This window comes from Corynebacterium sp. MSK073, assembly GCF_030232085.1.
Classification (GTDB): Bacteria; Actinomycetota; Actinomycetes; order Mycobacteriales; family Mycobacteriaceae; genus Corynebacterium.
The window spans coordinates 172,014-229,684 of record NZ_JASPIY010000001.1 but is presented as its reverse complement, the minus strand read 5'-3'; the positions used below and the strand labels follow the sequence as shown (position 1 = coordinate 229,684).

General features: G+C 58.9%; 53 protein-coding genes, 7 tRNA genes and 1 pseudogene (2 of these 61 cut by a window edge). 24 read left to right on the top strand and 37 right to left on the bottom strand.

Going from position 1 to position 57,671, the window contains the following annotated elements; genetic code table 11:
• From secD to QP970_RS01105, 7 genes are all read right to left on the bottom strand, one after another.
• Window positions 1-70: the beginning of a protein translocase subunit SecD gene (secD, locus tag QP970_RS01135; RefSeq protein ID WP_239268270.1), read on the bottom strand. It extends 1,814 nt beyond the left edge of the window; only the first 70 of its 1,884 coding nucleotides appear in the window; its start codon is at window positions 68-70; its stop codon lies beyond the left edge, outside the window.
• A 280-nt stretch (window positions 71-350) separates the two neighbouring features.
• A complete protein-coding gene (gene yajC / locus QP970_RS01130; protein ID WP_239268272.1) occupies window positions 351-701 on the bottom strand; it encodes a preprotein translocase subunit YajC in 351 nt (116 codons plus the stop codon).
• 89 nt (window positions 702-790) lie between these two features.
• Window positions 791-1,870 carry a Holliday junction branch migration DNA helicase RuvB gene (gene ruvB, locus QP970_RS01125; RefSeq protein WP_239268274.1) on the bottom strand — a complete coding sequence of 360 codons (1,080 nt, stop codon included), beginning with the start codon at window positions 1,868-1,870 and terminating at the stop codon, window positions 791-793.
• Window positions 1,871-1,906: 36 nt separating this feature from the next.
• Window positions 1,907-2,515: a Holliday junction branch migration protein RuvA gene (gene ruvA, locus QP970_RS01120; RefSeq protein ID WP_239268276.1), complete on the bottom strand. Its 609-nt coding sequence runs from the start codon at window positions 2,513-2,515 to the stop codon at window positions 1,907-1,909.
• Between the two features lie 81 nt (window positions 2,516-2,596).
• A complete protein-coding gene (gene ruvC / locus QP970_RS01115; protein ID WP_005283305.1) occupies window positions 2,597-3,169 on the bottom strand; it encodes a crossover junction endodeoxyribonuclease RuvC in 573 nt (190 codons plus the stop codon).
• Window positions 3,170-3,362: 193 nt separating this feature from the next.
• On the bottom strand, window positions 3,363-4,118 hold the full coding sequence (locus QP970_RS01110) for a YebC/PmpR family DNA-binding transcriptional regulator (RefSeq protein WP_023022595.1): 756 nt from the start codon (window positions 4,116-4,118) through the stop codon (window positions 3,363-3,365).
• A 92-nt stretch (window positions 4,119-4,210) separates the two neighbouring features.
• Complete coding sequence (locus QP970_RS01105; protein ID WP_239268278.1) at window positions 4,211-5,089, bottom strand: acyl-CoA thioesterase; 879 nt, start codon at window positions 5,087-5,089, stop codon at window positions 4,211-4,213.
• A 143-nt stretch (window positions 5,090-5,232) separates the two neighbouring features.
• On the opposite strand from QP970_RS01105, the gene QP970_RS01100 reads away from it, so the two are divergent.
• Window positions 5,233-6,627 carry a DUF2029 domain-containing protein gene (locus tag QP970_RS01100; protein ID WP_239268280.1) on the top strand — a complete coding sequence of 465 codons (1,395 nt, stop codon included), beginning with the start codon at window positions 5,233-5,235 and terminating at the stop codon, window positions 6,625-6,627.
• A 4-nt stretch (window positions 6,628-6,631) separates the two neighbouring features.
• Here the strand turns inward: QP970_RS01100 and QP970_RS01095 are convergent, their stop codons facing one another.
• The 15 genes from QP970_RS01095 to QP970_RS01025 form a co-directional block, all read right to left on the bottom strand.
• Window positions 6,632-7,093, bottom strand: a complete 462-nt coding sequence (locus QP970_RS01095) for a hypothetical protein (RefSeq protein ID WP_239268307.1) — start codon at window positions 7,091-7,093, stop codon at window positions 6,632-6,634.
• The gene (locus QP970_RS01090; RefSeq protein WP_284771474.1) at window positions 7,093-8,196 is read right to left on the bottom strand and encodes a glycosyltransferase family 4 protein; all 1,104 of its coding nucleotides are present in this window, start codon (window positions 8,194-8,196) and stop codon (window positions 7,093-7,095) included. Before QP970_RS01090 ends, QP970_RS01095 begins: the two co-directional genes overlap by 1 nt.
• Window positions 8,196-9,098 carry a phosphatidylinositol mannoside acyltransferase gene (locus QP970_RS01085; protein WP_239268284.1) on the bottom strand — a complete coding sequence of 301 codons (903 nt, stop codon included), beginning with the start codon at window positions 9,096-9,098 and terminating at the stop codon, window positions 8,196-8,198. Before QP970_RS01085 ends, QP970_RS01090 begins: the two co-directional genes overlap by 1 nt.
• Before the next feature lie 84 nt (window positions 9,099-9,182).
• The gene (gene pgsA, locus QP970_RS01080; protein ID WP_239268287.1) at window positions 9,183-9,791 is read right to left on the bottom strand and encodes a phosphatidylinositol phosphate synthase; all 609 of its coding nucleotides are present in this window, start codon (window positions 9,789-9,791) and stop codon (window positions 9,183-9,185) included.
• Window positions 9,784-10,353: an HIT family protein gene (locus tag QP970_RS01075; protein ID WP_005283324.1), complete on the bottom strand. Its 570-nt coding sequence runs from the start codon at window positions 10,351-10,353 to the stop codon at window positions 9,784-9,786. Before QP970_RS01075 ends, pgsA begins: the two co-directional genes overlap by 8 nt.
• A complete protein-coding gene (gene thrS, locus QP970_RS01070) occupies window positions 10,340-12,403 on the bottom strand; it encodes a threonine--tRNA ligase (RefSeq protein ID WP_284869391.1) in 2,064 nt (687 codons plus the stop codon). Before thrS ends, QP970_RS01075 begins: the two co-directional genes overlap by 14 nt.
• Before the next feature lie 77 nt (window positions 12,404-12,480).
• Window positions 12,481-13,707, bottom strand: a complete 1,227-nt coding sequence (locus QP970_RS01065; protein WP_239268293.1) for a Dyp-type peroxidase — start codon at window positions 13,705-13,707, stop codon at window positions 12,481-12,483.
• A 2-nt stretch (window positions 13,708-13,709) separates the two neighbouring features.
• Window positions 13,710-14,381 (bottom strand): copper chaperone PCu(A)C, encoded by a 672-nt coding sequence (locus QP970_RS01060; protein ID WP_239268296.1) that lies wholly within the window; start codon window positions 14,379-14,381, stop codon window positions 13,710-13,712.
• Entirely contained in the window at window positions 14,381-14,953 is a 573-nt protein-coding gene (locus QP970_RS01055; protein ID WP_239268297.1) for a copper resistance CopC family protein, read from the bottom strand. Before QP970_RS01055 ends, QP970_RS01060 begins: the two co-directional genes overlap by 1 nt.
• 223 nt (window positions 14,954-15,176) lie before the next feature.
• Window positions 15,177-15,252 (bottom strand) — tRNA-Gly (locus QP970_RS01050).
• 38 nt (window positions 15,253-15,290) lie between these two features.
• Window positions 15,291-15,362, bottom strand: a tRNA-Val gene (locus tag QP970_RS01045).
• A 26-nt stretch (window positions 15,363-15,388) separates the two neighbouring features.
• Window positions 15,389-15,459 (bottom strand) — tRNA-Cys (locus QP970_RS01040).
• A gap of 30 nt (window positions 15,460-15,489) precedes the next feature.
• A tRNA-Gly gene (locus QP970_RS01035) sits at window positions 15,490-15,565 on the bottom strand.
• Between the two features lie 38 nt (window positions 15,566-15,603).
• A tRNA-Val gene (locus QP970_RS01030) sits at window positions 15,604-15,675 on the bottom strand.
• 53 nt (window positions 15,676-15,728) lie between these two features.
• A tRNA-Gly gene (locus QP970_RS01025) sits at window positions 15,729-15,804 on the bottom strand.
• A 257-nt stretch (window positions 15,805-16,061) separates the two neighbouring features.
• Here QP970_RS01025 and QP970_RS01020 point away from each other — a divergent pair.
• The 5 genes from QP970_RS01020 (at window position 16,062) to msrB (ending at window position 19,455) form a co-directional block, all read left to right on the top strand.
• Window positions 16,062-16,136: transfer RNA gene (locus tag QP970_RS01020), tRNA-Val, on the top strand.
• Window positions 16,137-16,223: 87 nt separating this feature from the next.
• Window positions 16,224-17,126, top strand: a complete 903-nt coding sequence (locus tag QP970_RS01015; RefSeq protein ID WP_239269816.1) for a DMT family transporter — start codon at window positions 16,224-16,226, stop codon at window positions 17,124-17,126.
• A 45-nt stretch (window positions 17,127-17,171) separates the two neighbouring features.
• Window positions 17,172-17,870 (top strand): pyrimidine reductase family protein, encoded by a 699-nt coding sequence (locus QP970_RS01010; protein ID WP_284771473.1) that lies wholly within the window; start codon window positions 17,172-17,174, stop codon window positions 17,868-17,870.
• A 6-nt stretch (window positions 17,871-17,876) separates the two neighbouring features.
• Window positions 17,877-19,028 carry a glycosyltransferase family 87 protein gene (locus tag QP970_RS01005; RefSeq protein ID WP_284771472.1) on the top strand — a complete coding sequence of 384 codons (1,152 nt, stop codon included), beginning with the start codon at window positions 17,877-17,879 and terminating at the stop codon, window positions 19,026-19,028.
• Between the two features lie 10 nt (window positions 19,029-19,038).
• A complete protein-coding gene (msrB, locus tag QP970_RS01000) occupies window positions 19,039-19,455 on the top strand; it encodes a peptide-methionine (R)-S-oxide reductase MsrB (protein ID WP_005278963.1) in 417 nt (138 codons plus the stop codon).
• A gap of 86 nt (window positions 19,456-19,541) precedes the next feature.
• Here the strand turns inward: msrB and hemQ are convergent, their stop codons facing one another.
• Window positions 19,542-20,243 carry a hydrogen peroxide-dependent heme synthase gene (gene hemQ, locus QP970_RS00995; protein WP_284771471.1) on the bottom strand — a complete coding sequence of 234 codons (702 nt, stop codon included), beginning with the start codon at window positions 20,241-20,243 and terminating at the stop codon, window positions 19,542-19,544.
• Between the two features lie 150 nt (window positions 20,244-20,393).
• Here hemQ and QP970_RS00990 point away from each other — a divergent pair, with 150 nt between their 5' ends.
• Both QP970_RS00990 and QP970_RS00985 read left to right on the top strand, forming a co-directional pair.
• Window positions 20,394-21,068, top strand: coding sequence for a DUF3000 domain-containing protein (locus QP970_RS00990; RefSeq protein ID WP_284771470.1), 675 nt, complete (start codon window positions 20,394-20,396; stop codon window positions 21,066-21,068).
• Window position 21,069: 1 nt separating this feature from the next.
• Complete coding sequence (locus QP970_RS00985; protein ID WP_284849655.1) at window positions 21,070-22,290, top strand: HRDC domain-containing protein; 1,221 nt, start codon at window positions 21,070-21,072, stop codon at window positions 22,288-22,290.
• On the opposite strand, the gene dxs is transcribed toward QP970_RS00985, so the two are convergent.
• From dxs to dut, 5 genes are all read right to left on the bottom strand, one after another.
• Window positions 22,287-24,185, bottom strand: a complete 1,899-nt coding sequence (dxs, locus tag QP970_RS00980; RefSeq protein WP_284849654.1) for a 1-deoxy-D-xylulose-5-phosphate synthase — start codon at window positions 24,183-24,185, stop codon at window positions 22,287-22,289. The two genes, QP970_RS00985 and dxs, sit on opposite strands and share 4 nt — an antisense overlap.
• 106 nt (window positions 24,186-24,291) lie before the next feature.
• The gene (locus QP970_RS00975) at window positions 24,292-25,548 is read right to left on the bottom strand and encodes a class I SAM-dependent RNA methyltransferase (protein WP_284849653.1); all 1,257 of its coding nucleotides are present in this window, start codon (window positions 25,546-25,548) and stop codon (window positions 24,292-24,294) included.
• Window positions 25,541-26,248 (bottom strand): DUF3159 domain-containing protein, encoded by a 708-nt coding sequence (locus QP970_RS00970; protein ID WP_284849661.1) that lies wholly within the window; start codon window positions 26,246-26,248, stop codon window positions 25,541-25,543. The genes QP970_RS00975 and QP970_RS00970 overlap by 8 nt, the downstream gene beginning before the upstream one ends.
• A gap of 29 nt (window positions 26,249-26,277) precedes the next feature.
• Entirely contained in the window at window positions 26,278-27,249 is a 972-nt protein-coding gene (locus QP970_RS00965) for a DUF3710 domain-containing protein (protein ID WP_284849652.1), read from the bottom strand.
• Window positions 27,250-27,262: 13 nt separating this feature from the next.
• On the bottom strand, window positions 27,263-27,736 hold the full coding sequence (gene dut, locus QP970_RS00960; RefSeq protein WP_284849651.1) for a dUTP diphosphatase: 474 nt from the start codon (window positions 27,734-27,736) through the stop codon (window positions 27,263-27,265).
• Window positions 27,737-27,839: 103 nt separating this feature from the next.
• Between dut and QP970_RS00955 the strand changes: the two genes are divergently transcribed.
• Entirely contained in the window at window positions 27,840-28,301 is a 462-nt protein-coding gene (locus QP970_RS00955) for a DUF3093 domain-containing protein (RefSeq protein WP_005278947.1), read from the top strand.
• A 528-nt stretch (window positions 28,302-28,829) separates the two neighbouring features.
• On the opposite strand, the gene QP970_RS00950 is transcribed toward QP970_RS00955, so the two are convergent.
• On the bottom strand, window positions 28,830-29,120 hold the full coding sequence (locus QP970_RS00950; RefSeq protein ID WP_005278945.1) for a DUF4193 domain-containing protein: 291 nt from the start codon (window positions 29,118-29,120) through the stop codon (window positions 28,830-28,832).
• 111 nt (window positions 29,121-29,231) lie between these two features.
• Complete coding sequence (locus QP970_RS00945; protein WP_239269825.1) at window positions 29,232-30,119, bottom strand: inositol monophosphatase family protein; 888 nt, start codon at window positions 30,117-30,119, stop codon at window positions 29,232-29,234.
• On the opposite strand from QP970_RS00945, the gene ppgK reads away from it, so the two are divergent.
• Together ppgK and QP970_RS00935 are read left to right on the top strand one after the other, a co-directional pair.
• Window positions 30,118-30,876, top strand: a complete 759-nt coding sequence (gene ppgK / locus QP970_RS00940) for a polyphosphate--glucose phosphotransferase (RefSeq protein WP_239269826.1) — start codon at window positions 30,118-30,120, stop codon at window positions 30,874-30,876. The two genes, QP970_RS00945 and ppgK, sit on opposite strands and share 2 nt — an antisense overlap.
• Window positions 30,877-31,073: 197 nt before the next feature.
• A complete protein-coding gene (locus QP970_RS00935; protein WP_239269827.1) occupies window positions 31,074-32,552 on the top strand; it encodes an RNA polymerase sigma factor in 1,479 nt (492 codons plus the stop codon).
• A gap of 148 nt (window positions 32,553-32,700) precedes the next feature.
• Here the strand turns inward: QP970_RS00935 and QP970_RS00930 are convergent, their stop codons facing one another.
• Together QP970_RS00930 and QP970_RS00925 are read right to left on the bottom strand one after the other, a co-directional pair.
• Complete coding sequence (locus QP970_RS00930) at window positions 32,701-34,464, bottom strand: DEAD/DEAH box helicase (protein WP_239269828.1); 1,764 nt, start codon at window positions 34,462-34,464, stop codon at window positions 32,701-32,703.
• Window positions 34,461-34,712 (bottom strand): DUF3039 domain-containing protein, encoded by a 252-nt coding sequence (locus tag QP970_RS00925; protein ID WP_005278940.1) that lies wholly within the window; start codon window positions 34,710-34,712, stop codon window positions 34,461-34,463. The genes QP970_RS00930 and QP970_RS00925 overlap by 4 nt, the downstream gene beginning before the upstream one ends.
• A gap of 138 nt (window positions 34,713-34,850) precedes the next feature.
• On the opposite strand from QP970_RS00925, the gene QP970_RS00920 reads away from it, so the two are divergent.
• From QP970_RS00920 to galE, 9 genes and pseudogenes are all read left to right on the top strand, one after another.
• Window positions 34,851-35,234, top strand: a complete 384-nt coding sequence (locus QP970_RS00920) for a DUF3099 domain-containing protein (RefSeq protein ID WP_023028868.1) — start codon at window positions 34,851-34,853, stop codon at window positions 35,232-35,234.
• A gap of 48 nt (window positions 35,235-35,282) precedes the next feature.
• Window positions 35,283-36,859: pseudogene (locus tag QP970_RS00915) on the top strand (DUF7782 domain-containing protein).
• Between the two features lie 51 nt (window positions 36,860-36,910).
• Window positions 36,911-37,354, top strand: coding sequence for a D-aminoacyl-tRNA deacylase (gene dtd / locus QP970_RS00910; RefSeq protein ID WP_126319197.1), 444 nt, complete (start codon window positions 36,911-36,913; stop codon window positions 37,352-37,354).
• A gap of 360 nt (window positions 37,355-37,714) precedes the next feature.
• Window positions 37,715-39,109, top strand: coding sequence for an SLC5/6 family protein (locus QP970_RS00905; protein ID WP_284771464.1), 1,395 nt, complete (start codon window positions 37,715-37,717; stop codon window positions 39,107-39,109).
• Between the two features lie 37 nt (window positions 39,110-39,146).
• Window positions 39,147-40,520 (top strand): L-serine ammonia-lyase, encoded by a 1,374-nt coding sequence (locus QP970_RS00900; RefSeq protein WP_284771463.1) that lies wholly within the window; start codon window positions 39,147-39,149, stop codon window positions 40,518-40,520.
• Between the two features lie 128 nt (window positions 40,521-40,648).
• Window positions 40,649-41,413, top strand: a complete 765-nt coding sequence (locus QP970_RS00895) for a helix-turn-helix transcriptional regulator (RefSeq protein WP_023022681.1) — start codon at window positions 40,649-40,651, stop codon at window positions 41,411-41,413.
• A 193-nt stretch (window positions 41,414-41,606) separates the two neighbouring features.
• Window positions 41,607-42,620: a sigma-70 family RNA polymerase sigma factor gene (locus QP970_RS00890; RefSeq protein ID WP_005278926.1), complete on the top strand. Its 1,014-nt coding sequence runs from the start codon at window positions 41,607-41,609 to the stop codon at window positions 42,618-42,620.
• A 234-nt stretch (window positions 42,621-42,854) separates the two neighbouring features.
• Entirely contained in the window at window positions 42,855-43,532 is a 678-nt protein-coding gene (locus tag QP970_RS00885) for a metal-dependent transcriptional regulator (protein ID WP_023017369.1), read from the top strand.
• Between the two features lie 3 nt (window positions 43,533-43,535).
• Window positions 43,536-44,519 (top strand): UDP-glucose 4-epimerase GalE, encoded by a 984-nt coding sequence (gene galE, locus QP970_RS00880; RefSeq protein WP_284771462.1) that lies wholly within the window; start codon window positions 43,536-43,538, stop codon window positions 44,517-44,519.
• Window positions 44,520-44,528: 9 nt separating this feature from the next.
• Here the strand turns inward: galE and QP970_RS00875 are convergent, their stop codons facing one another.
• Window positions 44,529-45,614: a DUF4192 domain-containing protein gene (locus QP970_RS00875; RefSeq protein ID WP_284771461.1), complete on the bottom strand. Its 1,086-nt coding sequence runs from the start codon at window positions 45,612-45,614 to the stop codon at window positions 44,529-44,531.
• Between the two features lie 260 nt (window positions 45,615-45,874).
• Between QP970_RS00875 and QP970_RS00870 the strand changes: the two genes are divergently transcribed.
• Both QP970_RS00870 and QP970_RS00865 read left to right on the top strand, forming a co-directional pair.
• Window positions 45,875-46,894 carry a PAC2 family protein gene (locus tag QP970_RS00870; protein WP_284869390.1) on the top strand — a complete coding sequence of 340 codons (1,020 nt, stop codon included), beginning with the start codon at window positions 45,875-45,877 and terminating at the stop codon, window positions 46,892-46,894.
• Between the two features lie 34 nt (window positions 46,895-46,928).
• Window positions 46,929-49,472 carry a DEAD/DEAH box helicase gene (locus tag QP970_RS00865; RefSeq protein ID WP_284869389.1) on the top strand — a complete coding sequence of 848 codons (2,544 nt, stop codon included), beginning with the start codon at window positions 46,929-46,931 and terminating at the stop codon, window positions 49,470-49,472.
• Window positions 49,473-49,592: 120 nt separating this feature from the next.
• Here QP970_RS00865 and ahpD read toward each other — a convergent pair whose 3' ends face one another.
• Together ahpD and QP970_RS00855 are read right to left on the bottom strand one after the other, a co-directional pair.
• Window positions 49,593-50,117, bottom strand: a complete 525-nt coding sequence (gene ahpD, locus QP970_RS00860) for an alkylhydroperoxidase, AhpD family (RefSeq protein ID WP_239269837.1) — start codon at window positions 50,115-50,117, stop codon at window positions 49,593-49,595.
• A gap of 104 nt (window positions 50,118-50,221) precedes the next feature.
• On the bottom strand, window positions 50,222-50,815 hold the full coding sequence (locus QP970_RS00855) for a peroxiredoxin (RefSeq protein WP_023017366.1): 594 nt from the start codon (window positions 50,813-50,815) through the stop codon (window positions 50,222-50,224).
• A 162-nt stretch (window positions 50,816-50,977) separates the two neighbouring features.
• Between QP970_RS00855 and QP970_RS00850 the strand changes: the two genes are divergently transcribed.
• A complete protein-coding gene (locus tag QP970_RS00850) occupies window positions 50,978-51,925 on the top strand; it encodes a hydrogen peroxide-inducible genes activator (protein ID WP_239269838.1) in 948 nt (315 codons plus the stop codon).
• A 64-nt stretch (window positions 51,926-51,989) separates the two neighbouring features.
• On the opposite strand, the gene QP970_RS00845 is transcribed toward QP970_RS00850, so the two are convergent.
• Entirely contained in the window at window positions 51,990-52,922 is a 933-nt protein-coding gene (locus QP970_RS00845) for a hypothetical protein (RefSeq protein ID WP_239269839.1), read from the bottom strand.
• 121 nt (window positions 52,923-53,043) lie between these two features.
• On the opposite strand from QP970_RS00845, the gene hrpA reads away from it, so the two are divergent.
• Window positions 53,044-56,946, top strand: coding sequence for an ATP-dependent RNA helicase HrpA (gene hrpA / locus QP970_RS00840; RefSeq protein ID WP_284771457.1), 3,903 nt, complete (start codon window positions 53,044-53,046; stop codon window positions 56,944-56,946).
• A gap of 281 nt (window positions 56,947-57,227) precedes the next feature.
• On the opposite strand, the gene nrdR is transcribed toward hrpA, so the two are convergent.
• On the bottom strand, window positions 57,228-57,671 hold the 3' portion of the coding sequence (nrdR, locus tag QP970_RS00835; protein WP_023017363.1) for a transcriptional regulator NrdR. Its footprint extends 15 nt past the window's final position; only the last 444 of its 459 coding nucleotides appear in the window; the start codon falls outside the window, past its right edge; it ends in the stop codon at window positions 57,228-57,230.

Here is a 57,671-nt window from a genome sequence, read left to right as displayed (position 1 = left end):
AGATAACGACCACGATGAGTCCAAAAAGCGCGAGGGCGCGCTTTGGCCATTGGCGGTTCCTATTTTTCATAGCGCCTCGAGATGATGCGGACAACGATACTCTCCTGTGCACTGCAAACCAGGGTGATTAAACATTAAATACGGCCCGCCCGATTCGGCGCGGGCACGTTAACAACGCACAATCGTACGTCATGGAACAACATTTTCCTTAACAGGGTCCGCGATTCAGCGAAAATGTGTCAGGTTCTACGTTTCTCATAAGCCAATGGCGGGCCTAGAGAATTCCCCGCGCGTGCACAGGGAGTGCGCCCGCGTCTTCCTCCACAGAGGTCGCCGGCGCTAATAAGGAATTAACGGTCGTTGGAGTGCTCGCCCTCTTCGCCGTTGAATCCATCATCATTATTGCTTTCAGCGTTGTCTGCGCCACCGCGGTCAAGTTTCTGGGCCTCGCTTTCCGTGCGCACCACCGCCATCTTGTCAAAGGTGAGGGTAACGCCCGGGGAAACCTCGAGGTCCACGCTGGTATCGGTGGTTCCGCGCACCACGCCGTGTACACCGCCAGCAGTCACGATGCGGTCTCCATCCTGTAGGGAGTTTTGCAGCGATTGCATGTCGTTTTGGCGCTGGCGTTGCTTACGCATCGCCATAAAGGAAGGAATGATGAACAAAATGACAATGATGATGAGAAAGATGATTTCCATAACTTTCCAGTATGCCAGACCGTTTCGTTCACAAAAACCATGAGCCGGTTCCACCTCTGCGGCCGCACCAGCGAGGTGCCCACGCTTGCCTAAAACAACCCAATCGCGCCATCGGGCGGCGTCAGGCCCAGGTGCTGCCAGGCGGCCGCGGTGGCTACCCTGCCCCGCCCGGTGCGCGAAATCATGCCGGCGCGAACCAAGTACGGCTCGCACACCTCCTCCACGGTAGAAGGTTCCTCACCCACGGCGATGGCCAAGGTATTAACACCCACAGGCCCGCCACCATGGCCATTGATCAGGGCATTGAGGACGGCGCGGTCCAGGCGGTCCAGGCCCATTTCATCGACGTCGAATACCTCCAACGCCCCCTGCGCGGCGGAAAGATCGATGCGTCCGGTGCCATTGACCTCCGCATAATCGCGCACGCGGCGCAGCAGGCGGTTGGCAATGCGCGGGGTGCCGCGCGAGCGCGAGCCGATTTCTACGGCGGCATCATCATCGATGGCGACGTCCAAGATATGTGCCGCACGCTTGATCACATGGGTGAGATCCTCGGTGCTGTAGTACTCCATTTGGGCGGTAAAGCCGAAGCGATCCCGCAGCGGACCGGTAAGCATTCCCGCTCGCGTTGTGGCCCCGACCAACGTAAACGGCGGGATCTCCAAGGGGATCGAGGTAGCACCCGGCCCCTTGCCCACAATGACATCGATTCGGAAATCCTCCATGGCCATGTAGAGCATTTCTTCGGCGGGCCGGGCGATGCGGTGGATCTCATCGATAAAAAGCACGTCGCCTTCCATGAGGTTCGAAAGCATGGCCGCGAGATCTCCCGCTCGTTCCAGCGCTGGGCCCGAAGTCATGCGCAGCGAGGTGCCGAGTTCCTGCGAAATGATCATCGCCATGGTGGTCTTACCCAGACCGGGCGGTCCCGATAACAGGACGTGATCCGGGGTGACCCCGCGGTTCTTCGCGCCCGTGAGCACGAGGGACAGCTGCTCCCTCACCTTGGGCTGCCCAATGAATTCCGTCAGGGACTTGGGGCGCAGGGAGCGCTCGATATCGTGTTCTTCTGCGTGAGCGGTGGCTTCCACATCACTATTGTGCTGGGATTCGTGCGCCTTACTCATCCCCTCTGGGAGGTTGAACTCGGTGCGCTCAATATCGGACATGCTGTAGCCTTTGTGTCTTCTTGACGTCGTGTTCTTTTAGCCTTGCTTACCCAGCTGGGCCAGGGCCGCGCGCAGCAAGGTCGACGTATCCGCCGCAGGGGCTTCGGCGTATGCCGCCTCCACCACGGGGCGAGCCGCCTTCTCAGTAAATCCTAGGCCCAAGAGGGCTTCAGTGACACTATCGACAACTGGGTCACCGGCACCTGTTGCCTCCGGTGCAGCATCGGGCGCGGGAGTTCCAGCAAAGCGCTTTACCTTATCTTTTAGCTCCAGGGTAAGGCGTTGGGCCACGCGCTTGCCGACGCCCGGGATAGACTGCAGCGCCTTAACATCCTCCCCGCCAATGGCTGCGGCCAGCTCTTCTGCGCCCATGACGGATAACGCGGCCAAGGCCAGTTTGGGCCCCAAGCCGGACACGGATTGCAGCACTTGGAACATTTCGCGGTCATCGTCGCTGGTAAAACCGTATAAGGTCAATGCGTCTTCCTTGACCACCAACGTAGTCAGCACAAAGGCTGTTTCTCCGCGGCGCAAGGTTCCCAACGTCTTTGCGGTGGCTAAGAACTTATAGCCCACCCCGCCACATTCAATAACGCCGTGGTCTAAACCAATGTGGAGTACCTCTCCCCGCAATGCCGCAATCATTTTCTACCGTACCTTCCTACCTGTGTGCGCTTTCAACATGACCTAATAATGAACAAAACTTAACCTGTGGGGTGTGGCGCGCTAGGGCTGAACACCCTTCCCCCGCCCGCGGACGCCGCTGGTCTTTGCGCCAAGCCCTAACCCGGTACTATCCATTCTCACGATCGCTGGCGCGCGCCAGCAGTGGCAGACGGCCAGCGCCAATGCATCCGCCGCATCCGCAGGCTTGGGCGGCTCCGTAAGCCCCAGGATACGGGTGATCATGGTCGTCATTTGCTTCTTATCCGCGCGCCCATTACCAGAAATGGCCTTTTTTACCTCTGACGGGGTGTACATATAAACCGGAATATCCCGCTCGGCGGCTGCGAGCACAAGGACTCCTACGACGTGAGCAGTCTGCATGACTGTTGAGACCTGGCCGCGTTCGAAGACGCGCTCTATGGCAACCACATCCGGCGAATAATCGTCCATCCACTCCTTGGCCGCAACAGAGAGCCGCAGGAGCCGCTCGGTCAGATCCTTATCGCTCGGGGTTCGCACCACGCCCACGGAGACGGGAAGAATTGCGCGCCCGCGGCCTGCTTGGACTACGGACAGGCCACAGCGAGTGAGCCCAGGGTCGATGCCCATCACGCGCATGCCTTCGATATTCACACCCGCCCACTCCCCGTTCCCCGGCCTCGTCGTTTCTAGTCTTAATTCCCTATTATGTCTTACACACACATGTTCTACAACACGACGTGAATGTTAGGCTGTCCCAATAAAAACACAACAAAAGCTCGGCACCGGAATCTTCGCATGCGCGAAGTGCCGCCACCGAGCTAGTGCCCCACTATGTGCAGTATTCTTACTCTGCGTTGAGTTCTGCGAGTACCTCATCGGAGAGGTCCATATTGGTATATACGTTCTGGACGTCGTCGGATTCTTCCAAGACATCGATGAGGCGGAAGATCTTCTTGGCGTCATTGGCCTCGAGGGGAACCTCGACGGAGGCACGGAAATCATTATCGGAGTCATCGACCTCAATATCGGCTTCCTTGAGGGCCTCCTTGACAGCCTGCACATCCGTGGGTGCGCAGATGATCTCAAATTTCTCGCCCTGGTCCTTGACCTCTTCGGCGCCGGCATCGAGGACCGCCATCAAGACGTCATCCTCGCTCAGCTCACCCTTTTCCACCAAGACATACCCAGTGCGGGAGAACATATAAGCAACCGAGCCAGATTCACCCAGGTTGCCGCCATTCTTGCTCATCGCGGTGCGGACATCGGTAGCCGCGCGGTTGCGGTTATCGGTCAAGCATTCAATCAGCATTGCGACACCGTTGGGGCCATAGCCCTCATACATGATGGTCTCCCAGTCAGCACCACCGGCTTCTTCACCAGAACCGCGCTTGCGGGCGCGTTCGATGTTGTCATTGGGGACGGAGGCCTTCTTGGCCTTCTTAATCATGTCATCGAGCGTTGGGTTGGCCGCAGGATCACCACCGCCGGTTCGCGCCGCCACTTCAATGTTCTTAATGAGCTTGGCAAATTCCTTGCCGCGCTTGGCGTCATTGGCAGCCTTCTTGTGCTTGGTAGTTGCCCATTTTGAGTGGCCTGACATTAAGTCCCTTTCTAATTGGGTTCTAAATCTGGTGACAATTATACGTGCCCTGCACGAACTGGGAAAAGCGCCCCCAGGATACGCAAGCTTTTCTAGACGTTATGCCAATTGCCGTGGGCGGAACCGCTGCCTAGGTCCTCATCGAGGAACCGCGTCAAGCCCTCCTGTTTGACCAGCGCGACGAGTTCGCCCTGTTCAGTGAATAATTTACCGCGCGCGATGGCCGTGCCTTGCGACGCTGTGGGCGATACCTGCTCATAAAGCAGCCACTCATCCACGCGGAAGGGGCGGAGAAACCACACCGCATGGTCAAGGCTTGCCAACTGGATCTTCTCCCCCTGGTGCGGAATGAGCGCCGACCGAATGAGGGTCATATCGGACATATACGTCAACGCAGCGCGGTGGAATGCGGGGTCACTCCCAAGCTCGCCGGTATTGCGGAACCAAATATGGCGATATCCAGCACCGGTTACCTCCGCGGCGGCATCATCGCGGCCTTCATCAGGGACCAAACGGATATCCCAATCGGTCCACTCCTTCAAGATGATTCGGGTGGAATAGGGCGCCCCGCCACCGCGGCGAGCGGCTTCATCGGGGCTTAATACCTGCGGTGCCACATCCTGATGTTCGGGACCTGCATCACCATCGCGGTGGAAACTAGCCAGCATAATAAAGACGAGGCGGCCATCTTGGACGACCCGAACCTCGCGGCTGGCAAAGGAACGGCCATCACGCAGCCTTTCTACCTGCAACTCCAGCGGGTTTTTCGTATCACCTGGGCCAACGAAATAGCCATGGAGGGAATGCACCTGCTTATCCTCCACCGTCCTTTGCGCCGCGGTAAGGGCCTGCGCTGCAACTTGGCCACCGAAGGTGCGTTCAATCTGCGAGGGAATCGCCGGGCCAGCAAAGACATCCGCATCTTGGGTGCTTTCTAACGCCAAAACCTCAGAAATGGTGCCCACAGTCATCCTTTCTTGTGCGCCTACTATGCGCTACATCACGTAAGTCTTCGTCTGTCTTGCCACCTTACTCCCCGGGGCAGCCCAACCCGGATGACGAGGAACCTGATTCGAACTACGCAACGGCCAAAATATTCCCTACAATCTTTTGGGTGAAAAGATTCGCGACAGTTCCTGCGGTATGGGTGGGGTGGGCTCTCGCCCGCTTGATATTGGTCTATTTTTTGAAGCTCGACCACAGCGCACGCGGCGATGTTGCCTATTATTTCGCCGGCCTTTTTGGCACCGATCCCACGCAGATGACCGAGTATCCCCACGCGGGCACGTGGCCCACCATCATCTTAAGCTGGTTCACCGGTGGAGACCGCGGCGTATTCTATATCGGCTTTACCATCATGACGCTGCTTGTCGATGCCGCCTTCCTCGCCCTCCTACTTCGCCACCACGAACGCAATAAGCGCGTTTTTCTCGCCGGCTGGTTCTGGGTCTTTTTTGGCACGGCTGCAGGACACGTCTTTGTGTGGCGCCTCGATATTTTTCCTGCCGTCGCCGTCGCAGGTGCCGCAGCGCTGCTTATTTCTCATCCCAAGACAGGCGCCGCCCTATTAGGCTTCGCTACCACCATGAAGCTCTGGCCAGGCGTCCTCGCAGCTGGACTGGTAGGGCGTTTTAATAGTTCTAATTCCTGGCTGCGATTGGCGTCCTTTTTCGGCTCCGTTGCTGCTCTTTCGGCGTTGACAGTTTTTACCTCCGGTATGGACCGACTTCTTTCCCCACTGAATTATCAGGGGGTGCGCGGGCTCCAACTCGAATCCGTTCCGGCGACATACTTGCTATTGCAGGCACACCTCACACCGGGTAAATGGCGTTTAGGTTATGCTCCGTCAAAGAGCTTCGAGATTTCTGGCCCGGGCGTCGATGCCGCCATCATGTGGAGCACCATCGCGACGGCCGGGATGCTGGTCTTCGCCCTGAGCTGGGCGCTATACCGCTTCTTCGCCGGAGGCTGGACCTCGCGAACGACGGTCGCCTTTTTCACCCTCATGGTGCTTCTACTCATAGCCACCAATAAAGTATTTTCGCCCCAGTACATCATTTGGCTCGGACCCCTATTCGCGGTGGTCGTACGCCAACAGCTCCCCGCCGGGTTTGTGCCCATCAAAATCTGTCAGGGTTTCCTCGCTGTATGCGCAGTTGCAGCGGCCGCGCTCGGCACCTACATCTACCCTTTCCACTATGACTACGTGTGGAAGTATGTAGGCGAAAACCTGACTCCGGTCTACGTGCTCGTCGCCCGCAACGTGCTCATCCTCGTCATGGTCTTCATCGCGCTCATTTGGTTCATCCTTGAGATAAGCCTGTCGCGCCGCATAGAAAAGGCCATCGTGGCAGCAAGCGACCCGGAGCAAGCCCAAGAAGCCGCCGCAGAGGCCGCGCCCTCACCAGATACCGGGCGAATCAATGTGCCGGGCTCCGACACCGCCGACGCGGACGCCTCCGAGCCTGACGCGAGCACCGATGACACTAGGGAGGTAACGCGCGGCTAAATTTTCAATCCGCCAGCATGTAGTCGAAGTACTCGGGCAATTTAGCGGTTCCGCCGAGGTGGAAAAAACGCACCGCTGGGCGCAGGCGCAGCGCGCGCGTATCGCTGACCGCCTCGTTATAAAAGCGATGCGCCAACTGGATGCGGCCTTCTGCATCCGCCAAGGCGGCCGGGCGCTGGCCTACCGGAAAATCGCGCACGATGGCCGCCGAAAGCTCGCGTTCTACCATGGTGCGGGCTTGAAAATGCCCATGCGAAAGCTCCGTGGATTCGGCCTTTTGCGCCAAGGCGGCAAGATCTGGGGACACAGCCGCAGTTACCGCTGCCCGGCGGTCCAGCGCCGCCTGCAGCTGCGCCAGCGCAGCGTCGGTTCGGATGTGCAGGAAGTTTAACCGCTGCGCGGTGAAAATGGCCCACGATCCCACAAGAATGAGAATAAGCAGCACGATGGTTATTTCTATCGCCATCATCGCTTCACCCTCACCTTCGTGCCATCTTGCACCGTTTCATAAACTTGCATGACCGCCGCGGCAACATGGTCCCAGTCATACATCTGGGCGCGTTGGACGCCATTGCGCACCAGGTGCCGCCGGTAATCGGCATCATCCAGGACCTGGTTGAGCACGCGTGCCAAGTCAGAGGCATCGCCAGTGCGGAAGAGCGCTCCCGCTGGCTCTTCCGATTCTGCGTTGCAGACCGCCTGGAACGCCTCCAAATCCGAAGCCACGACGGCCGCACCGGCGGCCATTGCCTCTACCAGCACGATGCCAAAGCTTTCCCCGCCCGTATTGGGCGCCACGTAAACATCGGCCCGGCCCAAGATCTGTGCCTTTTCTGCATCGCTAACGCGCCCAACAAAATCCACGCCCTCGACCTCGCGGGCGCGGCCGCCGCCCATAATGGTCACGCGGATATTCTTGTTGACCTGGTGCAATGCGGCTAAAAGGATATCCAGGCCCTTCCGCGGCTCATCGAGGCGGCCGAGGAAGACGACCTCGAGTGGGGCATCGGCAAGCGCGGGCTGGCTTTTCTTGCGCGCAAGCGCATAGACGGAGGTATCGACGCCGTTGGGAATCAGGACAGGATCGCCACCCAATTGCTCCACCTGCCAGCGCCGCGCCATATCCGATACCGCAATGCCACCGCGAATCTTTTCCAAAAAGGGTACGAGCAGCGGCTTTGCCAAGGTAAGAATGAGGGAATTGGCCGCCGAGGCGTGGTACGTCGCCACCATGGGGCCGTGTGCCACGGCCAAGGCGGTCATGGAAAAGCTCGGGGAATTGGGCTCGTGGATATGCAAAACGTCAAAATCGCCGTCCCGAATGAAGCGCTTGACCTTGCGCGTTACCTTCGGCCCCACCGACAGGCGCGCAACCGAACCGTTATACGCAATCGGGAAGGCAGGGCCGCCCTTGACCACGAAATCCGGCAGCGGTGTGGACTTCGCGGCGGGCCCAAGGACCTGAACAAAGTGGCCCTGTTCTATGAAAACGGTGGCCAGGTCAAGGATATGGGCCTGCACGCCACCGGGTTCATCAAAAGAATACGGGCAAATGATACCGATGCGCATTAACGGGAACGTTCCTTTCGCGCTTGCCGGCGCCGCTCCACATCCTCGTTCCATTGCGGCTGCAGCATGTGCCAGTCTGCGGGGTGGCGCCGAATGTTGGCCGCAAACCCATCCGCCATGCGCTGGGTGGTCTCCTGCACATCGGTGACCTCTACTTCTGGAGACACCGACAACCCCCAGCCATCGCCTTCAAACCAGGAGTGCACCACGTGGAGCGCTGCGCCGGTTTCAATGGCTAGCTGTGCGGGACCTGCCGCCATATTGGCTTCCTCGCCCATGAAATCTACCGTGACGCCGCTGCGGGTGATATCGCGTTCTGCCAATAGGCACACTACCCCTCCCTCCTCAAGGGCCTCCTTCAGCCGCGCAAAGGGAGGGACCGCCCCACCGGTAAGCGGCAGGACCTCAAAGCCTAATTCCTCGCGGTAATCCACGAAGGCATCAAAAAGCACCTCCGGCTTCAACCGCTCTGCCACGGTGGTAAATTGCCCGTAATGGCCCACCAAGAAAACCCCGGCCATATCCCAGTTGCCGGAGTGCGGCAGCGCCAAGATGACGCCGCGGCCAGACTGCGCCGAGGCATCAAAGTGCTCGAGCCCTTCCAAGCCCTTCATGAGGCGCTCGTGCAGCTGGGGATCCGCATGAATCGCGGGAAGGCGAAACGCCTCCATCCAATAGCGCATATAGGAGCGCATGGAATCGCGCACCAGCTGACGGGTGACGTTTTCTGCCCCCACCACGCGGGTGAGGTTTCTTCGCAGGCCATCCATGCCGCGCCCGCGGTCGCTCGCGAAATCCGCTACCCACCGGAAGATGGTGCGCGCTACCGGGTCGGGCAACCGGCGAACTACCTTCCAGCCCGCCAAATACCCGGCCGCTGCTACATCTTCTTTATCCCACATGGTGCCGGATCCTCCAGAAAAGTTAGTGCGCAAACCACGAACTAGCCGGAACGATAGCCCCTGCTGCGCCCATGTTCGCTTGATTTACATCTCGGCGTCTTGGCGCGCTGCAATGGCAATGCGCTGGTACACGGTAAAGATTGAGCCTACCGCCAAGATCCACAGCGATACCGCCGCAGCATACTCTACGCCCAAGCCCTCCAGGCCGATTCCGCCTAACGCGAGGATGAGGCGTTCTGGGCGCTCAATCAGTCCGCCCACCATGGTGAAACCAGAGGCCTCTCCCCTAGCCTTGATATAGGAAATGACCTGGGAGCAGACCAAGGTTATGAGGCAGGCCGCCACGGTCCATTTGGACGCGTCTGCGGTATACACCAGCCACCAGACGATGGCGCAGAATAACGCGCCATCGGTAATGCGGTCACAGCTTGCATCCAGCGTGGCGCCGAAAGCGCTCGATTTACCGGTCAGCCGCGCCATCGTGCCATCGAGCATGTCAAAGGCGGCAAAGAGGCCGGATAATACGGCGGCTATAAAGAGGTGGCCGGTAGGAATGAGGATCACCGAAATGGCGATGGTCACAATAGTGCCCACAACCGTGACCACGTTGGGAGTCAATCCCAATTTTAAAAAGGTCTTGGCTATAGGTTCCACCACCACGGCGGCGGGCTTTCGCCCATGCACGCTAAGCACGCGAGTCCTCCTCTTCCATGTCACGCCAACCCTCTGCCAGGACACGACGGGTGTCTTGCAGTAGTTGCGGTAATACCTTAGTCCCATCGAGGACAGTCATAAAGTTACTATCCCCGGGCCACCTTGGCACCACATGCAAATGCAGGTGGTCTCCCACCGAGCCGCCGGACGCGCGCCCCAGGTTAAAGCCCACGTTAATGGCCTCTGGGCGTGACACGCGCTTGAGCACCCGCACCGCCTTTTGGGCAAAGGCCATGAGCTCGTGGGATTCTTCCTCGGTGAGGTTTTCCAGCTCGGATTCCTTGCGGTACGGCACCACCATGAGGTGGCCGGCATTATAGGGAAACAAGTTGAGCAGCGCATATACCGTTTCACCGCGCGCGATGATAAGCCCATCCTCATCGCTGCCCTTCGGGGCTTCCACAAAGGGATCTTCGGACCGCTGCGCAATATAGGCCATCCGGTACGGCGCCCACAGTCGCTCCAACCGGTCCGGCTCACCGGCACCGGTATCGACGAATGTTTCCTCGCTTTGGCCCTTCTGCGGATTAGCGCCGGGCACGAATGAGCTCTTCTGTCGGCTGCTCGTTGGTGCGCTCTGCCACCCAGGTGGTAATGAGCTCAACGGCTTCATCAACTGGCACGCCGTTGACCTGCGTGCCATCCAAGAAGCGGAAGGAGACCGCACCGGCTTCCACGTCGCGGGCGCCGGCGACCAGCATGAAGGGAACCTTGCCCGTCGTGTGGTTGCGGATCTTCTTCTGCATGCGGTCATCGGAGGTATCTACATCCGCGCGAATGCCCTTGCGGCGCAGCTTGGCGGCGACGTCCTCCAGATGCGGGACGAAGTCATCCGCCACGGGAATGCCCATGACCTGATGCGGTGCCAACCACGCTGGGAATGCGCCCGCGTAGTGCTCAAGAAGCACTCCGAAGAAGCGCTCGATGGAGCCGAAGAGGGCCCGGTGGATCATGATCGGGCGCTTCTTCGTGCCATCGGATGCGGTATATTCCAGCTCGAAGCGCTCGGGCAGGTTGAAGTCCAGCTGCACCGTGGACATCTGCCAGGTGCGGCCGATGGCATCGCGGGCTTGGACGGAGATCTTCGGCCCGTAGAACGCGGCACCCTCAGGGTCAGGAACGAGCTCGAGCCCGGACTTTTCTGCCACGGACTGCAAGATGGCGGTCGAACGCTCCCAAATCTCATCGGAGCCGACGAACTTATTGGGATCCTTGGTGGAAAGCTCCAGATAGAAATCGGACAGGCCGTAATCCTCAAGCAGCGAGATGATGAAGTCCAGGACCTGGGTGAGTTCTTCTTCCAACTGCTCTTCGGTGCAGTAAATGTGGGCATCGTCCTGGGTAAAGCCGCGCGCACGCGTCAGGCCATGCACCACGCCGGACTTTTCGTCGCGGTAGACCGTGCCGAATTCAAACAGGCGCAACGGCAGCTCGCGGTAAGAACGGCCGCGGGAGGCAAAGATCAGGTTGTGCATCGGGCAGTTCATCGGCTTGGCATAGTAGTCCTGCGGCTCCTTGACGGTATTTCCCTCGGCGTCGTACTCGCCATCGAGCTGCATCGGCGGGAACATGCCATCGGAGTAGAAATCAAGGTGGCCGGATTTACGGAAGAGGTCGCCCTTTGTGATGTGCGGGGTATTGACAAAGGAGTATCCCGCCTGCACGTGGCGGTTGCGGGAGTGGTTTTCCATCTCCATGCGCACGGTCGCGCCATTGGGGTGGAATACGGGGAAACCGGAACCGATTTCATCCGGGAAGGAGAAGAGATCCAGTTCTTGGCCCAAGCGGCGGTGGTCGCGCTTTTCTGCCTCTTCCACCATGGTCTGGTAGGCAGCCAGTGCATCCTTGGACTCAAAGGCGGTGCCGTAGATTCGCTGCAGGCCGGCGTTGGCCTGATCGCCGCGCCAGTAGGCGGCAGACGAGCGAGTCAGGGCAAAGGCCGGAATGTATTTCGTGGTGGGAACGTGCGGGCCGCGGCACAGGTCGAACCATTCCACCTCATTGGTGCGCGGGTTCACATTGTCATAGTGCGTCAGATCGCCAGCGCCCACCTCGGCGGCCTCGTCGGAGTCCGGGTCCACATTGCCCTTGTCCTGGATAAGCTCCAGCTTGAAGGGCTCATCCTGCAAGGCCTGTTCCGCCTCTGCCGTGGAGGCATAGGTGTGGCGCTCGAAGCGCTGGCCGCCCTTGATGATCTTCTTCATCCGTTTTTCCAGGTTCTTGAGATCCTCCGGGGTGAAGGGCTCGGCGGTCTGGAAATCGAAGTAGAAGCCGTTCTCAATGGACGGGCCAATGCCCAGCTTGGTGCCGGGGAACTCGGCCTGCACGGCCTGGGCCATGACGTGGGCGCAGGAGTGGCGAATGACGGCGCGGCCATCTTCCTCACAGGCGGCTACCGGGACAAATGTCGATTCCTCATCCGGGGTATGCGAAAGGTCATACAAGGTACCGTCCACGCCGCGGACTACCACGACCGCCTCTGGGCCCTTATTGGGCAGGTTCAGCTCGCGGAGGGCCGCACCAACCGCTTGCCCGGCTGGCACGGTGAAGGATTCGTAATTTACCGGTGCTGCGGGAATAAGTTCCGCCATATTCGCGCTCCTTTTTGCGCTCACGCAGATACGGCATACCTGGCCGCATCCACTAGTTAAATTTACGGATCGTCATTCTACAGGCCAGCATGCGTGCAAAGCGATTCCGCCCACCACGTTTCTTTGCCATCGCTGCCTTTAGTTCCCGGAGGGCAGAAATACATCGCCGAACCGATGTGGGTAAGCCACTCATTCAACAGGTCCGCCTCATCAAGGCGCGCCTGGATGGGTTCGAATTGCTTGGTGGGATCCTGCTGGTAACAGATGAAAATCTGGCCAATATTGGATAGTTGGCCATCCTTGTCATCCGGCGGCAGCTCGTAATTATAGGGGCGGCGCAAGATCTTTTGCTCCGGGTGGTCCTTGGGCGCAGTCGCGCGCGCCATGTGGGAGTTCTTATCAATGACGGGCAGGCCATACTCATCCGTGGCCTTAAAGTCCGCCTCATCGAATTCCTTATCACCCGTAAGCGGTGCCCCATTTTCCAGCTTGCGCCCCACCGCATTTTCGCGGGAGGAGCGGTCCAGCTTTTCCCAGGTATCGAGGTTCATGCGGATGCGGCGCACCACCATGGCCGCACCACCCTGCTGCCACTTCGGGCCATCCTCGATCCAGACCTGCTCCGCGAATTGTTCATCGCCGCGCGGGTTTACGGTGCCATCTTTTTGGCCAAACATATTGCGCGCGGTCGCACCCTTTTCGTGGCTGCCGTAGGCGTTGATAAAGCCCTGCTGCAGCCAGCTAACTTCGGCATAGTGCTCGCCTGAGCGCACCATGTGCCGGAGCGCATAAGTATTCATCAGCGGGTCATCGCTGCAGATTTGCAGGACGATGTCAGTTTGGCCCCACTTGTCTTCTAATTGGTCGCGGGAATAGGCACGGACATCGCCAAGCCACTCCGGCTTATCCACGCCCAGCAGGGAGAAAATGCGCTCGCCCAGCCCACACGTAATGGTGAGGTTCGCAGGCTGGCGCACCATTTCCGGTTCCAAGGTCCCCAACGGCGGCTGGCCCGTGCACAGCGCTCGCGCGTCCTCAGTCCACAGCTTCATCAGCCGGGCAAAGCCCTGCTTGCCGATGCCCTCTTTAAGATCAAAGCCCACCAAGTTCAGGTGCGCTTGCTCCGGCGTGTCAATGCCGGCCTGGTGTGGGCCGTCGAAAGCCACGGTGGCATCGGCAAGCGGGGGCTGCTCCTCCGCTTGAGCGTGTGGTGTTGATTTATCCGAGTTGCATCCCACCAGCGCAATGGCGCTGGTAGACACTGCAGCGCCGGTGAGAAATCCCCTTCTGCTGAATCCCGTCATAATTAGTGCTTGTGGTTTTCTTTCTCGTCGTCCTTGCTGGAGTGGTCGTGGCCAGAGTGATCGTGACCGGAGTGGTCATGGCCGGCGTGATCGGAGTGATCGTGGCCCGCGTGACCGTGGTCCATGCCCTCCATGTCGCCGTAGTCCTCATCGCCAGCGCCCATGGTGCGGGCCTGGATGGTGCCCAGGTCAAGCTCCTCGCCGTCAGACAGGGTGACCGTCATCTCGAGGGAATCACCAGGCATGATGCCCTCCTTCATGCCCATCAGCATGAAGTGGTCGCCGCCAGGAGCAAGCTCGTGGCTCTCGCCGGCCTTGACAACCAAGGGGCTGGACTTTTCGCGCATCTGGCCATCGACGGTCTCGTGAATCTGGTTCATCTCTGCGTCCAGGCTCGTGGAGAAACCGGCGATCTCGATGTCTTTATCCGAGTGGTTGACCAACGTACCGAAGATGGCGGTCATATCCTTGTCTTCGTTGGCGCGGACAACGGCGTCCTCGAAGGTCAGGTCCTTATCCGCTGCCGCAGTGGATTCGCTGGCTTCTGCAGTCGAAGATGCAGCTGAAGTCGAGTCCGAGTTGCTGGAATCGTTCTCGTTATCTGGGGAGCAACCGGCAAGAACCACGGCACTGAGGGATACGCCGGCAATCAGGCGGGAAATTTTCTTCGTCATTATTTGTGACCTTTCGAGTCGTTTCGACGGGTTTTTGCGATCAACAAAGCCAGAACGGCCGCTATGGCCAGCACACCGCCCACTCCCAGGATGATTTTCACCGAGGTGGGCATATCGCTCGAAGAATCTGCAGCTCCATCTGCATCTGCAGCGTCGGTGGAGGAAGCGTCATCGCTATCCCCACCTGTGACCGTAAATGAGACCCCACCGCGCGTGGCGTGTCCATCCGAGGAGGTGATGTTGTAACCCACCTGGTAGTTACCTGGGCCGGGATCGACATCATCTGGAGTCGTGATCGTCAGATCGCGTTCATCTAGCTCCGGCTCCTGGCTAAAGATCTGTTCCCCAGTGTCCTTATTGGTTACCGCAAAGGTGTTGAACTGGTCCTTTGGAATGCCGGAGAACTCCAAGGTGATTTCCTCAGGAAACTCCTCGAGCTGGTCGCCCTCCTTCACAGTTCCGCCCACGACGGAATCGTGCGCCAGTGCTACGGGTGCGGATCCGCCGACGATAAGCGCGGTAGCTCCCACTGCCACTGCCGTGCGGCGCAACCAAGGTACGCGATGGCTCATTTTCAGCTCCTTCAGTTCTGAATTTTGCGTGTGCATGCAAAGACATCCTAATCCCACCGAATGGCTTGGTGACAATCGTGGTCATCAGTGTGTCTCTTCAATAGTCGGTAACAGTATCTCTATAGTTCCGCACCGAAGCGAAAAAGTCTGCGATCTCCATCACTTCAGAAGAGTGGGGTGTGCCAGATACAAAAAAGCCGCCTTGCTAACAAGGCGGCTTGAATGGAGCGGATGACGAGACTCGAACTCGCGACCCTCACCTTGGCAAGGTGATGCGCTACCAACTGCGCTACATCCGCATGCGAAACCAGGCCCGGTTTCTAGGACAAAGTCCTTGTGCGCGATACTGGGATTGAACCAGTGACCTCTTCCGTGTCAGGGAAGCGCTCTCCCACTGAGCTAATCGCGCCCAATGCCCAAAGAGGCATTAAGTTGAGGTGGAAACGGGAATCGAACCCGTGTGCACGGTTTTGCAGACCGTTGCCTCACCACTCGGCCATTCCACCGTGGCGATACCGCCTCACACAATACAGTGCTGGAGCGGATGACGAGACTCGAACTCGCGACCCTCACCTTGGCAAGGTGATGCGCTACCAACTGCGCTACATCCGCATGCGAAACCAGGCCCGGTTTCTAGGACAAAGTCCTTGTGCGCGATACTGGGATTGAACCAGTGACCTCTTCCGTGTCAGGGAAGCGCTCTCCCACTGAGCTAATCGCGCGCTATTCATTTAGTTCCACTTTCCTCGGTGGCATAATACCCTCTAGAAAAGTGTGGAGCGGATGACGAGACTCGAACTCGCGACCCTCACCTTGGCAAGGTGATGCGCTACCAACTGCGCTACATCCGCATCGCGCCGCAGTGCTTCATGCTTTGCGGTGCGTGAACAAACATTATCGTGCTCCCTGCCAGTTTCCAAATCCCCAGCCCAGCACACCTATTGCGCGGCGTAAATCACTCACTTATCGGCGCTGTGAATTGCAGAGGTGTCATTTAACCCGCGCGTCAGCCTTACTAGGCCTTTCATCTTTAACCCCCATCTTCCACGCCCTCCATCCAGCCAATTAGGAAAATGGAACGCACCGGGTGTAAATTTATCCCCCGCAAGGTCCTATAGCTCAGTGGGAGAGCGTTCCGTTCACACCGGAAAGGTCACTGGTTCAATCCCAGTTAGGACCACCACCGCCCACTTAAGCTTAATTTTCTTCGCTTAGGTGGGCTTTCCCATTCAAGTGGGCTTTTTGTCTTATCTGAGTAAAGTGTCCACTCGTGTTGTGGATACTTTTGGGAATTCTTGCTGGTCTGGTCTTACCGATACAAACGCTGGTCAATACCCGCCTTCGCGCCTCCACCGGTACCCCGTTTTCCTCCTCGATGATTTCCTTCGCCGTGGGAACGGTCACCCTGCTTATCGTGGCCACGGCCATTACCGGCGGGGATTACGGCATTGCGCAGGCTTTTGATGAACCACTCTGGATTTGGTTCGGCGGTTTGCTGGGAGTTGTGGCTCTGACCGGAAATATTCTTCTCTTTCCACACTTAGGCGCGGTACAGACTGTGGTCTTACCCATTGCTGGGCAAGTCATCATGGGCCTTATAGTTGACCACTTCGGACTCTTCGAGTCCCCTCAATCTTCCCTCACGGCAGTGCGCGCCATCGGTGCCATTATCGTGCTTGTCGGCGTGATTGCAGTGGTAGCTACCCCGAGCGCGGCAACAAGTAGTGAGGATTCCGCGACCGCCCTGTGGCTCTGGCGGCTTGCCGGGTTTATCTTTGGCTGTTTTACCGCCAGCCAATCCGCTATCAACGGACATCTGGGCCAGGTCACGGGCTCTCCGGTCAGCGCTGCGCTGGTATCTTTCGCCGTCGGCGTTACCGCCCTGGTCATCGTCAATATCGTGTTGCGTTGGCGCCCCCGCATCGAGCGCCCAGAAGGAAAACCCAACCCGTGGTGGATGTGGATAGGCGGTGTATTGGGCGCGCTTTTCATCTTCGGCAACGCCGCCCTCGTTCCGCAGATTGGTACTGGCCTCACCGTCGTCGCCGGCCTGCTTGGCTCGATGTTGGGCTCGCTCATCATTGACCGCGTAAGCGGCGCCCCCATTAAATCCCGCCAGGTCCTTGGCATTGCCCTCCTCTTAACCGGTGTTGTACTCATTCGGCTGGTGTAATTAACGGGACCCTTCAGGCTCGCACAACCATTACACTGGCAGGACATGGACATAGCTTCGCTTTTAGGGCCCGAGCCCACTGACCTACCCGCCCTCCGGGCCAATATGGTTTCTACCCTCACCGGGTCTGCCACCATCAACGACCTTTCTGAGGCCATGGGCAATGACACCGATGGAAAGCTTTTCCAGGCCCTGCGTGGCTGGGCGGACGTTGTTTTTGTGGGTGGGCAAACGGTCAGGTCAGAAGATTATTCGGGAGTAGAGCAACACTCTCCCGATTCGCCTCCCGCCCCCATTGCCGTACCCACGCAAAGCTTGAAGTTTGATCCGAACTCGAAATTCTTAACCTACTTCACCACCGCCCCGATCTTCCTTGTCCCCCACGCGGCGCTGCAGAACCCGGAGGTCTCCACAAGGCAAGGCCCCCTTGAGGCGGCAGGCGCAGAGGTAATCGATGCAGGTGAAGGCACCATGCAGGACTATCTCCGCGTATTGCGGGAGCGTGGATTTCAACGCATCCTCTGCGAGGGTGGGCCAGGAATGCTCGGCCAGCTGGTGCATGTCGATGCCATCGACCAGATGTATCTCACCTTGGATCCCCACCTGTCCACCGGCGTGGAAAAGCCCGTGGCTACCTTTCATGGCACGCACTCCCACCGCCGAATGCACCTAGAAAATATTGCTGCAGATACTGATAGCACGGTGTTTCTGCGATACTCGCGCGCGTCTGAACCCGTAGACTAAAAGGTCGTGTCTGCTCGAATAAACGCCGCCGCATGGCCTATTGCCGTTCTCCTCGTCATTCAGCGCGTTTTCATCGTCGCGCGCAATGGGACGCTGACTGATGATTTCACGACGGTCTATAGCGCGCTAAGGCGCATGGTTGACGGTATTCCGGTGTATGAGCAGGCCTATAACCATGTGGATCCGTTGTATCTCTACACCCCGGGCGCCACGCTCTTCTTATCGCCTTTAGCGTGGCTCGATTTCGGCCCAGCGCGCGGCCTTTTCATCGTGGTCAACGCGGTTGCCATTATCGCCGCACTGGCGCTACTGACCCACGTGGTAGGTAGAAAGCTCACCTCACCGATCTTTCCGGTCTCAATTGCTTTAGCCTTCGCCACGGAATCTGTCACCAATACTTTGGCGTTTACCAATATCAACGGTGTGCTCTTATTTTGCATGGCGTTTTTCCTGTGGGCTTTTATAGAAGCAGAACGCACCCCGCAGCTCGCGTGGGTTTCCGGTATAGCCATTGGGCTAGCCATTTTGATTAAGCCCCAATTCGCGCCCCTCCTCTTCTTACCCCTAGTCAAACTGCAGTGGCGCAACCTCCTCGCGGGGCTGGGGATTCCGGTGGTGCTTAACGTCCTCGCGTGGCCGCTGGTGCCCGGTGCAAGCGGTTACCTGGACAAGCTTGTGCCCTATCTGTCCACGACCCGCGATTATGCCAATTCCTCCTGGGCGGGATTACGCGCCTATGTGGAATTTAGCCCCGTCCTCTACTGGGTGGTGTGGATAATCTTTGCCGCTTTGGTCGGCTGCGCGGTGCTTGGGCTACTGCGGTGGCGACAATCCGAACCGGTGTTTTGGGCGCTGACGACGAGTGGCGCGATTATGGTGGGGATCTTCTTCTTGTCCTCGCTAGGACAGCAATATTATTCAATGTGGCTATTCCCGCTAATATTCACCGTGGTCCTGCCGCGCTCCGTCTTTCACTCAGTGGGCGCATGGGTGGCCGCGTTCCTGTTCTTGGCGCCTGTGTCGTGGACGTCGCACGCGCACCCGGATGCTGGGCGGTGGATGAACTTCTTCTCCGGCACCGTGGGGTGGAGCCTGCTCATCGTCATCACCTTCGCCTGCGTTGCCGGATGGTGGCGTGCCACGCAAATAAAGGATTAAACTTAAAGTCATGACTGATTTTAAGCTCATTGCTGATGCCGACTGGCAAAAGCGCCTTAGCCCCGAAGAATATTACGTATTGCGCGAAGCTGGCACGGAGCCACCGCACGTGGGCAAATACACCGACACCACCACGGAAGGTGTCTACTCCTGCAAGGCCTGCGGCGAGGAGCTATTCCGTTCCACCGAGAAGTTTGATTCCCACTGCGGTTGGCCGTCCTTCTTCTCCCCGCTAGCCGGTGACAAGATTATCGAGCGAGAAGATAACTCCCTGGGCATGCGCCGCATCGAGGTTCTGTGCGCCAACTGCGAGTCCCACTTGGGTCACGTTTTCGAAGGCGAAGGCTACGATACCCCGACCGACCTGCGCTACTGCATCAACTCAATTTCCTTGAACTTGGAAGAAAAGCCCGTCGAGGAAAACTAGGATTTCACTACTCCGCGCAGTGAGATGAAATGACAGCGCTGGGAGCACCTATAAAGGCTGCCCCCAGCGCTGTTTTGTATCAAGACTTAAGGCAGAACCTTGATGAGTTCCGCGATGTCTTTTACGCGGCGTCCGGTGTGGAAAGGAATTTCCTCGCGAACGTGGTGGCGGGCTTCGGTATAGCGCATCTTGTACATCAGGTCCACGATGCGGTGCAGCTCGTCGGCCTCGAAGGCTAGCACCCACTCGTAGTCACCGAGCGCGAATGCCGGCACCGTATTGGCGCGCACGTCGGGGTAGTCGCGTGCCTGCATGCCGTGTTCCATCAGGATGCGGCGACGCTTTTCTTCTTCCATCGTGTACCAGTCATACGAACGCACGAATGGGTAGACGGAAATCCACTCCTTGGGCTCTTCCCCCATGATGAAGGAAGGCAGGTGGGATTTATTGAACTCGGCCGGCCGGTGCAAGGCGTTTCCAATCCAGGTCACCTCGCTTACCTGGCCCAAAGTGGTCTCTCGGCGGAAATCGCCAAAGGCCTTTTGGATATCGGAAAATTCCTCGGCGTGCCACCAGATCATGAAGTCTGCGGAATCGCGCATCGCGGTCAGATCGTAGACGCCGCGAACGGTGACCTTATTGTCCTTTTCTAGCTCCGCAAAGAATTCTTGGGCTTGGGAGATGATCTCCTCGCGCTCGGTGCCCAGGCCGCCTGGGATCACCTTAAAAACGGCGTGTTGGGAGTACTGCTGTACCTCGTTGAGTTCCTTGAAATCGAGCTTCGCCATTGCCTTCTCCTTTGCAGAAGCTTATTCGAATATTCGGACAAATCCATCATAAGTTGGAGTTACACCGATTGTCATCCCTCTCCCCTGTGTGCCTCCCACTATCGGCGCGCCTCCGCCAGCTCAAGGTAGCGAAACTATAGCTTTATCAAGGTGAGTAATTCCGAATCGACCACGCCCAGCGCCGGTAAGAATGCCGGAGGCAACTCCGGAGATGGCGCAACCTTTACCTCCCTACGCCGCAACGATGAGGCACAAGAGCCGACGACGCCACCGGCTTTTACTCAGGCGGTAGAGTCCATGCACGCGGCCACTCTTCGCCCTGAGATTAGCCTCGGGTCCATTCGCCCACCGCAGCGGCTAGCCCCCTTTAGCCACGCCATTGGCCTCGAGGTGGGCACGGAAGAGGAGCCCGATATAATTGCCACCGATTCAGAGGGCGATGCCTTCGGACGCCTCATCCTCCTCCATGACCCGGGTGCAGAAGAGGCCTGGGAGGGCGCTATGCGCTTGGTGGCGTATATCCAGGCCGATATGGATGATTCGGTTGCAGGAGATCCGCTGCTGCCGGACGTCGCCTGGCAGTGGCTCAATGAAGGCTTAGAAAAAGAGGGTGCAGAGCTTACCAACCTCGGCGGCACCGTCACCTCCACCGCCTCGGTCCGCTTCGGGGAGATCGGCGGTCCCCCGCGCGCTTATCAGATTGAAATGCGCGCTTCGTGGACAGCGGAGGGACTAGATTTAGCACCGCACGTGCAGGCCTTTGCACAAGTATTAGCCAACGTCGCGGGCCTGCCGCCTGAAGGCGTTACTGAGCTCGGCCGCTAAGATGGTGGAATTTCGGGAGCGTCCGAAAGAGGGTATTCCGAAGGTTTTATCCACCCCGGCGGAATTTGCCGAGGCCGCCGCGCGGTTGCAGGCGGGTACCGGGGCCTTTGCCATCGATACCGAGCGCGCCTCAGGCTACCGATATGATGACCGCGCCTTTCTCATCCAGATACGTCGGCGCGGCGCTGGGACGATGCTCTTCGCCCCAGAAGGCCACCGCGCGGAGTTAACCCAGGCGCTGGCCCCAGTGCTCAATGGGCAGCACTGGATCATTCACGCCGCCCCCTCGGATCTCCCCTCTCTTGGGTGGTTGGGGCTTTTCCCCGGCACCATCTTCGATACGGAATTAGCCGCCCGGTTTGCCGGCTTTCACCGCACCAATTTGGGCGCCATTATCGCGGAGCTTTTCGATGTCCAGCTGGAGAAAGGCCACGGCGACGATGACTGGTCCATCCCGCGGTTGAGTGAAGAAATGCGCGCTTATGCCGCGCTCGATGTCGAGCTCCTGCTGGAACTAGCCACGACGCTGCGCGATATCTTGGCTGAACAAGAAAAGCTGGAGTGGATGCTGGAGGAGTGCGCGGCGATCGTCGCCAAGCATGCACACGACACCGCCCCGCAGCCAGGCTCTTGGCGCGATATCAAGGGAGTATCGAGCTTAAAGAATGGGAAGCAGCGCGCCGCGGCTCAGTCTTTGTGGAAACTGCGCGATGATATTAGCCGGCGAACCGATACCGCGCCGGGGCGCGTGCTGCCCAATAAGGTACTGGTAGAGATAGCCCGGATCCAGCCCAGCACGCAGCCGCAGCTCACCCGCATCAAGGGGTTTCCGCGGCGGAGCAAAGGCGTCGCGCACCGCTGGTTGCTGGCCGTGCAGCAGTCCCAGAATATTCCACCGCGCGGGCGCCCGGGCCCGCTTCATGAGGAAAGAACCGTTCCTTCAAAATCGGTGTGGTCCAGGGAGTATCCAGAACTGTGGGAGGAGTATCAGCAGATCCGCGCCGCCGTTGGGAATATCGCCGAAGAACTCGGGTTGCCATCGGAGCTGCTGCTTCGCCCCGCTATCCTCCGCGCCACCGTGTGGGCGGCCATTGGCGGGAGCGGAACCATCAGCCAGCCAGGCGACGTGCCCGCCTTCCTAGAGCACGAAGGCGCGCGGTCGTGGCAGGTGAACCTCGTTGCACCAGCGTTGATCGCGAGCCTATTTTCCCAGCCGCATTAAGCGGTCAGGTTTTCTACCCACTCGGTAATCGATGCAGAAATGAGCTCTGGGCTTAGGCCGAACTCTTCCAATACCTCGCCGCGGGAGCCGTGCTTGGGGAAATACCCAGGAACGCCGAGGCGGCGGACTGGGGTATCCACCTCGGCCGCGCCAAGAGCCTCAGCAATCATGGACCCGATGCCGCCGCGAATGAGGCCGTCTTCTACCGTCACCACCAGATCGTGATCTGCCGCCATAGCGATAACGGAACTAGCCACCGGGGCGACCCACCGTGGGTCAATAACCGTGACGTTAAGACCCTGCTTCTCCAGCTCTTGCGCTGCCTTGATGCTGCGCGCGGACATCGCACCGATAGAAACGATGAGGACCTCGGGGATATCTTCGCCCGCGTCGGCCTCGCCGTAGTAGAGGATATCGACGCCATCGGCAAGCGTATCCACGGCTTCCATATCGGGCAGCAAGTTTCCCTTGGGGAACCGGACAACCGAGGGCCCAGAATCAATGTCCAGCGACTCGTGGAAGAGCTCGCGCAGGCGCGCACCATCGCGCGGGGCGGCGATGTGCATACCTGGGACGATGCTCATTAAGGACATATCCCAAATGCCGTTGTGGGAGGCGCCATCAGAGCCCGTCACACCGGCGCGGTCGAGCACGATGGTCACCGGCAGCTTGAGCAAGGCAATATCCATGATGACTTGATCCACGGCCCGGTTGAGGAACGTGGAATACACAGCCACCACGGGGTGCATCCCACCCAAAGCCAAACCGGAGGCAGAGGCCATCGCATGCTGCTCGGCGATGCCCACGTCAAAGAACCGATCCGGGAAGCGCTCCTGGAAGGGGGCCAGCCCCGTAGGACCCGCCATGGCTGCGGTGATTGCAACGATGTCATCGCGCTTTTCCGCCGCCGCAATCAATTCTTCAGAAAATGCGGCCGTCCACCCCGGCTGCTTGGTGCCCTTGGCAACGCCGGTCACTGGGTCGATAGCGCCCGTCGAGTGCATCTGATCCTTCGGCTCATTGACCGCAGGCGCGAACCCGTGGCCTTTTTCCGTGACCACATGCACGATGATGGGGCCCTCATAATCGCGGGCATAGGAAAGCGCATGCACCAAACCATCGATGTCATGGCCGTAAATGGGACCAATGTATTTAATGCCCAGCTCAGGGAAAATCTCCGTGGGCAAGACGGTGGACTTGACGCCTTCCTTCATGGCGTGGAGTGCATCAAAGGCACGCTCGCCTACCCACCCCATGGACTTCAGGCGGCGCTTGCCCTGCTCCATGAGCTCGTCGTAGCCGTGCTGGGAACGAATGCGCCCCAGGTTTTCAGAAATGCCGCCAATCGTGGGCGAATAGCTGCGGCCGTTGTCGTTGACCACGATGACCGCATTGCGCTTTTTATCTTCAGAGATATTATTGAGCGCTTCCCAGCACATGCCGCCGGTCAAGGCGCCATCGCCGACGATGCCGATGACGTTGCGGTGGCCTTCCCCGCGAATCTTGAAGGCCTTAGAGAGTCCATCCACCGTCGATAGCGAGGCGGAAGCATGCGAGGATTCTGTCCAGTCGTGCTCGGACTCACCGCGGTCCGTATAACCGGACAGGCCGCCCTTTTGGCGCAGGGTATCGAATTGGGCCGTGCGGCCAGTGAGCATCTTGTGCACATAAGACTGGTGGGAGGTATCGAAGATGATGGGCTCGCGCGGGGAATCAAAGACCCGGTGCAGCGCAATGGTCAATTCCACCACGCCCAAATTGGGCCCCAAGTGCCCACCGGTCACCGATACCTTATCGATGAGGCGCTGGCGAATATCCGCCGCAAGTTCCTCCAACTTATCTGCAGGCAGTGCCTTCAGGTCTTGCGGCGAGTTTATGGTATCCAAGATAGTCATGGAGCGGCCTTCAACTCCTTCTGTGCTTAGTTCTTCCTATCCACCGTACCCGTGGTCCGTATTTTCTTTTATATCGGCTCTATACTTCAGGCGAGGTATTTTCGCGTTAAACGGCGTCCTGCGCCGACTTATTCGCTTCCTTATCTGGGGTAATAAGAGCGATAACCTCAAAGTGATGGGTGCCAGGAAAGGCATTGATTAGCGCCATTTTCTCAGGCTTGTACCCAGCGCGGTGCCACAGGGATAGATCGCGGGCAAAGGTGGCAGGATCGCATCCCACATGCACCACGGCCTGCGGCTTTGCCCCCGCCACGGCGCGGATAACCTGCTCGCCCGCCCCAGTTCGCGGCGGATCGAGCACCACGGCACCAGGTTGGGGCAATTGCGCTGCAACTTGTTCTACCCTGGCGGATTTTACTGCGATATCGATATCGCGCAGCCCCGGCTGTGTAGACGCCGTTGCCGCGGGCGAATAGTCCACGGAAATGACTTTTCCACCGGTGGCATCAGACAACGCGGGCGCGAATAATCCGACCCCGCCGTACAAGTCCCAGGCGGTCTTGTGCTGGTAATCCCGGCCGGCCAGCCACTGCCCCGCCACAGCGCTATAGAGTTCCGGCGCCGCCACATGCGCTTGCCAAAAGGCCGTGGCAGGAAAGGAAAACACGCGGCCATTGACGTGTTCGACCACGGTGCCAGAGCCCTCGATGACCTCGCGAATGGTCTCCACGCGCCTGCCCCGCGGGGCCTTACGTGTTTCCACCACATGCCGGTTACCCGCGCCATCGAGAACCGCGACAATTTCAGCCCCCGGGGTAAAACGCCGCGCACCGTCGCCTACCAAACCATCAATCAAGCCATCTGCTAATTGGGTACAACCGACAGAAGTCACCAGCTCATTCGAGCGGTACTTCCGCAATCCGGCGCGGCCTTGCTTGTCGACGCCCAACCGGACCCTCGTCCGCCAGCCTCGTACCGGCGGCAGGTCGTGTTGTTCAATAGCGAGGGATTCGAGCCCTTCTATGCCGCTGCGGCGCAACTGTTCGCGGAGAACGCCCATCTCGATGGCTGGTTCCGCTGCGGGATCCAACTCGGCAAAATCGCAGCACCCGGCGCCTAGCTCTGCTGCGGGACAGCTACTGGGTACGCGCAGCTCACCCGCAGCAACTATGCTATCGAGCTCGCCCTTGATAAAGGACTTTTTCACCTTACCCGCGGTTGCGCGGACCGTGTCCCCCGGAAAAGCCCGAGGGACAAAGACGACGCGCCCGTCCGGGGCGTGGCCAATGCCAAGTCCACCATGCGCCATGCGGTCGATGGTGACTTCCAGGGTGTCTCCGCGAGATAGTGCTGGCTCATTCATTTTCTGCCTCGAACTCTTGTGTACTGCGATCTGAACTTGTGGCAAGCCCGGCATTTTCTGCCGCTTCTACTGCGGCATCTGCGCGGCGCACCATCCACACGGTTAATGCGGTCACCAACAGTGTCAAGGGCCAGCCCATGACGATCCTGGTAATGCCCAAGGCGGTCGTCTCCCCAGCATCATAAATCGCCCGCTGGATGATAAACCGCGCCAAGAAGATGACGGCCCACCCAGCGGTGGCGATGGAATACGCCCTGCGCGCAAGCTTTACCTTTTGCCAGGCCATATCATCGCCGTTCAAGCCCTTCCAGATAACGCCAACGGCCGGCCACCGGAAAAGGATGGATAGCGCCGCGGCGATAAACAGGGCCAGCGACATCCAAATGCCGTATAAGAAGTAGCCTTTGGCATCGCCGGTAAACCAGGCGATGGCGGCGCAAATGGCCACCCCGATAAGGCCAGAAATGGCCGGCTGGATGGTCTGTTTGCGAACAATGCGCCAGATCGCGATCACTACCGCCACACCCAGCGCGGAGATGAGCGCTGGGGTAAGGCCGTAAAGGCTATTAACTGGAATAAGGACGACAATGGGCAACGTGGCCGCAACCAGGCCGGGAAGGCCTCCCATTTGTTCCAACAGAGTTGGCTCATTATCGCGGTCCTGGTCGTCGCCTAGCTGAGGAGCCTGCGGCTCCGGCAAAGAGTTACTCACGTAGCGTTCTGCTTTACTTACTTATCGGAATCGGGGTTAGACCCCTTGTCTTTGTCATGTGTAGGAGATTCATTCTCCCCCTTGCGTGGCTGCGCGCCCAAATCGCGCAGCTGCTTTTCGGCTTCCGCCTCAGCTGCGGGATCGGGGCCGCCTACCCCGTTTTCTGGGTGGCCTTGGGCCGCCTGCGCCTGGGAATTTGCGCCTGCTTGTTCCTGCTGGCGCTTTTCCATGGCTTGTTTGACCTGCTCCACCAGCTGCTTGGGCATGATGACCGGCAGTGCGTTGCCCGCCAAAATAGGATCCTCACCGCGGTAGACAAAGGTGCGCGATGCTACATCGCGCGCGATCTGCGCCAAATCCTCTTCAAGGCCGGTAGGTGCCGCAAGAGTCAAGCGCATCATCCACCGCGGGCCTTCGGCGCCAATGACGCGGAGCTGACCGTTGTCATTCTTGCCGACGATCTCCAGCCCCCAAGGGCCTTGCTCCGTGGTGACGGATAGCCCATCGCGGCTCATGCCTTCCTTGATTTCTTCCACGGATTCTGCCCACTGGCCAGGCTTTCGCGGCGCTGCGAAGGCAACGGGAGTAATACGGCCCGCCTTCGTGACAATGTGCAGCATCTTCGGGCCTTGTTCGCCCATTTCTACCTGGACTTGGGAATCCTTTGGCAGCGGGATGCGCATCGAGCCAAGGTCCAAGATTCCGATGGAAGAATCAGAGAAGTCAAAGTCTTCGATATTGACGGAATCGCCATCAAAGGGGCCGGTTTCGCCATTTACGGCGTCGTGGGCAAACTCCGTTGGCACCTGTCCCGAGGCTGCGGCGGCGTCGGCAGCCGTATCTTTTACGGATGCAAAGGAACTCGATTCAGCCGAAGCCGATCCTGCGGAATCAGCGGCAGGCTCTTGTGGCTGCGATTGTTGAGGGTTTTCCGGCTCTTCTTTCCGGCCGTCATCGTTTTTCTTTTTGCCAAATGGCCAAATGCCCATTTTGTAATCCTTCCTATACGCCGGTTGATCCGTAGCCGCCGGTACCGCGGACGGTCTCATCCAAGTCTTCTACTTCGCTAAAATCCATTAGTTCTACGCGCTGTACCACGAGTTGAGCGATGCGCATGCCGCGCTCGATCTCGATCGGGGTGTGGGGATCGTGGTTAATCAGGCACACCTTGATCTCCCCGCGGTAGTCAGCATCCACGGTACCCGGCGTATTGACAATGGACAGCCCATGTTTAGCTGCCAGTCCGGATCGCGGGTGAATTAATCCCACGGTGCCCAGCGGCAAGGCCATGGCAATACCGGTGCCGACGAGGGCGCGTTCGCCAGGTTGGAGGGTAAGCGCCTCGGCAGCGTAAAGATCGGCGCCGGCGTCACCCCGATGCGCCCGAAATGGCATCGGCAGCTCTTTATCGAGGCGCTTAATTTTGACGTCTCCTACTGGCGTTTGTTCCTGCGGTAGCGAATTCGAATCAGTCACTTAGCCAATCCTACCTGCCCCAGTCGGTTCATTCTGTGCGTGGAGTGGACTAGAATGCCTAGGCGTGTCTGATATTTCTGCTCCTCAACCCGCTGCCCCGAAAGTGTTGTATCGCGAACGCCAATGGGTGCCGTGGTACTTCTGGATTTTTGCAGCCATCGTTGTGGCTTTAACCTCAGCTACGGCAGGTCTCAACCGCTCTGTGTGGTGGACCATCATTCCCGCAGTCCTGCTCGGCGCCATCGCTATCTGGGTGCTCATCACGTGGTCTGGGACCGTTGTTCAAGTAGAACAAGATGAAGATGGAACGCGGTGGCTGCTCGTCAAAGACGCACAGCTACCCAATGAGGTTGTCTCTCGTTCGATTACCGTTCCAAAGTCTGCTCGCCATAACGCGCTGGGCCCGCAATTCGATCCGGCCGCATTCTTGGTCTCTCATGCCTGGATTGACGAGCACGCCATGATGGTCCTCAATGATCCTGAGGATGACACCCCATATTGGCTCATTGCCTCGAAAGATCCAGACCAACTGCTCCGCGCCTTCCTACCGGAGCAGCACGCTTAAGCTTCATGGGTTTCGGAGGAGCTTTAGGCAGAACTCAGAAAGATGGGAAACCCTGGATACCTCCGTGGTGGTTTTCCTTCGTGATACTGCCGCTCATGGTCATCGCTGAATTCTACGTCAGTCAAGTAACCGGTTGGCGGGGAGTGTCCTCCTCCAACGTGGAAGGAGTCTCTTGGAGCGAAGTGAGCTCTGACGGCATCGTCCTTCATGTAGTGGGATACATGGCTTTTTACTTCGTTCTAGTGCTGCCCATCTTCTTGGTTCGTCGATATCTATGGGAGAAGCGACGAAAGCAAGGGAGCACACCGGATAAGAAGAGCAATGACGAGCAGCCTTAGATAGAACAGGATAGCTGAGGGGGCCTGCCCCCGAAAAGAGAAGTCCCAGGGAGTTAGGTCCCGCGCACATTGGGTGTCTGCTAAAAAGGAAAACTTCACCCCCGCCGCGTTTGCCTGTGCAAACTGCGGCGGGGGTGAATCTTTATTTGGGTTGTGCGCAGTAACGGCTAGCTAGGCCAATACTGGCTGCTTAGGCACAATCCTTACAGATGGGCATGCCATCTTCTTCGTGCGAATAACGCTTATTGGACTGGACCAAAAAGCAGGAGCCGCAGGTAAATTCGTCTTCTTGACGGGGAACGACCTGTACGTTGAGCTCTTCGCCGGTGAGGTCAACTGATGGCGGTTGGAATGCTTCGACGATTTCGCCATCGTCATCCATGCCGTTGCTTTCGGGTTCAGCTGCTTTCAGTCCCTCTAAAGAGTCAGTTTCAAGTTCGTCTTCTGCACCGCGGCGCGGTGCGTCATAATCGGTGGCCATACTGCACGCCCCTATAAGTCGATTTGCTTTAGGAATAGTTGTTTATCGATCGCGCATAGTAAAGGACAAACACCGATATGTCATCCCGCTGCTAAGAAATTCTAAGATCCTTCACCCCCGCATCGCTTCCTTAGCGCCATGTCCTGCCAAAAGATCCTCAAATGCGGGTGCCAAATTCACCCCCGCGGCCCAGGTTAATTCACCATCAGCGGACCCCTTGTCCAGCCCTGGGTGATGGACCTTCGCACCCGCCTCGCGGGCAATGAGAGCACCGGCGGCAAAATCCCAAGCGTTAATGCCGTGCTCAAAATAGGCATCTACGCTCCCCTCGGCCACGCGGCACAGATCGAGGGCGGCTGCTCCAATGCGGCGGATATCGCGGACCTGCGGCAGCAACTTGGTCAGCAGCTCCGCCTGTTGCTTGCGCCGCTGTGCGCCATAGCCAAATCCCGTCGCAACCAAGGAAAGCGCGGGGTCATCTTGTTCACCGCACCGTAGCGAAGACCGCGTGCCATCCGCAGTGGCAACCGTGGCACCTTCGCCGGCCGCTGCGGAATACACCTGCCCCCGCGCCACATTGACCACAGCGCCTGCTACCAGGCGGCCATCGTATTCCGCGCCGATGGAGACCGCGTAGTCCGGAATGCCGTAAAGGAAATTGACCGTGCCGTCGATGGGGTCCACAATCCACCTGACCCCGGTCGTCCCGTCGAAGCTCGCGCCTTCCTCACCTAATAGGCCATCGCCAGGGCGGCTTTCCTTAATCGTGCGCGTAATAAACTCCTCGGTGGCGGTATCGACCTCCGTCACCGGGTCGACGGCGCTCGATTTTGTCTGGGTATGTGCCGCAATACCGTCTCCAGCAACCAAGTCGGCGCGGTGCGTGCGGATAAGTGCGGCCGCGCGCACGGCGGTAGATTCCGCAAAATCTCGCAGCTGCAGAAAATCTATGTCATGATCCATGCCAACCATTGTGCCTTCTTCTACACTTGCGAGCATGACTACTCATACTGGCCACTCATTTGGCATCGATATCGGCGGCTCAGGCATTAAGGGCGCAGAAGTCGACCTCAAAAACGGTGAATTCGTGGGCCCGCGGCTGAAGATCCCTACCCCACAGCCATCCACACCACATGAGGTAGCCACGGTGGTCGCCCAAATTGTGCGCGAAAAAGAGTGGGACAAGCCCGTCGGCATCACCTTGCCCTCGGTGGTGTCGAACCACACGGTGCACTCCGCTGCCAATATCTCACCTGAGTGGATAGGCGTGGATACCACCGAGTTGTTTTCGCGTTATCTAGACGTTGACTTTGTGGTCTTAAATGATGCCGATGCCGCAGGCCTTGCGGAAGTCGCGTATGGAAACGAGTTGGCCAAAACCGGATCCGTCATCTTTTTGACGCTGGGAACCGGCATCGGGTCAGCCTTCTTCCTCAACGGTCAGCTCTTCCCCAATACTGAGCTTGGCCACCTCATGGTGGGAACTGACGAGGCCGAGGCGATTGCGTCCTCCGCCGCCAAGGAACGCGAAGGACTGAAGTACAAGGAGTGGGCGCCTCGGCTCAATCGTGTGCTGCAGGAATACGAGAAATTATTTAATCCCCAGGCTTTCCTCATCGGGGGTGGCATATCTCGCAAATTCCACAAATGGGGCCCCCACTTAACTATTGATACCCCCGTAATGCCTGCACAGTTGCAAAATCGTGCGGGTATTGTAGGTGCAGCGATGGCGGTATTAGAAGGCCTAGAGCCATAAAATCGCCGTTGCAGTAACCCTATCTACCGGCATTGTGCAAAAATCGCCTATACTGGGCGGTCGATCCAAAATTGCATGGCTCTCGGGCGTGTCTGACCTGCATAAGGCCTACACCCGCTAGCATTTCTTAATGCTATTGCCACCCTGTGCGGGTGCGGTGAGCTATTCCCATCAAGTAGTAAGTCGAAAGGGCGTACGTGGCAGCCACTGATTCTTCAGACCAGGCACTCGGCGAGGACGATAAGTCTGTCGAGGCATCTACTCCTGCAAAGAAGACCGCCAAAAAGACGGCAAAGAAAACGGCGAAGAAAACCGCCAAGAAGACAGCTAAAAAGACGGCGAAAAAGACTGCCAAGAAAACGGCTAAGAAGACCGCCAAGAAGTCAGCGAAGAAATCAGCCAAGAAAGCTGTCAAAAAGACCGTGCGAGCCTCTGCGGCGGAACCGCAAGACTCCCCCGCAAACTCCGCGGAGAAAGCACCGTCGGAAGCTGAGGACGCAGAGGATCAGCTCGACGCCGTTGAGCAAGACACCCCTGCGGAAGACGTCGACTTCGACCCCACCCATGAGGACATCGAAGAGGACGAATTCGATGCCCCCACTGACCTCGATGAAGACGATATTCAGGAAGAGTTGGGCGAAGAAGAAGACGAGGACGAAGTAGAAGATACATCCTCGGTCTGGGATGAGGAAGAATCCGTCGCCCTGCGCCAGGCACGCAAGGATGCTCAGCTGACCGCCTCCGCCGACTCCGTGCGTGCGTACCTCAAGCAGATCGGTAAGGTTGCCCTGCTGAATGCTGAGCAGGAGGTCTCTTTGGCAAAGCGCATCGAGGCTGGCCTGTACGCGCAGCACCGCATGGACGAGATGGAAAAGGCTCGCGCGGAGGGCGATAAGGCTGCCAAGCTCTCCCCCATGGAAAAGCGCGACCTGCGCAGCATCGCAAGGGACGGGCGCAAGGCTAAGAACCACCTGTTGGAAGCCAACCTTCGCCTTGTGGTCTCCTTAGCCAAGCGCTATACCGGCCGCGGCATGGCTTTCTTGGACCTTATCCAGGAAGGCAACTTGGGCCTTATCCGTGCGGTGGAAAAGTTCGACTACACCAAGGGCTATAAATTCTCTACCTACGCCACGTGGTGGATCCGCCAGGCCATTACCCGCGCAATGGCTGACCAGGCCCGCACCATCCGCATCCCGGTTCACATGGTGGAGGTCATCAACAAGCTGGGCCGCATCCAGCGCGAGCTGCTGCAGGACTTGGGCCGCGAGCCCACCCCGCAGGAGCTGGCAAAGGAAATGGACATCACCGAAGAAAAGGTGATGGAAATTCAGCAGTATGCGCGTGAGCCCATCTCGCTGGACCAGACCATCGGTGATGAGGGCGATTCTCAGTTGGGTGACTTCATCGAGGACTCTGAGGCCGTCATCGCCGTCGATGCCGTGTCCTTCACGTTGCTGCAGGACCAGCTCCAGGACGTGCTGACCACGTTGTCTGAGCGCGAAGCTGGCGTCGTGCGCCTGCGCTTCGGGCTTACCGATGGCATGCCGCGCACTTTAGACGAGATCGGCCAGGTCTACGGCGTTACCCGCGAGCGCATCCGTCAGATCGAGTCCAAGACGATGTCGAAGCTGCGCCACCCCTCTCGTTCGCAGGTATTGCGCGATTATCTCGACTAACTAGATCGCCCGCCCCGCACAGCATTAAGGCCGCACCACCGTGGTGCGGCCTTTTAATGTGCCTACTACCCTCCTGCGGGGCTGGCGCGGCGACAGCGGCGCGCCGCCAGCTAGCCGGCCAGCAGCCAACCAGCCACAAGGAGGCACGCTACCACTTGCGCAAGTAATTGATGCGCTCGCGCAGTTGGTCCGCGCTGCATAACGCGGTGGGCGGCCCACCGCAGGCCTTGCGGACCTCGGTATGGATGGCACCGTGCGGCCGGCCAGAGCTTTGCGCAGCGATGGAGACCACCGTGTTGAGCTCCTTGCGCAGCGCGCCGAGCTCATCCACCACACCGGTTTCCTCTGCGGAATCGGACTCTTGCTGCTTCGCGGCGGGCGCATGACCCATGCCGTAAATCTTGCGGCGGTGGGCCTCTTCTGCCTCGGCTGCCCGGCGCGCTTTTTCCTCAGCCTCGCGACGGTCCATTTCCTCGGATTGCTTCTTGCGCAGTAGGTCTTTGACCTGGTCGGCATCGAGGAGCCCGGGGATGCCAAGGAAATCGGCTTCTTCATCAGAGGTCATATCGCCGGTATTAAACTGCGATCCGTTATAGAGCAGGCCAGAGAATTCGGCTTCGGCGCCTAAGGACTCGTAGGACTTTTCCAGCATGTCCGGTTCGGTCTTTTTCTGGTTTGCCTGCTCGAGTAGCTCGTCGTCCCAGCCTTCTTTCTCGGTCTTTTCTTTGCCCAGGACGTGGTCGCGGGATTTTTCCATGTGCTCTGCAAGGCCGAGCAGCACGGGGACGGAGGGCAGGAATACCGAGGCGGTTTCACCCGGCATGCGGGAGCGCACGAAGCGGCCGATTGCCTGGGCGAAGAACAAGGGGGTTGACGCGGAGGTGGCGTAAACGCCCACCGCGAGGCGGGGCACGTCAACGCCCTCGGACACCATGCGTACGGCAACCATCCATTCATCGGTGGAGTCCGCAAATTCTTGAATGCGGTCCGAGGAGCCTGGGTCATCGGACAAAATGACCGAGACTGGGGTATTGGAGAGTTGCTTGAGGATTTTCGCGTAGGCGCGGGCGGTGGTGGTATCGGAAGCGAGCACGAGTCCGCCGGCATCCGGCATATTGCGCCGCATCTGCATGAGGCGGGTGTGCGCCGCCTGCAGCACGGCGGGGATCCATTCGCCCTTGGGATCGAGCGCGGTGCGCCAGGCGCGCGCGGTTTGTTCCACGTTCATGATGTCACCCAGGCGCGCGGAGTGCTCCTCCCCGGCGGAGTCCCGCCAGCGCGCCTCGCCGGAGTAGGACAAGAAGACGACGGGGCGCACGACGCCATCGGCAAGCGCATCGCCGTAATCGTAAGTGTGGTCGGCGCGCGAGACCTTGTGGCCTTCCCCATCGTCCTCATAGCGCACAAAGGGGATGGGTGATTCATCGGAGCGAAACGGCGTACCGGTCAGCGCGAGGCGGTGGTTGACGTCGTCGTAGGCCTCCTTGACGCCATCGCCCCAGCTTTTGGCATCACCGGCGTGGTGGATCTCGTCCAAGATCACCAAGGTGCGCCGCGCGGAGGCAACGGCGCGGTGCTTGAATGGGTGCATGCCCACTTGGGCATAGGTCACCACGATGCCATCCATGCTGGGGTTGACCGCAGAGGAATTCGTGAAGGCAGGATCCAAGGCCAAGCCCACCCGCGCGGCGGCGGCAGACCACTGCGTCTTCAGGTGCTCGGTCGGCACCACAACGATGACGCGCTCTACCGTGCGATCTTCCATGAGTTCCGTCGCGATGCGCAGAGCAAAGGTGGTCTTACCCGCACCTGGGGTCGCCACGGCCATAAAGTCTTGTGGCTTGGTGGCGAGGAATTTATCGAGGGCTGATTGCTGCCACGCGCGGAGGTTCGTCTTCTTAAACGTCCTCACTTGCGGCGGAGACCCTTAAAAACGCGTTCGCAATCGGGGCATACCGGCGAGCCCGGCTTTGCTTGTTTGGTTACCGGGAAGGTCTCACCGCACAGGGCAACGACGTACTTGCCGTTGACCGCGGAATCGAGTATCTGATCCTTTTTGACGTAGTGGAAGAACTTCGGCGTGTCATTATCCGTCGTCGAAGTGTCTTCACGAATATCTGGCCGTTCAATTGTCTTCGTAGTCGTAGTCACGCACCCCATTTTGCCGCATCTGCATCGAACTTTGCGAGTCATGCGTCTACTCTTGGAGAATATGCACACTCTACGCACTCCATTGCCGGCTCTCCTCTCCCCTCTTGTAGGGTTACGCGCCGCGCTCCAGGGAGGTGCGTAATTTAAGTGTTTGGCAAAAAGGAACGTTTTCTCATCACGGATGCCAAGCTCTCGCCCGCACAAGATCGCAGGCGCCGGGAGCTGTGGTACGGATTTTTCCAATTCCTGCGCGTGCCGTCCCTGCTCATTGCCGGGGTCTTTTTATACCTGCATTGGTGGCTGCTCGCGGCGATTATCGTGGGCGTGACCTTTCCTTTGCCGTGGATTGCCGTGGTCATTGGCAATAGCCGCGGGGAGAAGAAGGACAAGCGCGATAAAAATGTCTATAAACCCGCGATGAATCGTCAGCTATATTCGCAGTATCAGAACCAACAGATTTCCCGCGGCGGCTCCAAGGCAATCGAATCTCAGCATTCCGTTATTGACCATGACGATACTGCCTCCGATTAGGCGCATAACCCGCATGAATAGCACGACTGGAAAGGATCTTCTCCCAGCATGACGTCCTTTGGCCCTCATTTCGATGCCGCCGCGGTGCGCGATCTTGCCCCAGAGCTAGCGGAGGCTTTTTCGCAGGCCGGTTTTACTACCGATGGTTTAGCGGGGCATTTGGGCCCGGAGCTTACGGAGGCCCTCTACCGCGGTGAGCCTGCCGCGGTGGCGCGCGGCACCGCCGGCAATACCAAGCTGGATACGCTCATCCGCTTCTTCCTGCTGCATGAGAATCTGCCTGCCACGCTGCTTGCCGATGCCCTCGGGGCCCGCCTTGCCGCCAAGCTCCTAGATGCCGGCGTGGCGCTTTCCGATGATTGCGGCAGCATCTACATTGCCCTCGATATCCGGCCCCATATCATCGTCGGCTCCAACCGCCTCGTCTTTTCCGATGTCGATGCCTCGCTGGTGAGCCACGTCCCCGGCGCGGATCACGTCTTGGGTGTCGGGGCGGCAAGCCTCTCACTCTTGCAATCGACGCCGGTAAGCCCGGTATCAACGGTGCTCGATCTGGGCACCGGTTCGGGAGTGCAATTGTTGGGTCAGCTCGAGTGCGCGCGCAGCATTACCGCGACAGATGTCCACCGGCGCGCGCTTGATTTGGCCGGCGCCACCGTCGCTGCCGCGGGGGCTAGTACAGAGGTAGAGCTTGTAGAGGGCTCGTGGTTCGAGCCCGTTGCGGGGCGCACCTTTGACCGCATCGTGGCCAATCCCCCGTTCGTCGTTGGCCTTCCCGAGGTGGGCCATGTCTATCGCGATTCTGGCTTGAACTTGGATGGGGCAAGCGAATTGGTTGTTTCTCAGGCCGTTGACCACCTCGCCCCGGGCGGAACCGCGCATTTGCTCGCCGCCTGGGTGCATACCGGTGGGCAGACTTGGCAGCAGCGCGTGGCCTCGTGGCTGCCGGATAAGGGTGTGGCTGCCTGGATCATTCAGCGGGATGTCGCCGATCCTTCCCTCTACGTATCCACGTGGCTGAAGGATGAATCGTTGGATGTGCGCAGCGACGAGGGCAAGGCGCGCTCTAAGGCCTGGCTGGATCATTTCCACCATCACGATGTCACGGGTATCGGGTTTGGGTTCGTCGCCATCCAAAAAATTGCCGAAGCCGCACCCTCCGATATCTTGGCTGAAGAAATGCCGCAGTACTTTAGCGACCCATTGGGACCCGAGGTGGAGGAATACTTCGCCCGCGTGGCATGGCTGCGCGACTTGGTTCCTGGTGAGCTGGAGGGAAAGCACTTCCAGGTGCGCCCACAGGTGGCGAAAGAAGAAGTCAGTGTGGCCGATACCGATAATAAACAAGGATTTAGCCGGGCGGTTATCCGCCTGACGCGTACCGATGGTCCCGGTGGAGCCACGAAGTCGATGAACACTTGGCAGCAATCGTAGCTGGCCTTTCTCCCCACGGGCTCAACCTTGGAGAGACCGTTGGCCTGTATGCGGTGGCGCACGGCTTCGATGAGACAGAACTGACCGCGGCCGCGCTTCCCGCCATCATCGATATGGTTCGCCATGGCCTGCTCATCCCCGCCGATCTGTTGCTCGAGGATGACGCTTCCCCGGCTGCCTACACCGATTAGCGCCGAATAACACTGAAGAGCACTGAATAGCCAGGAAAGGAAGATACAAGCATGCGCGCAGTCCTAACCCGCGTATCCGAAGCAGCCGTCACCGTTGCGGGCGAGACCGTCGGCGCCATCGACTGCCCTGAGACGGGTGGGCTTTTAGCCCTCGTCGGTGTCTCCCGAGAGGATTTAGCCGATTGGAAACCGCGTGCAGAAAAGATGGCCCGCAAGATAGCGGAGCTGCGCATCCTAGACGGTGAAGTATCGGTTGCCGATGCCGGAGCCCCAGTCTTGGTGGTCAGTCAGTTCACGCTGTATGGCCGCACCGCCAAAGGGAGGCGCCCATCATGGGCCGATGCGGCCCCGGGAGAAGAGGCCGAGCCGGTCATCGAGTACATCATCGAGCGACTCCGCGAGCGTAATATCGCGGTCGAATCAGGCCAATTCGGGGCTATGATGCGCGTATCGTCCGTCAACGAGGGGCCCTTCACGGTTTTGGTCGAGACCTAATTTCTTCTCCCGCATTTTCTCTTTATCCGGCGCCTACCTGCACGAGTGCCCGCCCACGCCCGCGGCTATCTATGAGCCAGATCGCACAACCGCCCACTTTGTTCAACAATGCATATCTCTGGGTGCCGCGCAAGCTTTTTTAGAGTGATAATTAACCTACTCAAAATGTAATAATTTATTATCAAACAGCATTACCGTGGGCTTATACTTAACGTGTAACGAAGCGAATGGGCTGGATACAAGCTGAAAGATTAATTTCAGGCCCTTGCCCGCGCACGCTGGTGAGAGAAAATATTTTCTCACTCCAGGGTGACAGGAGCCCTCAAGCTTCGGTCAACCCCATGCAGAGGAGGAAAGAAAATGTCCCACAAGCTCTTGCGCCACGGACAAGTCGAGCACCCGGAACACGACGCGCAGATTCCGGAACAACTACCCGCAGAAGAAAAGCCACCCGCTGACGGCATAGAGACCCCCTTTGCGGGGCAAGAAGGCGCCCCAGCGTGGAATAAGGAAGACACCGTATGGATGCTCTCCCTATTCGGCACCGCCATTGGTGCCGGCGTGCTCTTCCTTCCCATCAACGCGGGCATCGGCGGCATCATCCCGCTTCTTATCATGACCGTCGTCGCCTTGCCGATGACCTATTGGGCCCACCGCGGCATGACCCGCCTGGTCCTCTCCAGCTCAAAGCCAGACGGCGATCTCACCGACGTCGTGGAGGAACACTTCGGCGTTAAAGCCGGCGTGTTGATGAATATCCTCTACTTCCTCTCCGTCTACCCCATCCTGTTGGTGTACTCGGTAACCATCACCAACACGGTGAACTCCTTCCTGGAACACCAGCTAGGTATCACCCCTCCAGATCGCTGGCTTACCTCGCTTGTCCTCGTAGGCGGCCTCATCCTCGTTGTGCGCATGGGCAAAAACGTGGTCGTCCACGTCATGTCCTACTTGGTCTACCCGTTCATCGGCATCTTGGTGCTGCTCTCGCTGTACCTCATCCCCAAGTGGAATACCGCACTCTTTGACAGCTTCGACCTCAGCGTCGCACGCGAAGCCTCTGGACACAGCATGGGCATTACCTTGATGCTCTTGGTCCCAGTCATGGTCTTTTCCTTCAACCACTCGCCCATGATTTCTTCCTTCGCCGTCGACCGCCGCCAGACCTACGGCAAGTACGCGGAATACAAGTCCCGCAAGATCTTGCTCCGCGCGGAAATCCTCATGGTCGTCGTCGTGATGTTCTTCGTCTTCTCCTGCGCGCTGAGCCTATCGCCTGCGGATATGGCCGAGGCCAAGGAACAAAACATCACCATCTTGTCTTACCTGGCCAACCACTTTGACAACCCCGTCATCCAGTGGATTGCCCCCATCATCGCCATGATTGCCGTAGCCAAGTCCTTCTTGGGCCACTACTTGGGCGCTGCAGAAGGCTTCGAAGGCCTCCTTGTCAAAGGCAGCAAGAATGCTAATAAAGATGATGCAGAATCCAGCCACAAGCTCGACACCATCACGCTCGTCTTCATGCTGGTTACCGCATGGCTCGTTGCCTGGGCGGATCCTTCCATCCTCGGCATGATTGAGACCCTATGCGGCCCGACCATCGCCATCATGCTGTTCCTTATCCCGATGGTCGCCATCCACAAGGTCCCAGCGCTCGCCCGCTTCAAGGGCAAGGCCTCCAACTACTTCGTCTTCATCATGGGCCTCGTTGCCCTCGCCACCATCATCTACTCCATCGTGCAGGCTTTCTAAGCAGCACCCGCTTCTCAGGATTTTCCAGGAGAAAACCATGTTCATCAGCATCTTCGATATGTTCAAGATTGGTATCGGCCCCTCAAGCTCACACACGCTTGGGCCAATGAAAGCCGGCAAGGCCTTCGTCGATGAGCTCAAAGAAAAAGGCCTCATGGATAAGGTCACCCGCGTCCAGGCTAACGTCTACGGCTCCCTGTCCTTGACTGGTGTGGGCCACTCCACCGATAAGGCCATCCTGTTGGGCCTGGCCGGCGAAGAACCAGAAAGCGTCGATATCGACGGCATCTCCGCCTTCATGAAAGAGGTCAACCAGAGCGAAACGCTCCTGCTCGGTGGCACGCACACGGTGAGCTTCCCCAAGGACGGCGGCTTTTACTTCCACGATGAATACCTCCCCATGCACGAAAACGGCATGTGCCTTATCGCCTTTGCCGGCGAGGAAGACATCCTGCACAAGACCTACTACTCGGTAGGCGGCGGGTTCATCGTCAAGCAAGAAGACTTCGCCATGCGCGGCCAAGATACCGTCGACGTTCCATTCGCTTATTCCAGCGCGGAAGAACTACTGGCGCTGTGCGAAACCAATAATATGACGCTGCCGGAGCTCGGTCGGGCCAACGAACGGGCGCTGCACAGCGACGAGGACATCGACGAGCACCTGCGCAAGGTCCGCGATGTCATGTACACCGGCATCAAGCGCGGCTCCACCACCGATGGCCCGCTCCCCGGTGCCCTGCTCGTACCGCGCCGCGCCGCCGCCCTGAAGCGCAGGCTGGAACAATCCGACCCGCACGATGGCCTCAACATTTTGAGCTGGGTGAATATGTTTGCCCTGGCCATTTCGGAGGAAAATGCCGCGTGTGGCCGCGTCGTCACCGCACCCACCAACGGCGCATGCGGCGTCGTGCCTGCGGTGCTGGCCTATTTCGATGAATTCGTCGAGCCGGTTACCCCGAGCATGTTCGCGGATTATATCTTCGCCTGCAACCACATCGCCGCGCTCTACAAGATGAATGCCTCCATTTCCGGTGCGGAAGTAGGCTGCCAAGGAGAAATCGGCGTCGCTTGTTCCATGGCCGCGGCCGGGTTGGCCCAACTGATGGGGGCAACGCCGGAACAGGTCTGCGTGGCGGCCGAAATCGGCATGGAACACAAATTGGGCCTGACCTGTGACCCGGTCCTCGGCCAGGTGCAAGTCCCTTGCATCGAGCGCAATGCCGTAGCGGCGGTAGACGCCATCACCAGCGCACGCATGGCCCTGGACCGCGAAAGCAAGCCGTGTGTCAGCCTCGATGAGGTCATCTGGACTATGTACAACACCGGCAAGGATATCAACGCCAAGTACAGGGAAACCTCACAAGGCGGCCTCGCCCTTGCCGTCCACCCACCTATCCCGGTATGTGGTTAATGCCGGCAACCTAGGCTCCGGAAAGAGCGCCCTAAAAGGAGGCGAGTACTTGGGCACGGCCGGGTACTCGCCTCCTTTGTCGTTACTTTGTGGTACCTTATCAATAATCTGACAGGAATTATAAGGACATGCTTCAGCTGATGAATCTTTCTAGCAGCCATGCCCCCGAAGAAAACTTCCTCGAGCAGTACATACCACTCGTCGATTTCCTCGGTCAGGCCATGGGCCCCAACACCGAAATCGTGCTCCATGATCTCGATGTACCCGATAAATCCATCATCGCCATTGCCAATGGGCACATTTCCGGCCGCGAACTAGGCGGCCCGGTCACAGACTTTGCGCTCTGGTTCATGAAACAGGGCGACGCCGCGGCCGTTCCTATGATGACGGGGTACCGCGCGGTCAATAGCGAGGGAAAAGTCTGCCGCTCCTCGAGCTATTTCCTGCGCGATGCCACCGGCCATATGCGCGGCATGCTTTGCATCAATGTGGAATTATCCGAGCTTATCCAGATCCGCGATGCGGCTAACGCGTTGATAGGCGGTACCGAGCCGGCCATCGATAAGGCGAAGGCCTTCGGCGGCTACCCCGGCACCACCGCACCGCAGCGCACTCCCGCCCCGGAAGCACCCGCGCAGAAAAAGCCGGAGGCACCTTACAGCGAATCGCTGCGCTCCAACGTCGAGCATCTCTTGGACTCCATGCTGGATTCCGCGATTTCTACGCACTCCACCCCGGTCGAGTCGATGCAGCGCCACGAACGGCTAGAGGTCATCGCTTCCCTCGAGGATGCTGGCTTCTTCCTCCTCAAAGGCGGCATCGCCGCGGCGGCCACCCGGCTCGGCGTATCTGAACCCACGGTCTATCGCTACCTCGTACAGGTCCGCGGCTAAGACTACCCCGCCACGTGGATGTAGCATTTTTACTGCATTCACGTGGCGCATGCGCTTGCCGACGCCCCCAAAAAGGTGGGGCACACCGCCCGGCACGTCGCTGTTTTAAACATTTCAGGATGGGTGGGAACTAAATGCGTCCTCACACCGTTGTACTTTTTGAAACAGGCGACAATTTCAGGAGGCTGAAAAGATGACGAATCCATCTGCCAACACCGCCAATGGCACTTCGACTGCCACTACTGATGAAGAACAGGAAGTAGACCGCGGGTCTCGCCGCAATCAAACCAATGACAATCCCTCCGCGGACTTGGTACGCGTCTACCTCAACGGAATCGGTAAGACCGACCTGCTCAGTGCCGAGGACGAGGTTGAACTCGCGCAAACCATCGAGGTAGGCCTGTACGCAGAATACAAGCTCAATAATGCAGAGAAGCTGACGCGCGCAGAAAAGCGCGACCTGAAGATCTTGGCCCGCGAAGGCAAGAAGGCCCGCTCCCACCTGCTGGAGGCAAACCTTCGCCTCGTAGTCTCCCTGGCCAAGCGTTACACCGGCCGCGGAATGCCGCTATTGGACCTCATCCAAGAGGGAAACCTGGGCCTCATCCGCGCCATGGAAAAGTTCGATTACGCCAAGGGCTTTAAGTTCTCCACCTACGCCACGTGGTGGATCCGTCAGGCCATTACCCGCGGCATGGCCGACCAATCGCGCACCATCCGCCTGCCAGTCCACCTGGTGGAACAGGTGAATAAGCTTTCCCGCATCAAGCGTGAGATGTATCAGTCCTTGGGCCGCGAGGCGACCAATGAGGAGCTGTCTGAAGAATCCGGCATCGATGAGAACAAGATCGAGATGCTGCTGCGCCAGTCCCGCGATCCCGTCTCGCTCGATATGCCCGTCGGCACCGATGAGGAAGCCCCATTGGGTGACTTCATCGAGGATGCTGAGGCCACCGATGCTGAGACCGCCGTCGTGGCCTCCATGCGCCACTCCGATATCCGCGGCGTCATCGACACCCTAGAAAAGCGCGAGCAGGACGTCATTCGCCTGCGCTACGGCTTGGATGACGGCGTGCCACGCACCCTTGACCAGATTGGTCGCCGGTTCGGGCTCTCCCGCGAACGCGTACGCCAAATCGAGCGTGAGGTCATGGCAAAGTTGCGCGATGGCAACCGCGCCGACCGCCTGCGCGAGTACGCGCTATAGAACTTTTCGCCTCCTGAACCTTATTTAATCGCGACCTCGACTGTGCCGCCGAGAAATTTCCCAGTGCGCTTTCGAGGTCGCGTTCTCTATGCAAGCGGCGAGCGAAAACTCGTCTCCTTAAAATCTCTCCAGCAAACTTAGGGCGACTTAAGCTAGTCTGGATACAGAATGTAAAAAGCGCTGTCTGCTTTGCGCACGGCACGCATTACTGTTTTCAAAGAAAGGGATGCCCACGTGAGGGACCTCGTTGATACTACTGAGATGTACCTTCGAACCATTTATGAATTGGAAGAAGAAGGCATCACTCCCCTGCGCGCCCGGATTGCGGAACGCCTAGAGCAATCCGGACCTACCGTATCCCAAACCGTTGCTCGCATGGAGCGCGATGGCCTCCTCCACGTTCGTTCGGACAGGAGCTTGGATCTAACCGAAAAGGGACGCGAACTGGCTACGGCAGTGATGCGCAAGCACCGACTCGCGGAGCGTTTGCTTACTGATGTCCTCGGACTCGATATCAGCAAGGTCCACGATGAGGCCTGCCGCTGGGAGCACGTGATGAGCGAGGAGGTGGAAAAGCGCATGGTATCGGTCCTCGATGACCCCAGCCGCTCGCCTTTTGGCAACCCCATTCCGGCGCTGGCAGAACTGGGCTTCCAGGTCCCCGAGCCATCGATCGGGACGAGGGCTATCGATCTCCCCGATGGCGAAGAGAAGTCCGCCAAGATTATCCAGATTAACGAGATCTTGCAGGTGGATGAGGCCACCTTCCGGGAACTCGCAGAGGCTGGCATCCGCATCGGTACCGAGGTCACCGTGGTCAATAATGGCGGCACGATTTCGCTTACCACTCCCTCGGGTAAGGTCATCACCTTGGCAGATGATCTCGCACACGCCGTGCGCGTGGAGGTCTAGGCCATGAAGCTTTTGGTTACCGGCGGTGCTGGCTATGTCGGAAGCGTGTGTTCCGCAGTCCTCGTTGAGCAAGGCCACGACGTCACCATTATCGATAACTTTTCTACGGGCAATAGGGATGCCGTGCCGCCCTCGGCCCGCGTGGTAGAAGGCGATGTGGCCGACAAAGCCGCAGAGGTACTGGGTGAGGGTGGCTTCGAGGGCGTCCTCCACTTCGCCGCCCGCTCGCTCGTCGGTGAATCCGTGGAAAAGCCGGACGAATATTGGCAGCACAACGTCGTAACCACGTTGCGCTTGCTCAACGCCATGCGCGATAACGATGTCAAAAGCCTCGTCTTTTCTTCCACCGCAGCCACCTACGGCGAACCGGAGCAGGTCCCTATTACTGAGGACATGCCGACCCAGCCCACGAACCCCTATGGCGCTAGCAAATTGGCTATCGACTACATGATTACCTCTTTTGCACAGGCCTTTGGGCTCGCGGCAACGTCCCTGCGCTATTTCAACGTCGCTGGCGCCTACGGCTCTATCGGCGAAAACCGCGAGATTGAAACCCACCTCATCCCCATTGTCCTGCAGGTTGCTCTGGGGCACCGCGATAAGATTTTCATGTTTGGCACGGATTGGGATACCCCGGATGGAACGCCGGTGCGCGACTACATCCACATCCGCGATCTTGCCGATGCCCACGTGCTTGCCCTCCACAGCAATGCCCCTGGCACCCACCGGATCTATAACTTGGGTTCCGGGGAGGGATACTCCGTCAAGCAGGTCATCGAGATGTGCCGGAAAGTCACCGGCCACGAGATCCCGGCGGAGATCGCCCCGCGCCGTGCCGGAGACCCAGCCACGCTGATTGCCTCCTCAGATAAGATCAAGCGGGAGCTGGACTGGAATCCCCAGCGCACCGACCTGGAAACCATCGTGACCGACGCGTGGAATTTCACGCGCCAGCTGGGCGATCGGGCGCATTCGGCGCGGCGCTAAAGCGCGGGGCTACACAAAGCCATCGGCATCAATACCTGCTGCCTCCCGCGCCGCGTCACAACCGCGGCTCAGGCTGGTAATGAGGCGTTCTCCCATTCCGCTGCGATAGGCCTGGGCGATGAGCTGGCTTAAATTGTGCCCCGGTGCCTCATCGATGGCGACGGTAAGCGCCGGGCCGGCATAGAGCCCGAATTTCTGCGCCACCTGGGTCGCGGCAAATAGCGCCAGCGCGTTAAAGCGGATGGTGCCGCCAAAGGTGCGCGCCGTGGCGAGGAGCAAGGTACCGGCCGCGTGCGGGGATTCGACGAGGTCCCGGATGACCAAGTCGCGCATCCACGTCGTCGACATCCACATCGCTCCCACGCAGAGTAATTCTTCGTTGTCTAGGGTCTCTTCCAGCGTCTCTACCTCGCTTAATACATACTGCACATCCGCGATGAGGTGTTGGACCACCCGCGTTGGATCCGTTGTGCCGTAGCCGTGGCCGGCGCGCATCTGCCGCGACAATTCCTCAGCGCAGCGCTGCATGGACCCGATTTCTTCGTGCCCGAAGTAAGGGTTGTGCGGGGCGAATTGTTGGACAAGCTCGTCGCGGGAAAGCTCCGGCAAGGTGCCGTTTTCTACGCAGGCGCGCATAGAGGAACTGGTGGAAATAGCGGGAATGGTTCCCTCAGTCCACGCCTGCATAGGGCCCTTGCCATTTCCGGTGCTAAAGCCAAAGACGAGGTCGTAGGCGGTGGACGTTGCAATTTCTTCTACCAGCCAGCAGGCATCGATTCCGGTGCCCTCGTCATCTTCGAAGTGGTAGAGCGATTCGATCATCTCCCAGAGCTCTACTTCCTCGCGCTGGGAAATGATAAAGCCTAGGACTACTTCCGGGTTGCCGCAGTGAAAGGCGCTCATGATTTCTGGCAGGGCGGCGGGGACATCGGACAAGTCTATGCGCGCGACAGGACCCATGGTGCGGCCTGCTGGGGTTGGTTCGATGGAGATGAGCACGATGGACTCTGCTGGGAAGAATCCGAGGATTCCTGGAATATTGGCAAGGATATCGCCGGGTGTACGGATGGGCTGTAGTGGTGTTGTGATCTTCATGGCTTCTAGCTTCGGGGCCCGCGGCAACTGCCGAAAGCCCAGCGCGGGCAGAGGGCCGAAATCTGTGGATAAGGTGGGTGGAAGGGGGCATCGGCAAGCAGTTATGCACAGGCCCGCCGCACCGGCCCTAGCGCCGGTTGCCTCGTTAGGGCATAATGGGTTATTTAACTACTCCGCGAACACTGAACTGAGTGCGTGTGGGAATAGTGCGGTCCTGGCGGTCGTTGATCTAGATTAAGAGACCAAGGAGGTAACACATCATGCACGAAGAAGAGCGCAGCATGTACGAATTGGAGTACCCCGCTCCGGTGGTCAAGGACAATTCCGGTGAAGGAAAAGGCCCCACCATGATTGTTGCCATGCACGGCTATGCCGATGCGGGCCAGGCCGTTGAGTCGAGCGCCGATCACCTCAAGGCCGCGCTGGAAAACCGCCAGCTAGCCTCCTTTAACTCTGATGAGCTCATCGATTATCGCTCCCGCCGCCCCGCCGTCACCATCGATAATGACCGGGCACTCGAGGTAGAACCCATGGATTTGGGCTTGAAGGTGCTCCGGGATAATTCCGGCAAGTCCTTCCTCCTTCTGTCTGGCCCCGAGCCGGATATGCGCTGGGACGCATTTACCACGGCGGTGGTCAAGCTGGTGGAGAAATTCGATATTGAAGACACCATCATGCTCTACGCTGCGCCGATGCCCGTACCGCACACCCGCCCCACCGTGGTCACCGCGCACGGTACTGCCTCCCGCCTGACGGACAGCATGGTCAAGATGGATTCGACCATGATGGTTCCGGGCGCCGCGGCGCTCTATATAGAAAAGGCCCTAGCGGATAAGGGCCGGACGGTGGCGGGCTATACCGCGCACGTGCCGCACTACTTGGCCGCGTCCCCCTACCCGCAGGCGACCCTGGAGCTCCTTGGCTCTGTGGCTAAGGCCGCCCAACTCAATATCCCGCTGGGCAGCATCGAGGCGGATATTTCCCGCGTCGAGGGCCAGCTGGATGAGCAGGTCAATGGCTCCGAAGAGATTGAGGGCGTGGTCCAGCAATTGGAGCAGCAGTACGATGCCTTCATGGAACGCTACCGCCAGGAGCACCCGCAAGCCATCATGCCGGGCGAGGAAGCCGTGCCCAGCGCTGAGGAAATCAGCGAAGAATTCGAAGCCTTCCTCGCCTCGCTCGATGAAGACGATAGCGAGGAGATTATTCACACGGATATCGATGACCGCGAAGACTCTGCCAACGATGACGATGACAGAGACTTAGGCGACGATATCTAACGAACCCGCCCCCATCGCCGCTAAGGTGGTGGGGGTGAACTTATCTCAACAGCTGCCAGATTTAACGGAAGTCCCCGAGTCCCTCATCGATGAGGCCATTTGGGATACTTTTAACTCGTGGACCACCAGCAAGGGAATCAATCTATATCCCGCGCAGGAGGAGGCCTTGCTCGGTATCCTGGCCAGAGATAACGTTATCCTCGCGACCCCAACGGGTTCGGGAAAGTCCATGGTGGCCAACGCCGCCCACTTCATCGCCCTCGCCCGCCGGCAGCGGAGCTTTTATACCGCGCCCATTAAGGCGCTGGTAAGCGAGAAGTTCTTTGCGCTGTGTGAAATCTTCGGCGCGGAGAACGTGGGCATGATGACTGGCGATGCCACCGTAAACGGCAACGCCCCCATCATCGCCGCCACCGCCGAGATCGTTGCGAATATCGCGCTTCGCGATGGCGCCGAGGCCAACATCGACCAGGTGGTGATGGATGAATTCCACTACTACTCCGATCCTGATCGCGGCTGGGCATGGCAGGTGCCGCTCCTAGAACTGCCCAAGGCGCAATTCCTCTTAATGTCGGCCACGCTAGGTGATACCGACTGGCTGCAGGAAGATCTCACCCGCCGCACAGGGCGCGAGACCAATCTGGTGGCTGGGTCCACCCGCCCGGTGCCGCTGGATTTCTCGTATGTTTTTAGCGCGGTGCACGAAACCATCGAAGAGCTACTCGCTCATAATAAGGCGCCCATTTACGTTGTGCACTTTTCCCAGCGCGAGGCCGCCGAACGGGCCCAAGCCCTGACCTCGCTGTCTGGCATCATTAGCAAAGAGGAAAAGGAAAACATCGCTGAAGAAATCGGCGGGTTCCGCTTTACCACTGCCTTTGGCAAAGACCTCTCAAAGTTGCTTCGCAAGGGCATTGGCATCCACCACGCGGGAATGCTGCCCAAGTACCGGCGGCTTGTGGAGCGCCTCGCGCAACGCGGCCTTCTCAAGGTCATTTGCGGTACCGATACCCTGGGAGTGGGCATCAATGTGCCCATCCGCACCGTATTGATGACCGGCCTGGCCAAATTTGATGGGCAACGCCAGCGCATCTTGAAATCCCGCGAATTCCACCAGATTGCGGGGCGCGCTGGGCGTGCGGGCTACGACACGGAAGGCACCGTCGTCGTCGAGGCCCCCGAACATGAGATTGAAAATGCCAAGGCCCGCAGGCGCATTGGCGATGACCCGAAGCGGCTCAAGAAGCTTAAGAAAAAGTCCGCACGCGAGGGCGAAGTCTCTTGGTCCGAGAAGACCTTTGCGCGGCTGACGGAAGCAGAACCAGAGCAGTTGACCTCGCAATTCCGGGTCTCGAGTTCGATGCTGCTCAATGTCTTAGCCCGCCACGGCGATGGTTATGCGCATATGCGCCACCTCTTGCGCGATAATCACGATCCCCGCAGCAAGCAGAATAAAGATATCCTCACCGCCCTCGACCTCTTCCGTGGATTGGTGGATTCCGGGGTGGTCCAAAAATCCACCAAGGGGCTGGATATCTACGGCCGCCCCTACCACCTCGTGCGGGAGTTGCCGCGCGACTTTGCCCTGAACCAGCCCCTCGGCCCCTTTGCCTTGGCCGCGCTCTCCCTGTTGGACCCGGAGGCGGAAAGCTATCACCTTGATGTGATCTCGGTCTTTGAGGCGATCCTCGATGATCCCCGGCAGGTGCTGCAGGCCCAGCAGAAGAAGCGGCGCGGGGAGGAAATTGCCGCCCTCAAGGCGGACGGGGTGGACTACACCGACCGCATGAATATCGTGGAGGATATTACCTGGCCCAAGCCCCTAGAGGAGCTGCTCGAGCAGGCCTACGATACCTTTGCGGAGACCAATGCGTGGGTGAAGGAATTCGAGCTGCGGCCCAAATCCGTGGTGCGCGACATGGTGGAAAACGCCATGACCTTCTCAGACTTGGTGGCCACTTACGGCTTAGCCCGGTCTGAGGGCGTTATTCTCCGCTACCTCACCGATGCCTGGCGCACCCTCAAACAGTCCATCCCCGATGAATATACGACGCCCCAAATTGAAGACATCATTATCTGGTTGGGCGAGCTTATCCGCCAGGTGGATTCCTCGCTTGTCGATGAATGGGCGCAGATGGTCGGCGAGGACTCCCCCATCGATCAAGATACGCTCGACCGCGAGCTGGCCTTCGGCGTCGAAGATCCTACTGCGCTTACCGCTAACCGACGCGCCTTTGGCATCATGGTGCGCAATTACATGTTCCGCCTCGCGCAACTCTTCGCGCTGGAGGAAGAAGACCGCCTGGCCGAGGTATTGGATTATCTGGACGAGGTCCCCGATTTTGGCGCCGTCTTGGATGACTACTTTGACGAATACGACGATATTGATACCGGCCCTGAGGCGCGCGGCCCGGAGTACTTCCGGTTGGAAGAATCCAGCTCCCGCAGCTGGCCCGTGCGGCAAATTATCAAGGACCCGGCAGGAGATCGCGCCTATCAATTCGTCGCCACGGTCGATCTGGATGCCTCCGATGAAGCCGGTGAAGTCCGCCTGTCGGAGTTGCGCGTCGAGTATTAATCACACGCGGGTTAGCTAAAACGATAAAAGCCACCCCCCTGCGCTGCACCCGGAATCCTATGGGAAACCGAAAGCAGCGCGCGGGGGTGGCTTATTCTCAAGGCTAATTAAGCAGCGCTTTTAGCGTGCAGCCTCAATCTGGACGGCCTGTGCGACTGCCTGAATGACAGAAGCAACCTTGATGGCCTCCCAGACCTGCTCCTTGGTCGCGCCAGCATCGTTGATCTTCTGGGTGTGGGCGCCCAAGCAGTGCTCACAGCCGTTGATAGCGGACACGGCGATATTCCACAGCTCGAAGTTAGCGTCTTCCACGCCCGGCTTGGAGATGAAGTTCATCCGCAGGCCGAACTTAACCTGTGCGTAGTCATCGCCCAACCAGCTCTTGGCGCGGTAGGCAACGTTGTTCATTGCCATCACGGTGGCAGCGCCGTAAGCGGCGTTGATGGCTTCCTCAGAGAGGTGCTCTTGCGCCTCTTCCGCGATTTCAGAAATCACGGTGTCATTGCGGGTAGCTGCCGCCGAGGCCAGCAGGGTGCCCCACAGCTGCTCTTCATCCAGCTCGGTGGTGCGGGTCAACGCGCCGAGGTTGAGCTTCTGATCCTTGGCGTACTCAGGCAGTGCTGACTTCAAGTTCTCGATAGACACAGTCTTTCTCCTTCTCAATCTTTTCTCAGTAACTTAAATTGCAAGTCGGGTGCGGGCCCTCCCCGCCTCATGGGGCGGGGACAGCGCTCACGCGTAACTAATGCTTAAAGCTGGGACTGAACGACGTCCATCTTGTCGATGTTCTTCGTTGGGTCATTCTTCTCCCAGTTGCAGGCGCAGACCTCTTCGGACTGCAGTGCGTCGAGGACGCGCAGGACCTCGTCAACGTTACGGCCCACAGCGTCCGGGGTAACGGAGACGAACTGGATGACACCATCTGGGTCGATGATGAAGGTTGCGCGGTCAGCAACGCCGTCAGCGTTTTCTACGCCCAGTGCGCGAATCAGGTCGTGGCGCACGTCGGAGAACATCGGGAACGGAACGTCCTTCAGGTCCGGGTGGGTTGCGCGCCAGTTGAAGTGAGCGAACTCGTTATCGGTGGAGCCGCCCAGCACCTGGGTGTCGCGGTCCTGGAACTCTTCGTCCAGCTTGCCAAAGGCAGCGATCTCGGTCGGGCACACGAAGGTGAAGTCCTTGGGGTAGAAGAAGACGACCTTCCACTTGCCCTCGTACTTGTCCAGAGAAACCTGCTCGAAGTAGTCCTCTGGCTGGCTAGCGTTAACGTTGTGCAGGTCGCCGCCGGTTAGGGCGGTGAGGTCGAATTCTGGGAACTTTTCGCCAACGGTCATGATAGGCATGTTCTTCAACTCCTTCTTAAAAGGGTAATCTTTTTTAAGTTTCCGACAGTCCTGTGCCAAGGACCACGGGCCGGACCCTCTCCGGCCCAACACCAAAGACAATACCATTAATTCCGGTCACGTCAATAGCTAATCCTATAGATAAATGTTAGAGTGATAGGCATGCATAATAAAGAGTATCGACCAACACTTGCCCAGCTGCGCACGTTTGTCACCGTGGCGGAAAATAAGCACTTCGGCACCGCTGCCGCGAAGCTGGAGATCTCTCAGCCTTCCCTCTCCCAGGGCCTGGTAGCGCTCGAGCAGGGGCTCGGCGTGCAACTCATCGAGCGCTCCACCCGCAAGGTCATCGTAACCTCGGCCGGCGAAACGCTATTGCCCTATGCCAAGTCCACCCTCGAGGCCGCCGATACCTTCCTCGCGCACGCCCGCGGCGCCCATGGCACGCTGTCCGGCCCGCTGACCATCGGCGTCATCCCAACCATCGCCCCGTATATCCTCCCGGACTTGCTGGCGATGATTACGGAGACCTACCCAGAACTTGAGCCGCGCTTTGTGGAGGAGCAAACCCAGCACCTCATCGCGCGCCTGCGCAACGGCAACCTCGATTTAGCCGTCCTCGCCTTGCCTTCAGAGGCCACGGGCATGGTCGACAGCCCTCTGTACACCGAGGACTTCGCCCTCGTCAGCCCACCCGATCACCCCATCGCCGGGCGTACGGACGTCCAGGTTGCGGAGTTGCGGGACTTGGATTTGCTGCTGCTTGACGATGGCCACTGTCTCCGCGACCAAATCGTCGATCTCTGCCGGCACGCCCACGTCAACCCGGCAGAGGCAACGAATTCCGTCACGCGCGCCTCATCACTGACCACTATTATGCAGTTGGTCATGGGCGGGCTCGGCTGCACCCTTATCCCCAAGTCCGCTTTGGCCACCGAATGCCACGGCAAGAACCTCGGCATAGCTTACTTTGACCCCGATGTCACCGCCGAGCGCGAAATCGGCCTCGTCTTCCGCTCCTCTGCCGCACGCAGTGAAGAGTTCCGCGAATTCGGTACCCTGATTACCGCCGCTTATGAAAATGCCCTCGCCCGCTCGCTCGAGCACTAAATCGCCACACACGTTGAAGGCCACCGAAGCAATACCTCGGTGGCCTTCAACAATAGTTAAGCGCTTACGCAGCTTGGCCGGTCGCGCGGCCCGCACACTGGCGGAACAGATAAGCCGTAGACAGTACCGTAACCGGTACGGCGACAATCAAGCCAACCAGTAATAGGATGCCGCCGGCAATCGTGATCAGCGCGTTGAGCACCGTCAGCAGCAAGAGCTGGCCGTAGTTTCCTTTACCGGCCTTAAACCCGTTCTTAATGGCCTGGCCAACCCCGTCACCGTCGGCTGCAAACCACTGCATCAGCATATAAAGCGGCTGGATGAATAGGCCGATGAGAGCCACTACAGCCATGACTCCGAAAAATCCCGCCATGGCTTCCAATGCCTCGTCCTCGGTGGCGTTGGTGCCCGCGTCTGGGCCGAGGAAAATCGAGCCACCAACGAAGATGAACATTACTACCGAGGTAATAATGCCGATGATGATCATGATCGCCAGCGGCTGCCACCACCGCACTTCCTTGCCCACATAGCTCCACCCAGTGCGCGGATCATCGATCTGGAAGAGCGCCAGCCGCATCACCAACAAGGTGACGACGGCCATGATCACGTAGGACACGATCTGCACAATGGATCCCGCACCGGAGGCATCCGCACCCTCTGCGGGAGCAACGGCTATGCTTACGCCGGAAAAAGCGATGACAATGACGCCAACGAGCAAGGCACCGAGGATCCACAATTTCCAATTCTTAGATACCGTGCGAAAGGCCCACGAAATCGAATCAATGGCCGAGGGCTTTCCGGTAAACCCGCCGGAATTTACGGTATTATCCTGTGCTTGGTAGCCCGCATATCCTTGGTTTCCGGAGCTTTCGTGGCTGCCACTCTCGTGGCTGCCGCCATAGGACGGCAGGCTTCCGTAGCTCGGCTGATCTTCTGGGTGGTCAGTCGGTTCATAGCGCGGAAAATCGTCATTTCCACCGGATTTATCGTCGTTCATCAGCGGTGCCTTCCTTCTGCATTCGGGTTGGGCGCAACGAGAAAAGTATCGTTGAGATAAGTGCTTTCACTATAGCAACTTTTTCCACTCCACGTAACCGGGGTAAGCTCATAGATTAGCCATGACACAGCATGAAACCACGACGTCGCAGGCTCCTAGCCGCGATGAACTTTTTGCAGCATTAGACAACGTCACCATCGCCGAGGCCCGCAGCTTCCGCCGCCGCCTGTCGAAGGCACGCGCCCCCAAGGCCCTGCGCGAAATCGGCCAGGATATCCAGGCTGCCGCAGATCGCCTCGCGCTTGTCGATGCCGCCGTCCCCCAACTCACCTACCCCGATTCCCTGCCAGTCAGCGCCCGCAAGGACGATATCGCCGCAGCGATTGAAGAAAACCAAGTCGTCATCATCGCTGGCGAAACCGGTTCTGGTAAGACCACGCAGATCCCCAAGATCTGCCTCGACATCGGCCGGGGCCGCCGCGGCCTTATCGGCCATACGCAGCCGCGCCGCATCGCCGCGCGGACCGTCGCCGAGCGCATCGCCTCCGAGCTCGACCAAGACATTGGGGAGTCGGTGGGCTACGCCATCCGCTTCGATGACCAGGTCTCTGATAACACCGCCGTAAAACTCATGACGGACGGCATCCTGCTAGCGGAAATGCAGCGCGATCGCTTCCTTAATAAATACGACACCATCATTATCGATGAGGCGCACGAGCGCTCGCTGAATATCGATTTCCTCTTGGGGTATCTCAAGAGGTTGCTTCCCAAGCGGCCCGATCTCAAGGTGATCATCACCTCCGCAACCATCGATCCGGAAAGTTTTGCCGAGCACTTCGCCCAACCCAATGGCACCCCCGCGCCCATCATTGAGGTCTCCGGGCGCACGTACCCGGTAGAAATCCGCTACCGTCCCCTCGAATTCGAGGCCGGTGGAAAGCTGGTGGATCAAGACCCGCTCGATGGCTTAACCGAGGCCATCGAGGAGCTCATGGCAGAAGGCGACGGCGATATCCTCTGCTTTTTCCCCGGCGAGCGCGATATCCGCGATGCCATGGAAGCCATCGAGGCCAAAAAATGGAAAAACGTCGAGGTTGCTCCCCTCTTCGGGCGCCTATCCAACCAGGAACAACACCGCGTATTTAGCAATCACCGCGGGCGGCGCATCGTTTTGGCCACCAATATCGCCGAAACCTCGCTGACCGTACCCGGGATCCGCTACGTCGTGGATACCGGCACTGCGCGCATCTCGCGCTATTCCACGCGGACCAAGGTGCAACGCCTGCCCATCGAGCCGATTTCGCAGGCCTCTGCTAACCAGCGCTCCGGTAGGTGCGGCCGCGTCGCCGATGGCATCGCCATCCGCCTCTATAGCGAGCAGGACTTTCAAAGCCGTCCGGAATTTACTGACCCGGAAATCCTGCGTACCAACCTGGCCAGCGTCATTTTGCAGATGGTCTCGCTCAAGCTCGGCGATATCGAGCAATTCCCCTTCCTCCAGCCACCCCAGTTCAAGGCCATTCGCGATGGCCTCAACCTCCTCCACGAGCTCGGGGCGCTCCAGGATAAGCACGAGAAGCCCACGCTGACCGAAACCGGCCGCAACTTGGCCCGCATCCCACTCGATCCACGCATGGCGCGCATGCTTATCGAGGCCCATACCAACGGCTGCCTCCACGATGTCATCATCATCGTTGCCGCCATGACCATCCAAGACGTGCGCGAACGCCCGCTGGACTACCAAGCGCAAGCCGATCAGGCGCACGCGCGCTTTAAGGACAAGACCTCTGACTTTTTGTCCATGCTGAAGTTGTGGGATTACATCAAGCAGACCCGCAATGAGCAATCGGGCAATAAGTTCCGCAAGCGCATGAAGCAGGAGTTCCTCCACTACATGCGCATCCGCGAGTGGTTCGACTTGGTCCGCCAGCTCAAAGACGTCTCCAAGCAGCTGGGGTGGGATTACCAAGAAGCCACCGAGCGCCGCTCCGACGATATTCACATCGCGCTGCTATCCGGACTGCTATCCAATATCGGCGCCCGCGACGGTAATTCCAAGGAGTTCCACGGCGCGCGCAATACCCGCTTCCTCGTCTTTCCAGGTTCCGCCTTATCCAAAAAGCCGCCGGAGTTCCTCATGGCGGCTGAGCTCGTCGAAACCTCTCGGCTTTGGGCCCGCGACGTCGCCGCTATCGACCCATCGTGGGTGGAAAAGCTCGGCGCCGACCTGCTCAAACACAACTATTCCGATCCCACGTGGTCCCGCAAGCGCGCGGCCGCCATCGCACACCAGAAGTCCACGCTCTACGGCGTGCCCATCGTCGCGGATCGCACCGTGCCCTATCACCGCGTGGATCCCGTCGCTGCGCGCGATATGTTCATCCGCAATGCGCTTATCGCCGGCGAGTGGAATGCGCATCATGACTTCCTCAAGGCAAACGCGCAGGCCCTTGATGAGGCCGCCGAGTACGAGGAAAAGGCCCGCCGCCGTGGCCTCATCGTGGATGAGGATACCCTCTTTGATTTCTATGACCAGCGCATTCCAGACAAGGTCACCACGGGCCGGCATTTCGATTCCTGGTGGAAGAAAAAGCGCCGCCAGAAACCCGATCTGCTGAATTTCGACCCAGCCACGCTTGTCGATGACTCCCACGACGTCACCGAAGTCTCCTTCCCCGATCACTGGCGCAAGGGCTCCATCGATTACGAGCTGACCTATAAATTCGAGCCCGGCGATCCCCTCGATGGCGTCACCGTCATGGTTCCCGTTCCCATGCTTGCCGGCCTCGATACCGAAGGCTTCGATTGGCTCGTCCCCGGCCTGCGGCTCGAGCTCGTCAACGAGCTTATTCGTTCCCTTCCCAAGGCCCTGCGGCGCACCGTCGTGCCCGCCCCAGAATTTGCCGAACGCGCCATGGAACGCCTCATCCCCTTCGAAGGACCGCTTACCCAGCAGCTTGCCGATGTCCTGCGCGAGCTCGGCGGCCACGGCATCAACGCCTCCGACTTCCAACCGGACAAGCTGCCGGAACATTTGCGGATGAATTACGCGGCCATCGACAAGCGTGGCACCATCATCGATTCCGATAGGGACCTTGCCGCCCTGCGCGAGCGCCAGGCCGGCCACATTAAATCGTCCGTCTCGCGGGTAAGCCGCACCGCCGAATCCACCGCGGTCAGCGAGTGGACCGACGATACCCTCGGCACCGTTGACGAGACCGTCACCACCACCGTCGATGGCCACGAGGTCACCGCCTACCCAGCATTGGTGGCTACCAAGGAAGGCGTCGAGCTTAAGGCTCATCCCACCAAGGCGGCTGCCGATGCCGCCATGGTCACCACCACCCTCACGCTTTTGATGCGCGAGATTTCCGTCTCGACCGCGCAAATGGTCAAGGGGCTTCCCTTGCAGCAACGCGTTGCCGTGGATTCTTATCCGCATAGCGGCGCAGACGGGCTGGTGAATGACGCCCGCGTAGCGGCAATCCGCGACCTCATGCTCGAAGCCGGCGGCCCCGTGCGCTCGCCAGAGGCGTTTTCCGAGCTCAAGGATACCGTGAAACCGCAGGTCCCCGGCCGCGTGCGACAATCAATCGTCTCGATCGCGCCTGGCTTGGCTGAGTACTCCAACCTCCGCGCCGAGCTTTCCCAGTGGGACGGTCCCGCCATCAACGATATGGAAAACCAACTTAATTTCCTTCTTCCGCCGAATGCCATCACCGTGCACGGAGCCGCGCACCTGCGCCACCTTCCCCGCTACATCCAGGCAATGCGCATCCGCTTGGAGGACATGTCGCTCGATCCGGATCGCGATGCGGACCGCCAAGCAGAGGTCGATAATGCCAAGGCCTACCTAGCAAACCGCCTCCGAAACCTTCCCGCGGGCCGCGAAAAGACCCGCGAGGTCAAGGACATCCACTGGATGATTGAGGAATTGCGGGTCTCGCTTTTTGCCCAGCGCCTCGGCACGGCCCACGCAGTATCCCTGCGGAGGATTCAAAAAGCGGTGGATAAGCTGCGCTAGTCTCCCCAACGTCACGGTCCCACCGCCGACCGAGGACCCCGGCTCCCCGCTACGGACGCCCGGTCCGCTGGCTAGCCGTCCGGCCTGCTGGCCGCTCGGTCTGCTGGCTGGCCACCCGGCCGGCCGTACCTAAGCTAAAAATCTGCTTACTCGGCCGCCGGCGGCGTGAACATTGGGCAGGCTCTAGCGGAATCATGCGCACAAAATGCCATTTAAGACTGCTTCGATCCTGCGCAGGAACGGCCGTATCACGGCTGAGAAATCGTCCTACACTGCGCAGTTTAAAGGTCCCCGCGATCGCGGCGCCGCATCAAACGAATCTCCGATTCAAAGTCATCCGCGCTCTCGAATGATTTATACACCGAGGCAAAGCGCAGATATGCAACCTCGTCTAGGTCACGCAGCGGCTCGAGAATCGCTAGCCCGATTTCGTTGGCATTCACCTGCGAGGAACCATGCCCCCGCACCGTTTCCTCAACCTCTTGGGCCAACTTTTTTAAGGCATCATCGCTAACGTCACGACCCTGGCACGCGCGCCTAACGCCCCGAATGAGTTTATCCCGGCTAAATGGCTCAGCAAGGCCATTTCTCTTAACAACCAGCAGTACGGCCTTTTCCACAGTGGTGAAGCGCCCCTTGCAGGAAGCACACTCCCGCCGGCGCCGTATCGATGCGCCAGCATCAACCACGCGCGAGTCAATAACGCGGGATTGTTCGTTATGGCA

Excerpts from the sequence above, each read along its gene's own strand:
- yajC (WP_239268272.1), bottom strand. The coding sequence starts at position 701 with ATGGAAATCATCTTTCTCATCATCATTGTCATTTTGTTCATCATTCCT.
- ruvB (WP_239268274.1), bottom strand. The coding sequence starts at position 1,870 with ATGTCCGATATTGAGCGCACCGAGTTCAACCTCCCAGAGGGGATGAGT.
- ruvA (WP_239268276.1), bottom strand. The coding sequence starts at position 2,515 with ATGATTGCGGCATTGCGGGGAGAGGTACTCCACATTGGTTTAGACCAC.
- QP970_RS01110 (WP_023022595.1), bottom strand. The coding sequence starts at position 4,118 with ATGTCAGGCCACTCAAAATGGGCAACTACCAAGCACAAGAAGGCTGCC.
- QP970_RS01105 (WP_239268278.1), bottom strand. The coding sequence starts at position 5,089 with ATGACTGTGGGCACCATTTCTGAGGTTTTGGCGTTAGAAAGCACCCAA.
- QP970_RS01095 (WP_239268307.1), bottom strand. The coding sequence starts at position 7,093 with ATGGCGATAGAAATAACCATCGTGCTGCTTATTCTCATTCTTGTGGGA.
- QP970_RS01090 (WP_284771474.1), bottom strand. The coding sequence starts at position 8,196 with ATGCGCATCGGTATCATTTGCCCGTATTCTTTTGATGAACCCGGTGGC.
- QP970_RS01085 (WP_239268284.1), bottom strand. The coding sequence starts at position 9,098 with ATGTGGGATAAAGAAGATGTAGCAGCGGCCGGGTATTTGGCGGGCTGG.
- thrS (WP_284869391.1), bottom strand. The coding sequence starts at position 12,403 with ATGGCGGAACTTATTCCCGCAGCACCGGTAAATTACGAATCCTTCACC.
- QP970_RS01065 (WP_239268293.1), bottom strand. The coding sequence starts at position 13,707 with ATGACGGGATTCAGCAGAAGGGGATTTCTCACCGGCGCTGCAGTGTCT.
- QP970_RS01060 (WP_239268296.1), bottom strand. The coding sequence starts at position 14,381 with ATGACGAAGAAAATTTCCCGCCTGATTGCCGGCGTATCCCTCAGTGCC.
- QP970_RS01055 (WP_239268297.1), bottom strand. The coding sequence starts at position 14,953 with ATGAGCCATCGCGTACCTTGGTTGCGCCGCACGGCAGTGGCAGTGGGA.
- QP970_RS01010 (WP_284771473.1), top strand. The coding sequence starts at position 17,172 with ATGGACATAGCTTCGCTTTTAGGGCCCGAGCCCACTGACCTACCCGCC.
- msrB (WP_005278963.1), top strand. The coding sequence starts at position 19,039 with ATGACTGATTTTAAGCTCATTGCTGATGCCGACTGGCAAAAGCGCCTT.
- hemQ (WP_284771471.1), bottom strand. The coding sequence starts at position 20,243 with ATGGCGAAGCTCGATTTCAAGGAACTCAACGAGGTACAGCAGTACTCC.
- QP970_RS00985 (WP_284849655.1), top strand. The coding sequence starts at position 21,070 with ATGGTGGAATTTCGGGAGCGTCCGAAAGAGGGTATTCCGAAGGTTTTA.
- dxs (WP_284849654.1), bottom strand. The coding sequence starts at position 24,185 with ATGACTATCTTGGATACCATAAACTCGCCGCAAGACCTGAAGGCACTG.
- QP970_RS00975 (WP_284849653.1), bottom strand. The coding sequence starts at position 25,548 with ATGAATGAGCCAGCACTATCTCGCGGAGACACCCTGGAAGTCACCATC.
- QP970_RS00965 (WP_284849652.1), bottom strand. The coding sequence starts at position 27,249 with ATGGGCATTTGGCCATTTGGCAAAAAGAAAAACGATGACGGCCGGAAA.
- QP970_RS00950 (WP_005278945.1), bottom strand. The coding sequence starts at position 29,120 with ATGGCCACCGATTATGACGCACCGCGCCGCGGTGCAGAAGACGAACTT.
- ppgK (WP_239269826.1), top strand. The coding sequence starts at position 30,118 with ATGACTACTCATACTGGCCACTCATTTGGCATCGATATCGGCGGCTCA.
- QP970_RS00945 (WP_239269825.1), bottom strand. The coding sequence starts at position 30,119 with ATGCTCGCAAGTGTAGAAGAAGGCACAATGGTTGGCATGGATCATGAC.
- QP970_RS00925 (WP_005278940.1), bottom strand. The coding sequence starts at position 34,712 with ATGGGGTGCGTGACTACGACTACGAAGACAATTGAACGGCCAGATATT.
- dtd (WP_126319197.1), top strand. The coding sequence starts at position 36,911 with ATGCGCGCAGTCCTAACCCGCGTATCCGAAGCAGCCGTCACCGTTGCG.
- QP970_RS00905 (WP_284771464.1), top strand. The coding sequence starts at position 37,715 with ATGTCCCACAAGCTCTTGCGCCACGGACAAGTCGAGCACCCGGAACAC.
- QP970_RS00900 (WP_284771463.1), top strand. The coding sequence starts at position 39,147 with ATGTTCATCAGCATCTTCGATATGTTCAAGATTGGTATCGGCCCCTCA.
- QP970_RS00895 (WP_023022681.1), top strand. The coding sequence starts at position 40,649 with ATGCTTCAGCTGATGAATCTTTCTAGCAGCCATGCCCCCGAAGAAAAC.
- QP970_RS00890 (WP_005278926.1), top strand. The coding sequence starts at position 41,607 with ATGACGAATCCATCTGCCAACACCGCCAATGGCACTTCGACTGCCACT.
- galE (WP_284771462.1), top strand. The coding sequence starts at position 43,536 with ATGAAGCTTTTGGTTACCGGCGGTGCTGGCTATGTCGGAAGCGTGTGT.
- QP970_RS00875 (WP_284771461.1), bottom strand. The coding sequence starts at position 45,614 with ATGAAGATCACAACACCACTACAGCCCATCCGTACACCCGGCGATATC.
- QP970_RS00870 (WP_284869390.1), top strand. The coding sequence starts at position 45,875 with ATGCACGAAGAAGAGCGCAGCATGTACGAATTGGAGTACCCCGCTCCG.
- QP970_RS00855 (WP_023017366.1), bottom strand. The coding sequence starts at position 50,815 with ATGCCTATCATGACCGTTGGCGAAAAGTTCCCAGAATTCGACCTCACC.
- QP970_RS00850 (WP_239269838.1), top strand. The coding sequence starts at position 50,978 with ATGCATAATAAAGAGTATCGACCAACACTTGCCCAGCTGCGCACGTTT.
- QP970_RS00845 (WP_239269839.1), bottom strand. The coding sequence starts at position 52,922 with ATGAACGACGATAAATCCGGTGGAAATGACGATTTTCCGCGCTATGAA.
- hrpA (WP_284771457.1), top strand. The coding sequence starts at position 53,044 with ATGACACAGCATGAAACCACGACGTCGCAGGCTCCTAGCCGCGATGAA.